General features: G+C 60.1%; 65 protein-coding genes and 1 tRNA gene (1 of these 66 running past the window's edge). 20 read left to right on the top strand and 46 right to left on the bottom strand.

What is annotated here, in order from left to right; genetic code table 11:
* On the bottom strand, nucleotides 1-890 hold the 5' portion of the coding sequence (locus B4E36_RS15915; RefSeq protein WP_018065964.1) for a homoserine dehydrogenase. Its footprint begins 424 nt before the window's first position; 890 of the gene's 1,314 nt are visible here — the first part of the coding sequence; it begins with the start codon at nucleotides 888-890; its stop codon lies off the left edge, out of view.
* Nucleotides 891-941: 51 nt separating this feature from the next.
* Nucleotides 942-1,304, bottom strand: coding sequence for an acyl carrier protein (locus B4E36_RS15910; RefSeq protein ID WP_345900561.1), 363 nt, complete (start codon nucleotides 1,302-1,304; stop codon nucleotides 942-944).
* Nucleotides 1,305-1,808: 504 nt separating this feature from the next.
* On the opposite strand from B4E36_RS15910, the gene B4E36_RS15905 reads away from it, so the two are divergent.
* Complete coding sequence (locus B4E36_RS15905) at nucleotides 1,809-2,948, top strand: helix-turn-helix transcriptional regulator (RefSeq protein WP_345900560.1); 1,140 nt, start codon at nucleotides 1,809-1,811, stop codon at nucleotides 2,946-2,948.
* 197 nt (nucleotides 2,949-3,145) lie between these two features.
* Here B4E36_RS15905 and B4E36_RS15900 read toward each other — a convergent pair whose 3' ends face one another.
* The 4 genes from B4E36_RS15900 to B4E36_RS15885 form a co-directional block, all read right to left on the bottom strand.
* Nucleotides 3,146-3,547: an acyl carrier protein gene (locus B4E36_RS15900; protein WP_292054987.1), complete on the bottom strand. Its 402-nt coding sequence runs from the start codon at nucleotides 3,545-3,547 to the stop codon at nucleotides 3,146-3,148.
* A gap of 169 nt (nucleotides 3,548-3,716) precedes the next feature.
* Nucleotides 3,717-4,934 (bottom strand): LL-diaminopimelate aminotransferase, encoded by a 1,218-nt coding sequence (locus B4E36_RS15895; RefSeq protein ID WP_292054988.1) that lies wholly within the window; start codon nucleotides 4,932-4,934, stop codon nucleotides 3,717-3,719.
* Nucleotides 4,935-5,117: 183 nt separating this feature from the next.
* Complete coding sequence (locus B4E36_RS15890) at nucleotides 5,118-5,312, bottom strand: hypothetical protein (RefSeq protein ID WP_018065958.1); 195 nt, start codon at nucleotides 5,310-5,312, stop codon at nucleotides 5,118-5,120.
* A gap of 78 nt (nucleotides 5,313-5,390) precedes the next feature.
* Entirely contained in the window at nucleotides 5,391-5,783 is a 393-nt protein-coding gene (locus tag B4E36_RS15885; protein WP_292054989.1) for a GFA family protein, read from the bottom strand.
* A gap of 65 nt (nucleotides 5,784-5,848) precedes the next feature.
* On the opposite strand from B4E36_RS15885, the gene sfsA reads away from it, so the two are divergent.
* The 5 genes from sfsA to B4E36_RS15860 all read left to right on the top strand — a co-directional run bounded on the left by sfsA (nucleotide 5,849) and on the right by B4E36_RS15860 (nucleotide 10,733).
* Nucleotides 5,849-6,556: a DNA/RNA nuclease SfsA gene (gene sfsA, locus B4E36_RS15880; RefSeq protein WP_292054990.1), complete on the top strand. Its 708-nt coding sequence runs from the start codon at nucleotides 5,849-5,851 to the stop codon at nucleotides 6,554-6,556.
* Nucleotides 6,557-6,588: 32 nt separating this feature from the next.
* Nucleotides 6,589-7,422 carry a type I methionyl aminopeptidase gene (gene map, locus B4E36_RS15875; RefSeq protein ID WP_018065955.1) on the top strand — a complete coding sequence of 278 codons (834 nt, stop codon included), beginning with the start codon at nucleotides 6,589-6,591 and terminating at the stop codon, nucleotides 7,420-7,422.
* Nucleotides 7,423-7,472: 50 nt separating this feature from the next.
* Nucleotides 7,473-8,270, top strand: coding sequence for a RadC family protein (gene radC, locus B4E36_RS15870; protein ID WP_292054991.1), 798 nt, complete (start codon nucleotides 7,473-7,475; stop codon nucleotides 8,268-8,270).
* A 228-nt stretch (nucleotides 8,271-8,498) separates the two neighbouring features.
* Nucleotides 8,499-9,914: a Si-specific NAD(P)(+) transhydrogenase gene (gene sthA, locus B4E36_RS15865; protein WP_230718228.1), complete on the top strand. Its 1,416-nt coding sequence runs from the start codon at nucleotides 8,499-8,501 to the stop codon at nucleotides 9,912-9,914.
* Nucleotides 9,915-9,917: 3 nt separating this feature from the next.
* Nucleotides 9,918-10,733 carry an aminoglycoside phosphotransferase family protein gene (locus tag B4E36_RS15860; RefSeq protein ID WP_292054992.1) on the top strand — a complete coding sequence of 272 codons (816 nt, stop codon included), beginning with the start codon at nucleotides 9,918-9,920 and terminating at the stop codon, nucleotides 10,731-10,733.
* Between the two features lie 85 nt (nucleotides 10,734-10,818).
* Here B4E36_RS15860 and tig read toward each other — a convergent pair whose 3' ends face one another.
* On the bottom strand, nucleotides 10,819-12,414 hold the full coding sequence (gene tig, locus B4E36_RS15855; RefSeq protein WP_292055057.1) for a trigger factor: 1,596 nt from the start codon (nucleotides 12,412-12,414) through the stop codon (nucleotides 10,819-10,821).
* Between the two features lie 196 nt (nucleotides 12,415-12,610).
* Nucleotides 12,611-12,686 (bottom strand) — tRNA-Thr (locus B4E36_RS15850).
* 165 nt (nucleotides 12,687-12,851) lie between these two features.
* Between B4E36_RS15850 and B4E36_RS15845 the strand changes: the two genes are divergently transcribed.
* A complete protein-coding gene (locus tag B4E36_RS15845) occupies nucleotides 12,852-13,625 on the top strand; it encodes an NAD kinase (protein WP_292054993.1) in 774 nt (257 codons plus the stop codon).
* Between the two features lie 637 nt (nucleotides 13,626-14,262).
* Here B4E36_RS15845 and B4E36_RS15840 read toward each other — a convergent pair.
* Nucleotides 14,263-14,508: a hypothetical protein gene (locus tag B4E36_RS15840; RefSeq protein WP_292054994.1), complete on the bottom strand. Its 246-nt coding sequence runs from the start codon at nucleotides 14,506-14,508 to the stop codon at nucleotides 14,263-14,265.
* 227 nt (nucleotides 14,509-14,735) lie between these two features.
* Nucleotides 14,736-15,893 carry an NAD-binding protein gene (locus B4E36_RS15835; RefSeq protein ID WP_292054995.1) on the bottom strand — a complete coding sequence of 386 codons (1,158 nt, stop codon included), beginning with the start codon at nucleotides 15,891-15,893 and terminating at the stop codon, nucleotides 14,736-14,738.
* Between the two features lie 325 nt (nucleotides 15,894-16,218).
* On the opposite strand from B4E36_RS15835, the gene B4E36_RS15830 reads away from it, so the two are divergent.
* The gene (locus B4E36_RS15830) at nucleotides 16,219-16,716 is read left to right on the top strand and encodes a DUF2165 family protein (RefSeq protein WP_292054996.1); all 498 of its coding nucleotides are present in this window, start codon (nucleotides 16,219-16,221) and stop codon (nucleotides 16,714-16,716) included.
* Nucleotides 16,717-16,912: 196 nt separating this feature from the next.
* On the opposite strand, the gene B4E36_RS15825 is transcribed toward B4E36_RS15830, so the two are convergent.
* From B4E36_RS15825 to B4E36_RS15770, 12 genes are all read right to left on the bottom strand, one after another.
* Nucleotides 16,913-17,236, bottom strand: coding sequence for a hypothetical protein (locus B4E36_RS15825; protein ID WP_292054997.1), 324 nt, complete (start codon nucleotides 17,234-17,236; stop codon nucleotides 16,913-16,915).
* A 9-nt stretch (nucleotides 17,237-17,245) separates the two neighbouring features.
* Nucleotides 17,246-17,671 (bottom strand): hypothetical protein, encoded by a 426-nt coding sequence (locus B4E36_RS15820; protein ID WP_292054998.1) that lies wholly within the window; start codon nucleotides 17,669-17,671, stop codon nucleotides 17,246-17,248.
* Nucleotides 17,668-18,618 (bottom strand): glycoside hydrolase family protein, encoded by a 951-nt coding sequence (locus B4E36_RS15815; RefSeq protein WP_292054999.1) that lies wholly within the window; start codon nucleotides 18,616-18,618, stop codon nucleotides 17,668-17,670. The genes B4E36_RS15820 and B4E36_RS15815 overlap by 4 nt, the downstream gene beginning before the upstream one ends.
* A 186-nt stretch (nucleotides 18,619-18,804) precedes the next feature.
* Nucleotides 18,805-19,116, bottom strand: a complete 312-nt coding sequence (locus tag B4E36_RS15810; protein WP_292055000.1) for a hypothetical protein — start codon at nucleotides 19,114-19,116, stop codon at nucleotides 18,805-18,807.
* An 11-nt stretch (nucleotides 19,117-19,127) separates the two neighbouring features.
* Nucleotides 19,128-19,949, bottom strand: a complete 822-nt coding sequence (locus B4E36_RS15805) for a hypothetical protein (RefSeq protein ID WP_292055001.1) — start codon at nucleotides 19,947-19,949, stop codon at nucleotides 19,128-19,130.
* Between the two features lie 314 nt (nucleotides 19,950-20,263).
* The gene (locus B4E36_RS15800; protein ID WP_292055002.1) at nucleotides 20,264-21,421 is read right to left on the bottom strand and encodes a hypothetical protein; all 1,158 of its coding nucleotides are present in this window, start codon (nucleotides 21,419-21,421) and stop codon (nucleotides 20,264-20,266) included.
* The gene (locus tag B4E36_RS15795) at nucleotides 21,421-21,798 is read right to left on the bottom strand and encodes a hypothetical protein (protein ID WP_292055003.1); all 378 of its coding nucleotides are present in this window, start codon (nucleotides 21,796-21,798) and stop codon (nucleotides 21,421-21,423) included. The genes B4E36_RS15800 and B4E36_RS15795 overlap by 1 nt, the downstream gene beginning before the upstream one ends.
* Nucleotides 21,795-22,265 carry a hypothetical protein gene (locus tag B4E36_RS15790; RefSeq protein ID WP_292055004.1) on the bottom strand — a complete coding sequence of 157 codons (471 nt, stop codon included), beginning with the start codon at nucleotides 22,263-22,265 and terminating at the stop codon, nucleotides 21,795-21,797. The genes B4E36_RS15795 and B4E36_RS15790 overlap by 4 nt, the downstream gene beginning before the upstream one ends.
* A gap of 2 nt (nucleotides 22,266-22,267) precedes the next feature.
* A complete protein-coding gene (locus B4E36_RS15785) occupies nucleotides 22,268-22,708 on the bottom strand; it encodes a hypothetical protein (protein ID WP_292055005.1) in 441 nt (146 codons plus the stop codon).
* Complete coding sequence (locus B4E36_RS15780; protein WP_292055006.1) at nucleotides 22,708-25,338, bottom strand: phage tail protein; 2,631 nt, start codon at nucleotides 25,336-25,338, stop codon at nucleotides 22,708-22,710. Before B4E36_RS15780 ends, B4E36_RS15785 begins: the two co-directional genes overlap by 1 nt.
* A 2-nt stretch (nucleotides 25,339-25,340) precedes the next feature.
* A complete protein-coding gene (locus B4E36_RS15775; RefSeq protein ID WP_292055009.1) occupies nucleotides 25,341-25,766 on the bottom strand; it encodes a DUF6950 family protein in 426 nt (141 codons plus the stop codon).
* Nucleotides 25,763-26,386: a hypothetical protein gene (locus tag B4E36_RS15770; protein ID WP_292055011.1), complete on the bottom strand. Its 624-nt coding sequence runs from the start codon at nucleotides 26,384-26,386 to the stop codon at nucleotides 25,763-25,765. The genes B4E36_RS15775 and B4E36_RS15770 overlap by 4 nt, the downstream gene beginning before the upstream one ends.
* A 58-nt stretch (nucleotides 26,387-26,444) precedes the next feature.
* On the opposite strand from B4E36_RS15770, the gene B4E36_RS15765 reads away from it, so the two are divergent.
* Nucleotides 26,445-26,741 (top strand): hypothetical protein, encoded by a 297-nt coding sequence (locus B4E36_RS15765; RefSeq protein ID WP_292055013.1) that lies wholly within the window; start codon nucleotides 26,445-26,447, stop codon nucleotides 26,739-26,741.
* Nucleotides 26,742-26,809: 68 nt separating this feature from the next.
* Here B4E36_RS15765 and B4E36_RS15760 read toward each other — a convergent pair whose 3' ends face one another.
* From B4E36_RS15760 to B4E36_RS15740, 6 genes are all read right to left on the bottom strand, one after another.
* Entirely contained in the window at nucleotides 26,810-27,442 is a 633-nt protein-coding gene (locus B4E36_RS15760; RefSeq protein ID WP_292055015.1) for a hypothetical protein, read from the bottom strand.
* On the bottom strand, nucleotides 27,442-29,262 hold the full coding sequence (locus tag B4E36_RS15755) for a phage tail tape measure protein (protein WP_345900559.1): 1,821 nt from the start codon (nucleotides 29,260-29,262) through the stop codon (nucleotides 27,442-27,444). The genes B4E36_RS15760 and B4E36_RS15755 overlap by 1 nt, the downstream gene beginning before the upstream one ends.
* A 167-nt stretch (nucleotides 29,263-29,429) precedes the next feature.
* The gene (locus B4E36_RS24345) at nucleotides 29,430-29,627 is read right to left on the bottom strand and encodes a phage tail assembly chaperone (RefSeq protein WP_414673772.1); all 198 of its coding nucleotides are present in this window, start codon (nucleotides 29,625-29,627) and stop codon (nucleotides 29,430-29,432) included.
* A 20-nt stretch (nucleotides 29,628-29,647) separates the two neighbouring features.
* Nucleotides 29,648-30,055: a hypothetical protein gene (locus B4E36_RS15750; protein ID WP_292055017.1), complete on the bottom strand. Its 408-nt coding sequence runs from the start codon at nucleotides 30,053-30,055 to the stop codon at nucleotides 29,648-29,650.
* A complete protein-coding gene (locus B4E36_RS15745; RefSeq protein WP_292055018.1) occupies nucleotides 30,055-30,471 on the bottom strand; it encodes a phage tail tube protein in 417 nt (138 codons plus the stop codon). The genes B4E36_RS15750 and B4E36_RS15745 overlap by 1 nt, the downstream gene beginning before the upstream one ends.
* Nucleotides 30,472-30,499: 28 nt before the next feature.
* Entirely contained in the window at nucleotides 30,500-30,754 is a 255-nt protein-coding gene (locus B4E36_RS15740) for a spike base protein, RCAP_Rcc01079 family (protein WP_292055019.1), read from the bottom strand.
* Between the two features lie 121 nt (nucleotides 30,755-30,875).
* Here B4E36_RS15740 and B4E36_RS15735 point away from each other — a divergent pair, with 121 nt between their 5' ends.
* Both B4E36_RS15735 and rnk read left to right on the top strand, forming a co-directional pair.
* The gene (locus tag B4E36_RS15735) at nucleotides 30,876-31,517 is read left to right on the top strand and encodes a hypothetical protein (RefSeq protein WP_292055020.1); all 642 of its coding nucleotides are present in this window, start codon (nucleotides 30,876-30,878) and stop codon (nucleotides 31,515-31,517) included.
* A 359-nt stretch (nucleotides 31,518-31,876) separates the two neighbouring features.
* Nucleotides 31,877-32,281, top strand: a complete 405-nt coding sequence (gene rnk, locus B4E36_RS15730; protein ID WP_292055021.1) for a nucleoside diphosphate kinase regulator — start codon at nucleotides 31,877-31,879, stop codon at nucleotides 32,279-32,281.
* Between the two features lie 16 nt (nucleotides 32,282-32,297).
* On the opposite strand, the gene B4E36_RS15725 is transcribed toward rnk, so the two are convergent.
* The 11 genes from B4E36_RS15725 to B4E36_RS15675 form a co-directional block, all read right to left on the bottom strand.
* Nucleotides 32,298-32,762 (bottom strand): hypothetical protein, encoded by a 465-nt coding sequence (locus B4E36_RS15725; protein ID WP_345900558.1) that lies wholly within the window; start codon nucleotides 32,760-32,762, stop codon nucleotides 32,298-32,300.
* A complete protein-coding gene (locus B4E36_RS15720; protein ID WP_292055023.1) occupies nucleotides 32,762-33,097 on the bottom strand; it encodes a head-tail joining protein in 336 nt (111 codons plus the stop codon). Before B4E36_RS15720 ends, B4E36_RS15725 begins: the two co-directional genes overlap by 1 nt.
* Nucleotides 33,094-33,537, bottom strand: coding sequence for a hypothetical protein (locus tag B4E36_RS15715; protein WP_292055024.1), 444 nt, complete (start codon nucleotides 33,535-33,537; stop codon nucleotides 33,094-33,096). Before B4E36_RS15715 ends, B4E36_RS15720 begins: the two co-directional genes overlap by 4 nt.
* Nucleotides 33,538-33,598: 61 nt before the next feature.
* Nucleotides 33,599-34,630 (bottom strand): major capsid protein, encoded by a 1,032-nt coding sequence (locus tag B4E36_RS15710; protein ID WP_292055026.1) that lies wholly within the window; start codon nucleotides 34,628-34,630, stop codon nucleotides 33,599-33,601.
* A gap of 41 nt (nucleotides 34,631-34,671) precedes the next feature.
* Nucleotides 34,672-35,028 carry a head decoration protein gene (locus B4E36_RS15705; protein ID WP_292055028.1) on the bottom strand — a complete coding sequence of 119 codons (357 nt, stop codon included), beginning with the start codon at nucleotides 35,026-35,028 and terminating at the stop codon, nucleotides 34,672-34,674.
* A 4-nt stretch (nucleotides 35,029-35,032) separates the two neighbouring features.
* On the bottom strand, nucleotides 35,033-35,578 hold the full coding sequence (locus B4E36_RS15700) for a hypothetical protein (RefSeq protein WP_292055029.1): 546 nt from the start codon (nucleotides 35,576-35,578) through the stop codon (nucleotides 35,033-35,035).
* Between the two features lie 25 nt (nucleotides 35,579-35,603).
* Nucleotides 35,604-36,488 carry a S49 family peptidase gene (locus tag B4E36_RS15695; protein WP_292055030.1) on the bottom strand — a complete coding sequence of 295 codons (885 nt, stop codon included), beginning with the start codon at nucleotides 36,486-36,488 and terminating at the stop codon, nucleotides 35,604-35,606.
* Nucleotides 36,489-36,492: 4 nt separating this feature from the next.
* The gene (locus B4E36_RS15690) at nucleotides 36,493-38,250 is read right to left on the bottom strand and encodes a phage portal protein (RefSeq protein ID WP_292055031.1); all 1,758 of its coding nucleotides are present in this window, start codon (nucleotides 38,248-38,250) and stop codon (nucleotides 36,493-36,495) included.
* A complete protein-coding gene (gene gpW, locus B4E36_RS15685; protein WP_292055032.1) occupies nucleotides 38,247-38,480 on the bottom strand; it encodes a gpW family head-tail joining protein in 234 nt (77 codons plus the stop codon). Before gpW ends, B4E36_RS15690 begins: the two co-directional genes overlap by 4 nt.
* Nucleotides 38,481-38,495: 15 nt before the next feature.
* Nucleotides 38,496-40,571: a phage terminase large subunit family protein gene (locus B4E36_RS15680; RefSeq protein WP_292055034.1), complete on the bottom strand. Its 2,076-nt coding sequence runs from the start codon at nucleotides 40,569-40,571 to the stop codon at nucleotides 38,496-38,498.
* Nucleotides 40,568-41,230 carry a hypothetical protein gene (locus B4E36_RS15675; RefSeq protein WP_292055035.1) on the bottom strand — a complete coding sequence of 221 codons (663 nt, stop codon included), beginning with the start codon at nucleotides 41,228-41,230 and terminating at the stop codon, nucleotides 40,568-40,570. Before B4E36_RS15675 ends, B4E36_RS15680 begins: the two co-directional genes overlap by 4 nt.
* A gap of 223 nt (nucleotides 41,231-41,453) precedes the next feature.
* Here B4E36_RS15675 and B4E36_RS15670 point away from each other — a divergent pair, with 223 nt between their 5' ends.
* Entirely contained in the window at nucleotides 41,454-41,705 is a 252-nt protein-coding gene (locus B4E36_RS15670) for a DUF4031 domain-containing protein (RefSeq protein WP_292055036.1), read from the top strand.
* A gap of 8 nt (nucleotides 41,706-41,713) precedes the next feature.
* On the opposite strand, the gene B4E36_RS15665 is transcribed toward B4E36_RS15670, so the two are convergent.
* The 5 genes from B4E36_RS15665 to B4E36_RS15645 form a co-directional block, all read right to left on the bottom strand.
* A complete protein-coding gene (locus tag B4E36_RS15665; RefSeq protein WP_292055037.1) occupies nucleotides 41,714-42,454 on the bottom strand; it encodes a hypothetical protein in 741 nt (246 codons plus the stop codon).
* A 230-nt stretch (nucleotides 42,455-42,684) separates the two neighbouring features.
* Complete coding sequence (gene nusG / locus B4E36_RS15660) at nucleotides 42,685-43,320, bottom strand: transcription termination/antitermination protein NusG (protein WP_292055038.1); 636 nt, start codon at nucleotides 43,318-43,320, stop codon at nucleotides 42,685-42,687.
* Nucleotides 43,317-44,048 carry a hypothetical protein gene (locus B4E36_RS15655; protein ID WP_292055039.1) on the bottom strand — a complete coding sequence of 244 codons (732 nt, stop codon included), beginning with the start codon at nucleotides 44,046-44,048 and terminating at the stop codon, nucleotides 43,317-43,319. Before B4E36_RS15655 ends, nusG begins: the two co-directional genes overlap by 4 nt.
* On the bottom strand, nucleotides 44,041-44,487 hold the full coding sequence (locus B4E36_RS15650) for a hypothetical protein (protein WP_292055040.1): 447 nt from the start codon (nucleotides 44,485-44,487) through the stop codon (nucleotides 44,041-44,043). Before B4E36_RS15650 ends, B4E36_RS15655 begins: the two co-directional genes overlap by 8 nt.
* The gene (locus B4E36_RS15645) at nucleotides 44,471-45,304 is read right to left on the bottom strand and encodes a YdaU family protein (protein WP_292055041.1); all 834 of its coding nucleotides are present in this window, start codon (nucleotides 45,302-45,304) and stop codon (nucleotides 44,471-44,473) included. The genes B4E36_RS15650 and B4E36_RS15645 overlap by 17 nt, the downstream gene beginning before the upstream one ends.
* Here B4E36_RS15645 and B4E36_RS15640 point away from each other — a divergent pair.
* Both B4E36_RS15640 and B4E36_RS15635 read left to right on the top strand, forming a co-directional pair.
* A complete protein-coding gene (locus B4E36_RS15640) occupies nucleotides 45,289-45,639 on the top strand; it encodes a type II toxin-antitoxin system RelE family toxin (protein WP_292055042.1) in 351 nt (116 codons plus the stop codon). The genes B4E36_RS15645 and B4E36_RS15640 overlap by 16 nt on opposite strands.
* Nucleotides 45,640-45,645: 6 nt before the next feature.
* On the top strand, nucleotides 45,646-45,996 hold the full coding sequence (locus B4E36_RS15635; RefSeq protein ID WP_292055043.1) for a helix-turn-helix domain-containing protein: 351 nt from the start codon (nucleotides 45,646-45,648) through the stop codon (nucleotides 45,994-45,996).
* Nucleotides 45,997-46,010: 14 nt separating this feature from the next.
* Here the strand turns inward: B4E36_RS15635 and B4E36_RS15630 are convergent, their stop codons facing one another.
* Together B4E36_RS15630 and B4E36_RS15625 are read right to left on the bottom strand one after the other, a co-directional pair.
* A complete protein-coding gene (locus B4E36_RS15630; protein ID WP_292055044.1) occupies nucleotides 46,011-46,751 on the bottom strand; it encodes a hypothetical protein in 741 nt (246 codons plus the stop codon).
* Between the two features lie 274 nt (nucleotides 46,752-47,025).
* Nucleotides 47,026-47,604, bottom strand: coding sequence for a hypothetical protein (locus tag B4E36_RS15625; protein ID WP_292055045.1), 579 nt, complete (start codon nucleotides 47,602-47,604; stop codon nucleotides 47,026-47,028).
* Between B4E36_RS15625 and B4E36_RS15620 the strand changes: the two genes are divergently transcribed.
* The 6 genes from B4E36_RS15620 (at nucleotide 47,603) to B4E36_RS15595 (ending at nucleotide 52,871) form a co-directional block, all read left to right on the top strand.
* Nucleotides 47,603-48,106 (top strand): hypothetical protein, encoded by a 504-nt coding sequence (locus tag B4E36_RS15620; RefSeq protein ID WP_345900557.1) that lies wholly within the window; start codon nucleotides 47,603-47,605, stop codon nucleotides 48,104-48,106. The genes B4E36_RS15625 and B4E36_RS15620 overlap by 2 nt on opposite strands.
* A 492-nt stretch (nucleotides 48,107-48,598) precedes the next feature.
* Nucleotides 48,599-48,976 (top strand): hypothetical protein, encoded by a 378-nt coding sequence (locus B4E36_RS15615; protein WP_292055047.1) that lies wholly within the window; start codon nucleotides 48,599-48,601, stop codon nucleotides 48,974-48,976.
* 392 nt (nucleotides 48,977-49,368) lie between these two features.
* On the top strand, nucleotides 49,369-49,929 hold the full coding sequence (locus B4E36_RS15610) for a hypothetical protein (protein ID WP_292055048.1): 561 nt from the start codon (nucleotides 49,369-49,371) through the stop codon (nucleotides 49,927-49,929).
* A gap of 2 nt (nucleotides 49,930-49,931) precedes the next feature.
* A complete protein-coding gene (locus B4E36_RS15605) occupies nucleotides 49,932-50,174 on the top strand; it encodes a hypothetical protein (protein WP_292055049.1) in 243 nt (80 codons plus the stop codon).
* A complete protein-coding gene (locus tag B4E36_RS15600; protein ID WP_292055050.1) occupies nucleotides 50,152-51,222 on the top strand; it encodes a tyrosine-type recombinase/integrase in 1,071 nt (356 codons plus the stop codon). Before B4E36_RS15605 ends, B4E36_RS15600 begins: the two co-directional genes overlap by 23 nt.
* A gap of 65 nt (nucleotides 51,223-51,287) precedes the next feature.
* On the top strand, nucleotides 51,288-52,871 hold the full coding sequence (locus tag B4E36_RS15595) for a DNA methyltransferase (protein WP_345900556.1): 1,584 nt from the start codon (nucleotides 51,288-51,290) through the stop codon (nucleotides 52,869-52,871).
* Nucleotides 52,872-52,889: the final 18 nt, after the last annotated feature.

Raw genomic sequence — 52,889 nt, 5'->3', positions numbered from 1 at the left:
AGCAAGTCGCCGAGAATATCGGATTCGATCGCCACCGCATTGGTGACCCCGTCGACCTGGGCGATCACGGTATCATGCGGCACCATGGTCGGATGCACGCGCTGCTCGATGCCGCCGCCGGTGCGCTGGGCAACGCCCAGGAGCTTGATGCGATAGCCGAGTTCGGCCGCCGCGCGGATATCGTCCTGGGTGATGTTGGAGATACCCTCGAGATAGATATCGTCGCAGGAGATCTCGCAGCCGAAGGCAAGCGAGGTAAGGATCGCGAGCTTGTGGGCGGTGTCATTGCCGTTGATGTCGAAGGACGGATCGGCCTCGGCATAGCCGAGCCGCTGGGCTTCCTTGAGGCAGTCCTCGAAGGACAGCCCTTCCTTCTCCATCCGCGTCAGGATGTAATTGCAGGTGCCGTTCATGATGCCGTAGACGCGGGTCATGGTGTTGCCGGTGAGCGATTCGCGCACGGCCTTGATCACCGGAATGCCGCCGGCGACAGCCGCCTCGAAATTCAGCAGCACGCCCTTTTCCTCGGCGAGTGCCGCGAGCGCCACGCCGTCTTCGGCGAGCAGCGCCTTGTTGGCGGTCACGACATGGATGCCCCGCTCCAGCGCCGCGTTCACCGCATCCTTCGCGGCCCCGCTCGCGCCGCCGATGAGCTCGACCAGCACGTCGATGTCGCCCTCGCGCGCCATCGCCGCCGGATCGTCGTACCATGTGGCCGAGGTGACATCGATGCCGCGATCCTTGGTGCGGTCGCGCGCCGATACTGCCGTCACCGTAATGGCGCGGCCGCAGGCCGTGGCGAGGTTTTCATGTCGCTCGCTGATGATGCGCACAAGCGAGGCGCCGACGGTTCCAAGACCGGCGACGCCGATTTTCAGGGCATCTGCCATGGGGTATTCCTACTGACCCGAATTTCACGTTCGGACGCAAGCGTCCGCGCTTCATTTAGATCGTTTCGCCAGCAAATGGAACATTCTGAGGCGGGAAATTTGGAAGGGCCAGCACAGGGACGATCTTGCCCGAGTGGGCGCACACTCCTGCTCCACCGTTGCGGCAGACGAACACGTTTGCTGAGCGCGCGCGTTATTAACGGTCTCGACCAGATCGCCAACGGTTTTGCTCGAGAGCAGATATTCATCCATGATCATCACGTCAAATTCCTCCTCAAGGGCCATCCCCAGTTCGAGAATATCGAGTGAATTGATGCCGAGACCGTTCAAAGTAGCGTCTGTGTTCACCTCGTCTTCGGCAGATCCAATAACGGCTACGATTGTCTTCTTCACACGACTGAAGGTGTCACTCATTCGCCGATCCTCGTTATCTTTTCTGGAACCATGTTGCGAAGAACCGAGTGTCGACCCGCTATGGGCTCAGCGTCATAACCCAATTGGGGTATGCGCAGCGACACAGAACCAAGAATGGACAAGTCGGATTTATTGATTGCAACTACATGTCGGTATATACCTAGAGATGTAGACAGCCAACTCAGCCAGCTCCAACGTCTGAAAAGCAACGAAAATGGTATCAGGTTTGCATGAAAAGAAAGTACCCGAAATTTTACTCAAGAAGTTGCATGGAAAAAAGATATTTCAATATCTTAAACTGAGGTCCTTTTGTAAGAATGCTCCATCTAAATTCCAAACAGATCGTCAACATCTCTGTTTTAATTTCGCCTTCATTAAATACAGAGGTGCCGGAGGCCACATAGAACAAATTTTGCCTTCCTACCTTTACTTGCAGGGGCATTGACACTGACCTGCCGACGCCTTTCTTCCTGAACATAGAAGTATTAATTGGAGAACTCTGATATGGATATCGAGCTATTTAGCAGGATATTGCAGGGTCTGTATTCTCCATCGACTTCTCAATTTGATGAAAATTCAATGATAAGCGATGAGATAGCCCGGTTCTCAGGTGTTTCGGGCATGACCATCTTGAAATACAACGGCAGGCAACATCAGTATCAGCTCCAGGAGTCGAGCAGAATCTATCGCAAGGAGACCGATACCTTCTCCGGGTTGTCAGCCAAGTATGGCGCGTTCGAATTGAGGGCGCTTAGGCGCTTGCTACGGCAACAACAGTACATTCCCATGACCGATGCCGAAATGTGGCCTGATGAGCCCGGACTCCTTGAAACAGAGATGTTCGTCGAGACAAGCAAAATCTTCGGTGTCGGAAGACGTTTTGCAGTCAACATGTCTGGAGCGAGCGATTGGAATTCGGGGTTTGTCATGCATGTCGATCATCGTAAAACCGACATCTCTCCCGAAAGCCTGCGTGCGGCAAGCCTCATTGCTCCTCACTTGGCCTCCGCCCTCGCGCTAGAGCAGATGAACAATGTTCTGCGCAAGCAATACGCAGTGATGCTTGAGCTGCTTGACAGCATGGATATCGGCGTGTGCATCGTCAGCCAGAATGGTGATGTCATTATCGAGAATAGGAAGGCAAGCGCGGTTTTCGCGGATCAAGATGGCATTTCAAAAAAAGACGGCAAAATCGTTGCGTACCCGCAAGCTTCCAACGGGGAACTGAGGCGGCGTATCACCCAAACCGCACTGACGGCGATCGGCCAAGCAAGCTTGCCACGCAATGCAATGGTCATCACCAAGCGCTCCCTCCGATCACCCTATTGGATAGAAATCTCGCCGTTTGGGCATGCTGGCAATGACCTGGAAAAGAATCTTCGGGGAGCCCTTATTCGGATCGTTGATAGCGATCGCAAGCCCAAATTCAAAGTCGAGCCATTTGCGAAAATGGTCGGATTGACCTCTGCGGAAATCGAAATTGGTCAACTGATATGCTCGGGGTATTCTGCATCGGACATCGCCGACATCCGTGGCGTCTCAATCCACACCGCGCGCTCTCAAATCAAATCGATCCTGGCAAAGTCCGGATGTTCGAACCGCGTATTGTTTGTTGCCAAGGTAGCGAGCCTCAGTCAATTCTGAATTGAACTTCCCTGGTTCCGCACATATCAGCTGTCTTATTACATCTGCTCCGCTCACGCGGCCGGGCAGTGATGCCCTCGAAACCGACCGGCGACGCCGATTTGCAGGGCGTCTGCCATGGGTGTCGCCGGCAAATGGAACATTCCGAGCGGAGAAATTTGGAAGGACCAGCGTAGGACGGTCTCGCGCGGAGACATTCACGCGCCTGCTTCACCTTCGCTGTGAACGAATACTTCCACCGGGTCCGCGACTTGCGAATAGTGGGCCTGCGATTTGTGTATAGTCTTGACCAGATCGCCAACGGTGGCACTGGAGAAAAGATCTTCATCCATAATCACCACAGCGAACTCGTCCTCGAGAGCCAGGCCCAGCTCGAGGATATCGATCGAGTTGATGCCCAGATCGTCCAGCGTGGCCAGTTCGACGACGTCGCGCTCGGCCGAGCCGATGACGGCGATGATCGTTTTCTTTACCCGGCCAAAGGTTTCATACATCCGCAGTTCCTCCGCTTGAAGCCCTGCCGCGAGCGCCGGCTTCGCCCGCCAGCCAGGCAAATTCCCAACGTGAACCATTCCCGCAAGGTTTCTCTTGTTATTCATGATAGCGCTACCACTCCTGATTTAAAAGAGGATTCTTTCCCAACGATAAATTAAATCTCGTCAGAGGAATGCGGTATTGGTTATGAACCTGTCATGAACATTGGGCGATCAGGAAAGCGTTCCGCCTTCCTGATCGAACCGCGAGAAAGGGGCGTGCCTTTCCGCTACACTACCGATGCGCCTTCAACGACACGATGTTGTCGGGCGCGACCTCAGTGGTGGCGAAGAAGCGCTTGAGGTTGCGCGCGGCCTGGCGGATGCGGTGCTCGTTTTCGACCAGCGCGATGCGCACATGATCATCGCCCTGCTCGCCGAAGCCAATGCCGGGGGCAACGGCGACATCAGCTTTTTCCACCAGCAGCTTGGAGAATTCGAGCGAGCCCATTTCGGCAAATGGCTCCGGGATCTTGGCCCAGGCAAACATGGTCGCCGCCGGCGGGGTCACCTGCCAGCCGGCCTTGGCGAAGCTTTCGACCATGACGTCGCGGCGCTTGTGATAGATCGAGCGGACTTCCTGGATGTCCGAGCCATCGCCGTTCAGCGCGTGGGTGGCGGCAACCTGGATCGGGGTGAACGCGCCGTAATCGAGATAGGACTTCACGCGCGCGAGCGCCGAAATCAGCCGCTCATTGCCAACGGCGAAGCCCATGCGCCAGCCCGGCATGGAATAGGTCTTGGACATAGAGGTGAACTCGACCGCCACATCCTTGGCGCCCGGCACCTGGAGCACGGAGGGCGGCGGCGCGCCATCGAAATAGATTTCCGAATAGGCGAGATCGGAGAGCACGATAAGCTCGTGCTTCTTCGCGAAGGCCACGACCTCGCGGTAGAAATCGAGACTCGCCACCTGCGCGGTCGGGTTCGACGGGTAGTTGAGCACCAGCGCGATCGGCTTGGGGATCGAGTGCTTCACCGCCCGCTCGACCGGCCCGAAAAAGCTGTCATCCGGCTCGACCGGGATCGAACGGATCACGCCGCCGGCCATCAGGAAGCCGAAGGCGTGGATCGGATAGGTCGGGTTCGGGCAAAGGATCATATCGCCGGGGGCGGTGATCGCCTGCGCCATATTGGCAAAGCCTTCCTTGGAGCCGAGCGTGGCGACGATTTCGGTCTCCGGGTTCAATTTGACGCCGAAACGACGGGCATAATAACCGGCCTGGGCGCGGCGCAGGCCGGGAATGCCCTTGGACGAAGAATAGCGGTGGGTGCGCGGATCGCGCACGACCTCGCACAGCTTGTCGACCACGGATTGCGGGGTCGGAAGATCGGGATTGCCCATGCCAAGGTCGATGATATCGGCGCCCGCCGCTCGCGCGCTCGCTTTCAAACGGTTGACCTGTTCGAAAACGTATGGCGGCAGTCGCCTGACCTTGTGGAACTCTTCCATCTTCTTCCTCTTGGAACACTGGGTTGAACGATCCTTGCCTTTCGAAGGATCGTCGAAACGAGAGCAGGAAAAACCGCCCTTACGCAACAATCAACTGCACTTGCGTCGATTTTGCGGCAGAAATCCTAATACTCTGTTTCATCCTTGCCACAGGACGGGCCGAGAACGGAGGCTTTTGGAGGATTATTGTGGGGCGGGAATGCCGGCCAGTCCGTCGAGCTTGGTCGTCATGGTCGCGACCTCTTCATCGGTAAACTGGGGATAGGCCGCCGTGCCGGTATCGCAGACATCCGGCTCGCCGCAGGTGGTGGAGCAGGCGGCAAGAAGCGAGGCCGCCGCCACAAGGGTTACACTCAAGATCATCCGGCCGAATTTCATCGCATCTCTCCTGTCGCCGCGGCGGCGCAAATCAGTCGCCGGCAAATCTGCCCGGTTTGGCGGCCGGGTGCAAGCAGGTCAGTCTTCCGTTCGCCCCTCGCCTTCCCGGTCACGCTCGTAGCGATGGGAGACCGGAAGCGGCGGAAGCCAGGATTCGCGCCGGATCGTCCATAGTTCATAGGTCGGCTTGAAGCGGTCGGGCTGATCGAACGTGCCGAGATTGATCTCGATTTCATCACCGCTCACGGCATAGACCGGCGAACCGCAGGTCGGGCAGAAATACCGGTCTTCGAAGCAACTCGCCTCGCCCGCAATGCTGACGGCGGTCTCGGGGAAGATCGCGGCCGCCTGAAACGGCGCGCCGTGATGCTTGCGGCAATCGAGGCAATGGCACACGCCTACCCGATAGGGCTCGCCCGACACCGCTATCCGTACCCTGCCGCAAAGGCATCCGCCCGTTATCCATTCCATGATCTCGTCTCCTCGTTGGCGTCCACCCCTTGCAAGTGGCACTTGAAAGGCTAAAACGCATTCCCATGCAGTTCGATCCTCCCTTGATAGCGGCAACGCTGATCCGGCGCTACAAGCGCTTCCTGTTCGATGCCGTCCTGGAGGAAACCGGCGAGGCGATCACCGGCTCATGCCCCAATACCGGCTCGATGCTCGGGCTCAACACGCCCGGCTCGCGAATCTGGCTGTCGCGCAATGATGACGGCAAGCGCAAATATCCCCACCGTTTCGAACTGATCGAGGCCGATGGCACTGTGGTCGGCGTCAATACCGGGCTGCCGAACCGGCTTGCCGAAGAGGCGATCGCCCTGGGGATGGTGGATGATTTTGCCGATTATACCCTGATCCGGCGCGAGCAGAAATATGGCCGCCAGAGCCGGATCGACCTGCTGCTGTCGGCCGATGACCGGCCCGACCTTTACATCGAGGTCAAGAATGTCCACTTCATCCGCACGCCCGGCCTTGCCGAATTTCCCGATACGCCGACGGCGCGTGGAACCCGGCATCTGGCCGAGCTTGCGGATATGGTCGCGGCTGGAAAACGGGCGGCGATGGTCTACCTGATCCAGCGCGACGATTGCGAACGCTTCGCCATCGCCGCCGATCTTGACCCGGTCTATGCCGAGGCTTTCAAATGCGCGCGTCGCGCCGGCGTCGAGGCCTTTGCGATAAAATGCAATGTATCCCGTGACAGCATCACGCCAGATGGTACAGTATTGGTTGATAACATGTAAGCGCACACGCTAGGGCGGTGCGGAGGATGACCATGGTAAATTACGCCGATGCGGCAACAGCGCCGCTGAAGAATGACGGCACGATCCGCCTTTATGATGAAGCAGGCTTCGAAAAGATGCGCCAGGTCTGCCGCATCACCGCCGGCTGCCTCGACAGCCTCGCCGACCTGATCAAGCCGGGCGTCACCACCGAGGAGATCGACCGCCACGTGCTGCAGTACGGCCTCGATCACGGCGTGGTTCCGGCAACGCTCGGCTATCGCGGCTACAAATATTCAAGCTGTACCTCGATCAACCATGTCGTCTGCCACGGCATGCCCAATGCCAAGCCGCTGCGCGAGGGCGACATCATCAATGTCGACGTTACCTATATCCTCGACGGCTGGCACGGCGATTCGAGCCGGATGTATCCGGTGGGGCAATTGAAGCGGGCGGCCGAACGGCTCTTGGAAGTGACCTACGAATCGCTGCTGCGCGGCATTGCAGCGGTGAAGCCCGGCGCGCGCACCGGTGCCATCGGCGAGGCGATCCAGACCTATGCCGAAAGCGAACGCTGCTCGGTGGTCCGCGATTTCTGCGGCCACGGCGTCGGCCGGCTGTTCCACGACGCGCCGAATATTCTGCATTACGGCCGCAAGAACGAGGGACCGGAGCTGAAGGAAGGCATGATCTTCACCATCGAGCCGATGCTCAACCTCGGCAAGCCCCATGTGAAGGTGCTGAATGACGGCTGGACCGCGGTGACCCGCGACCGCTCGCTTTCGGCCCAGTACGAGCACACCGTCGGCGTCACCAGCGATGGCTGCGAGGTGTTCACGCTGTCGCCCGGCGGCTACGACCGTCCGGGTCTGACGCCGGCGCTTTAGGCCGTTTCAGGATTGGAACCGATGTTGCCTGCTATCGCTCCAGGAGCCGCATGAAGAAACCGCCCGCCAAAGGCAACCCAGCCGGCCTTGAAGAAGACGGCCCCGACGAGCGGACGTTCTTCGCCGATCAGCCGCCCGAACGCCCGTTTCGCGGCGGCGATATCCGTGACAAGACGCCAAGCCATGTCCTCGGCCATCGCGACCGGCTGCGCGCCCGTTTCAGGGAAAGCGGGGCGAACGCGCTCGCCGATTACGAAATCCTCGAATTGCTGCTGTTCCGGCTGATCCCGCGCCGCGATACCAAGCCGATCGCCAAGGCGCTGATCGAGCGGTTCGGCTCGCTTGGCGGCGTGTTCGGCGCGCCGGCGGAACTGCTGCAGGAGGTCCCGGGCATCGGTGAGACCGTCGCTTTCGACCTTAAATTGATGTCAGCGCTAGCCCAGCGCAGCCTGAAGAGTTCGCTGAAGGACCGCCCGATTCTGGGCTCATGGTCGTCGGTGATCGATTATTGCAATGCGGCCATGGCGCACGAGACCCGTGAACAGTTCCGCATCCTGTTCCTCGACAAACGCAACAAGCTGATCGCCGACGAAATCCAGGGCATCGGCACGATCGATCATACGCCCGTCTATCCGCGCGAGGTGATCAAGCGGGCGCTGGAACTGTCGGCCACGGCAATCATTCTTGTCCACAATCATCCCTCCGGCGACCCGACCCCTTCGCGCGCGGATATCGACATGACCCATATGATCATCAACAGCGCCAAGCCGCTCGGCATCACGGTGCATGACCACATCATCATCGGCAAGGATGGCTATGTCAGCTTCAAGGGCTTAAAGCTCATCTGAGGCCATGGACTCGGCATGCAGCTTGTGGCTGTATGTAATGAAAACATCACGGAGCGGGACCATATTGCGCCGCAAACTCCGCGCTGTTGCGGCGCGGGAACCATTTCACGTAAAGCATTTCGCATGTCAGGCGGAATCATCCGGCGACGGCGGACATGCGGCAGAACAAGTTGATTGTGCCTCCCGGCACATGTCTCGGCATCTGAATAACCAAATCGGGGTGATTTCATGAATTCTTACGATCTGGTCGTCATCGGCAGCGGTCCGGCCGGCCGGCGCGCCGCGGTGCAGGCCGCCAAGCTCGGAAAGACGGCGCTCGTCATCGACAAGGGCTCTCAGGTAGGGGGCGTATCCGTCCACACCGGCACCATCCCCTCCAAGACGATGCGCGAAACCGTGCTGAACCTCACCGGTTGGCGCGAGCGCGGCTTCTACGGCCGCTCCTACCGGGTCAAGCAGAAGATCACCGCCGACGACCTGCGGGCCCGCCTGATCAAGACGCTGGATTACGAGATCGACGTTCTGGAATGGCAGTTCGAGCGCAACCGCGTCGAGCAGGTGCGCGGCTTCGCTCATTTCGTCGATGCCCATACAATCGAAATCGAGAAGGACAGCGGCGAGATCCAGCGGGTTCATGCCGAAGCGGTGCTGATCTCGGTCGGCACGCGGCCATACCGCCCGCCGAACGTGCCCTTCGACGGCCAGACGGTGATGGACAGCGACGAGCTGCTGAACATCAAGGCGATCCCGCGCTCGATGATCGTCGTCGGCGCCGGCGTGATCGGCATCGAATATGCCACCATCTTTTCCGCGCTCGATACCCAGGTGATCGTGGTCGAGCCGCGCGACAGCATGCTGGATTTCATCGACCGCGAGATCCGCGACAATTTCGCCGCCCAACTGCGCGACCGCAATGTCAAGCTGCTGTTTGGCGCGGGCGCTGACAAGGTGGAGAAGATCGCCGACGGCAAGGCCCGCGTCACACTGTCCAACGGCCGGGTGCTGATGGCCGAATCGGTGCTGTTTGCCGCCGGCCGCCAGGGCGCGACCGACACGCTGAACCTGCAGTCCGTGGGGCTGGAGGCCGACCGTCGCGGCCGCATCAAGGTCGATCCGATCACCTTCCAGACCGATGTGCCGCATATCTACGCCGCCGGCGACGTGATCGGCTTCCCTGCCCTTGCCTCGACCTCGATGGAACAGGGCCGCATCGCCGCCCGCCACGCCGTGGGCGCGGAGGCCGAGGAGCCGCCGCAATTCTTCCCCTACGGCATCTATGCCGTGCCGGAAATGTCGACCTGCGGCATGACCGAGGAGGAAATTCAGGAACGCGGCATCGCCTATGAATGCGGCATCGCCTTCTTCCGCGAAACCTCGCGCGGCCACATCATGGGCATCCAGAACGGCCTTCTGAAGATGATCTTCTCGCTGAAGACCCACCGTCTGCTCGGCGTCCATATCGTCGGCGAAGGCGCGACCGAACTGATCCACATCGGCCAGGCGGTGCTGAACCTCAAGGGCACGGTGGAATACTTCGTCGAGAACACGTTCAACTATCCGACCCTTGCCGAAGCCTACAAGATCGCCGGCCTCGACGCCTCCAACAGGATCGCGATGCTGGAGGCCGCCGAGCAGAGCGAATAGGCCATGTTCGACGCGCTGCTGGCCGAATGGCGGCTAATCCCCGATGGCGCGCCGATCGTGACAGCCACCGGCGCGTTGCTGCCGGTGCTCCGCGACGGCCGGCCAGCGATGCTGAAGCGGTTCACCGATCCGGAGGAAGCCATCGGTGCCACCCTGCTCAAATGGTGGGACGGCGATGGCGCAGCCCGCATTTTCGCCGAAGCCGACAATGCGATCCTGATGGAACGGGCGACGGGTTCAGTATCGCTGACCGCCTTGTCGCTTTCCAGCGAGGATGATCGCGCCTGCCGCCAGATCTGCGCAACTGCCTCAAGGCTGCATGCCGACCGCCCTGCCCCTTTGCCCCCGCTGACGCCGCTCGACCGCTATTTCCGGGCGCTGCTGGAGGCGACGCCCGGCAAACACCCATTCCTCGACCGGGCCGCGGACGAGGCGCGCCGCCTGCTGAGCGACCCGCAAGACCTCCGCCCGCTGCACGGCGACCTGCACCACGGCAATATTCTGGATTTCGGTGAACGCGGCTTCCTCGCCATCGATCCCAAGGGGCTTTACGGCGAGCGCGCCTTTGACTTCGCCAATACCTTCTGCAATCCGGATATCGATGTCCCGGACGCCGTCATCGCGCGCGATGAGAGCCGCTTCGACCGCCGTCTGGACATTGTCGCAGCGGACGCCGATCTCGACCGGACACGCCTTCTCCGCTGGATTATTGCCTGGTGCGGCCTCTCCGCAGTCTGGTTCCTGCGGGATGACGATCCCAGGGCCGACATTCCGCTGACCGTCGGAAGGCTCGCGCTCGAACGGCTTGCGGAAGACTGACGGTCGAGAAACATTGAAAATGGACAGGCAACAAAAAACCCGCCCGGGCGAACCGGGCGGGCTTTAAATTCACGAAGCCGCAGGCTTATTCGGCGCTGTCGTCGGCCTTCTTTTTCGGCGCGGCCTTTTTCTTCGGCGCGGGCTTCTCGTCGCCGTCGGCATCAGCCTTGGCAGCAGCAGCCTTCTTCGGAGCGGCCTTCTTGGCAGGCGCCTTCTTGGCGGCAGGCTTCTCAGCCTCTTCGGAAGCCGCATCATCTTCGGACTTGGCTGCGGCCTTCTTCGGCGCGGCCTTTTTCTTGGCGGCAGGCTTCTCGTCAGACTTCTTGGTCGCTCCAGCAACCTCGTCGTCGTCGTCCGCCATCAGCTCTTCCTTGGAGACCGTGACATCCTTGACGTCGATGCCTTCGAGCAGGTGGTCGACCACCTTTTCCTCGAAGATCGGCGCGCGCAGCGAAGCCTGGGCGCCGGGGGTTTCGCGGAAGAACTTCAGGATTTCCTGCTCCTGGCCGGGATACTGGCGCATCTGGTCGTAAAGCGCGCGCTGCATTTCCTCGTCGGAAACCTGAACGCCGGCCTTCTCGCCGATTTCGGACAGCACCAGGCCGAGACGAACGCGACGTTCGGCAAGCTTGCGGTATTCGCCGCGCGCTTCCTCTTCCGTAGTGTCCTCATCCTCGAAGGTCTTGCCCGAACGCTCCAGATCGGCCTGGACCTGACGCCAGATGTTCTCGAACTCGGCTTCAACCAGCGACTGCGGCGCTTCGAAGGCGTACTGCTCGTCAAGCTGATCGAGGATCTGACGCTTGACCTTCTGACGGGTGAACTGGTTGTACTGACCGACGATCTGCTCGCGCACGAGTTCGCGGAGGCGATCGGCCGATTCAAGGCCCAGCTTTTCGGCCAGCGCGTCGTTGATCTCCAGCTCGCCGGCGGAGGCAACTTCCTTCACGGTGACGTCAAACACGGCTTCCTTGCCGGCGAGATGGGCTGCCGGATAGTCTTCCGGGAAGGTGACCTTGATCTGCTTCTCGTCTTCGGCCTTGACGCCGACGAGCTGCTCCTCGAAGCCGGGGATGAAACGGTTGGAGCCGAGCACGAGCTGCGAATCGGTGTCGGCGCCGCCCTCAAAGGCTTCGCCGTCGATCTTGCCGACATAGTCTATGGTGACGCGGTCGCCATTGGCGGCCTTGCCCTTCTTGGTCTCGTATTCGCGGGCATTCTCGGCAACCGCCTTGACCTGCTCCTCGACTTCCTCATCGGAGATGTCGACGACCGGGCGCTCGACCTTCAGGCCGTCGGTCGGCTGCAGTTCGAACTTCGGCAGAACCTCGTAGGATACCGTGAATTCAAAATCGAGCTCGCCGTTCAGGACCTTGTTGGCCTCGCCCTCATCCTCGGTCATGTCGACCTTCGGCTGGCCAGCGGCGCGTTCGCCGCGCTCGGCGATCACGGCCTGCGGCTTTTCCTGCAGTGTCTCGTTGACGATTTCCGCCATGATCGACTTGCCGTAAAGCTTCTTGAGGTGCGACATCGGCACCTTGCCCGGACGGAAGCCGTTGATGCGAACCTTGTCCTTGGCATCCGCCAGGCGTTCGTTCATGCGCGCCTTCAGATCATCCGCAGGAACTGTGATCTTGATTTCGCGCTTCAGCCCTTCGGCGAGCGTTTCGGTTACCTGCATATCCATACCTTCATTTCATATCGGCTTGAAAGCCGTTGGGTTACATGCGCAAACGCGGCGTCATGGCCGGGCGCGACTTCTTGCAATATCCTCGGCATTTTGACAAGCTTTTCCGGGCTTGGGCAAAATGGCGCCAGGGCGTCTCCCTGCCGGACGTGTCGTTTTCGACGCCCTGGCGGTCACCCTGAAAGCGGCTTGGTGCCCCCGGCAGGATTCGAACCCGCGACCCTCTGATTACAAATCAGATGCTCTACCAACTGAGCTACAAGGGCATTGGGCATGCCAACTATCAGATTTGGCCCTGCTGTAAAACGAAAAAATCATCTATTTCATCGCTATTTTGGCACAGCCGGAAAGATCGGCGGCGCGAGGGGCTTGCAAATCGCGGCCCGCTCGGGTGATCTGGCCCCCGCGCCAAACCCGAACGGAAAAGCGATATGCCCAAGACCACACCCGCCCTGTGCTTTCTCTCCTCCGGAACCGAAGATGCCGAGGTGGCTTTATCCGAACTGACACAGCTTTATGGCAATGTTGCGCCGGAAGAAGCGGAATACATCGTGGCGCTCGGCGGCGACGGCTTCATGCTGCAGACGCTGCATGAATACATGAACTCCGAAACCCCGGTCTACGGCATGAACCGCGGTTCCGTCGGCTTCCTGATGAACGAGTATTCGACCGTCGATCTGCTCGGCCGTCTGGCGATCGCAGACATGAACGAGCTGCGGCCGCTGCGCATGACCACGCGCAATGCCGACGGAACCTCTTCGATCGCGCTGGCGATCAACGAGGTCTCGATGCTGCGTCAGTCCCACCAGGCGGCCAAGCTGCAGGTCAGCGTTGACGGCAGGGTGCGCCTGCCGGAGCTTGCCTGCGACGGCATACTGGTCGCAACGCCCGCCGGCTCAACCGCCTACAATCTCTCCGTCCACGGACCGATCATCCCGCTGGAAGCGCCGCTTCTGGCGATAACCCCGGTCAGCGCCTTCCGCCCCCGTCGCTGGCGCGGCGCGCTTCTGCCCAACACCGCCGTCGTCGATATCGCGGTGCTGGAGCCGGAAAAGCGGATCGTCAACGCCTTCGCCGACCACACCGAGGTCAAGCACGTGCTCCATGTCCGCATCGAACAGGACCCCGAAGCCCGCGCCAAGGTGCTCTCCGACCCGAACCGCTCATGGTCGGAACGGATTCTGGCGGAGCAGTTTTCGGATTAGCGATACCATAGCCGTCCCGTTCGATCGCCACCCCTGCGCGGTCTTCGTGCCACTTGGAATGAGCGATGGAACCTTGCCGACAATAGACAACCCGTTCGGCACAAGGTTGCCACCCATGTCTTAGGTACAATCTGTTACCGATGTCTTCGGGCTGTACAATGGAATCAATGGCGACCCCTGCAGGATTCGAACCTGCGACCGTCGGCTTAGAAGGCCATGGCGCAATCCAGATAATTCAGAGTATATGCGGCGTTTTCCTGTAAACCGCGATCTATGAAAACATTGACGAATTCATAGCTTGTGTAAACCTATTTCGCCATAATGGCATGGCTGGCGAGCCCGCATAGTCGTCGGCCTGAAACGCTGCCATGAGTACTGCGGCGACCGCTATATCGGGTAGACAAATCGGGGTTGCATTGAAATGCGTGGAGGCGTTCTGCCGCCGCTGTTTCCGACCGTCGCTCCTGAGTATCCGCGCTATTCACGCACCCGACAGCCCGGCGGCAAATATGCCGAGTGGCCATCGAATCTGAAAGAGCCTCGCCGCACCCACCATCGAAGTGAGTGACGAAGACTTCAGGCCGGGTATCGCTCCTCAGACCGAAGTCAGCGCGCGCGGGCCTGAACTTTACAATTTTCAATCATCCTTCGAGAGATCGATGATAGTGCCACAGCTGTGCAGCAAACGCGGGCTTGAAAAATACCCGTTCTCATCGTCCACAGTGACCTCAAAAGCCGCGACACCGGCGAATCGGGATGCCATTGCATCCACGGTCCGTTCGGCTGCGGCGGCGGAACTGGCCTCCCTCATTTCACCGGGCGTCAGGCTTCCCCTCTTCCCTTTCTTGAAAGGCATGATGATGATCTTCTGTTTTTCTGACATTTCGACTCTCCGTTAATTTCGTTCTTGTTTCGTTCTCCTATTTTAATATGTCAACAGAGTCTCTTCTAACCTTCAAGAACGGTCGAGGAATCGGCTCTGCAGACAGATGCCCTGCCGTCAGTCTGTTCGGCAGTATCTTGAGCGCGTCTTATCCTCGGCGCAGCCATAACCTCACCAGAGCGCCGTTGGTCAAAGCCGATCGGCCGACGCCGTGCGGTCGCTTTCGATCAGCCAAGCCGCAGCAACTGGTCCAGCAGGTGATCAGTCTTGATTTCCTCGCCGCTCAGCGCCATCGCGACCAACTCTGCCCCGATGACGGGCAATGCGAGTACCGCGTCAGGCTTTACCCGGCGCATCCGGTCCATGTTGTGCGCATCATTAACTGCCAGCAAGGTTCGCACGTCCGGATTGATGTCCTTGGCTGCAAGCGAGACAAAGGCATTGTCGGAATCGCTGTCTTGCAGCGCCAACACGGCTCGCGCCTGGCTCACCCCGGCACTTTCGAGCACCTCGCTATTGGTCGCATCGCCGACGATCAGATCATCGGGCGGCTCGATACCAGCTTGTGGGGCTGTGGCCCATATCGCGGTTACCTGTGTTCCGCGCTTTTCCAACGATTTGACCACGTTGCGGGCCAGCGCATTCTGGCCTGCGACGATAATATGACCGGTGCGTTTCATATGCTTCTTCCTGGGTTGCAGCAGGCTCATCATCCGCCTGTTGATCACCGGGCCGGCGATCGTCGTCAGCGAGGTGGCAAAAACCACCAGTCCGAGAACGATCAGTGACATGGTGAAAAGCCGCGCGTCGTCGGTGTGCGGGGTAATGTCGCCGTAACCGACCGTAGACATGGTGACGACGGTGAAATATAGCGCCGCGTCGAAATTTCCGATTGCAGGCGAGAATCCCTTGCCGAGAACGTAGCTGCCAAGCACGCCGTACCCCATGGTGAGGAGGATGCCCACGAGCGCGAACAGGGTTCCGATGGTAAGGCTGGCCCGGTGAAAACTCTGCCGCGTCAGCAAAAGCGAGATCAGCAGTAGCACGCTATAAGCGACCAATGCGGTGTTGGGATCCGAGTGCAAGAGAAGCTGCATGACGAGCGATGCTGCCGTCATCAGAAGCGTCAGCACCCAGGCCAGTCGCGATCGCCAGAGCAGCCCGATCGACAACAGCGTCAATAGCCCGCCGACCAATTCCTGCGAGACGCCGCGTATCGCCAGCGCCTTGAAGCCTACAGACAGGCCGCTGAGGTCACTCGCTGGAACGGGCAACACGGAAATCAGGCTCTGAAGCGATCCGAACGCCGGCAATAATTGCAGCAAGCCACCGATACCGATGGCAAGTGCCAACGGAACATGGGGAAACCACGATCCGATGTGCATTGAGCGCCAGTGTCTCCCCCTGACTATTCTCGCCCAGAACGGACGATAGCTCTGCCCCATGCAGAAAACTCCATTCTCACACGTTCAATTCATGGATCTAGGGTTCCCGCAGCCGCTGGTACGCTGATGCACCTCGTGGGCCGCTTATCAAGCTTCATAGCAAAGCGTTCAAAAACAGTCACGCAGCCAGTTTGAAGCGCACTTGCGCCTCGACCGCATGCGCGAGAGACTTCGCGCATTAGCGGCCGTAAGAGCTGTTGTCAGAACGAAAGCGCCAGCTTAGCCTGTTGTCAAAAAAAACAAAATACCAAGGAGTTAGATTGATATGACCATCCGGCTGTCAAAGTCCTTTACGGTGCTTGCCATTGCCTTTTTTGCTTCGCTCGTGGCATTCGGCAACATCACGGATTACGGATCCAATTTCGCTTTTGTCCACCACGTTTTCCTGATGGACACGATTTTTCCGGAGTCATCGATCAAGTATCGCGCAATTGAATCCGAAGCGCTCCATCATGCGGGGTACATCTTCATTATTGCGCTGGAGACACTCACCGCCCTCCTTTGCTGGGTGGGCGGGTTTAAGATGCTCGCTGCCAGCGGCGGCTCCGCGAAAGAGTTTAACGCCCGCAAGAAATGGGCGATAGTCGGTCTGACCATAGGCTTTTTGACCTGGCAGGTTGGTTTCATGTCGATTGGCGGCGAATGGTTCGGCATGTGGATGTCCGGCCAATGGAACGGCGTGCCAAGTGCCTTCCGTTTTTTCATCACGATCATTGCCGTTTTGATTTACCTTGTTCTTCCCGATACGGATGATGCCGTCTAGTAAGAGCAGATCAAGCCCAGCGAAAACTCGACCAAGGTCGTCTCGCCCTTTTTCGCGAAGAGGGCGGTCCTCGCCTTAAAATTGGGCTAGCGTTGCTAGCGTATCGATGTCTTTGATCACCTGTTCCGCGAAGACCAACAGACAGTAGATCGCAGTTTACGTCAGTGTCGAATTTAGGGAAGTCGCTCACTGGCCCTCACCCGCCCTTCAGCGCCTTCAGCACCTGCATCAGTCCATCGGAAAGCCACACCCCGAACCCGGTCCCGGCCATGGCGGCGCCGAGGATATAACCCCGACCAATCTGCTTGATCTTCTGGTATTCGGCGACGAACTCCTCGGTTTCACCGAGGCGGTCTGAAAGCACCTTGTTCTGTTCAAGCAGACGTTCATTCTGATGCTCTACATGGTTCAGCCGATCATGGATTTCGTCATGGCTGGTCCGGTTTTCATCCACTTTCCGAATCAGAGCATCGAGCTTGCCCTGTACCTCTCCCAGATGACGAGCAAGATCGACCGTCATGTTCTGTCCTCATTTTTTTAGAATTGCGCGAAGCCCGGCAACGCCGGAGCCGACATAGAAGATCCACTGGATCATGTTCCCGGCCCAGTCATCGAGCGGTGCGGGAAAGGCTGCAATCGTCCAGGGCTGTGCATAGATGCAGTCTGGGCACCAGAGCATGTTGTAGAAGCAGACCGCCGCCCACCATATGGCAAGCGGCGCCAGAAATAAGCCGGCAAACAGCCAGAACCACGGCACGGCGAATTTGGCCTTACTGAGTTCCGCCATTTCCTGCGTTTCGGCAATGACCTGCCGCAGGTATTCGGCGGTCAGGTCAGCCTGGATCGTCTCGCGATCGTTCAGAGCCCCGGCGCGCATTTCGACCAGTTCGATGGCGCGGTCGACAATCCCGCCCGCACCGAGCTTCGCCAACCATGTCACGAGAACGGCGATCATATCTCCACCGTCCTGCCGGTCATGGTATTGAAACGCCGCGCGATGACATCACGATAGCGCCAGGCGAACCACGCTGCGGCAACAATGACGACGCCGCCGACAATCCAGCCGACCGGCAGGCCTGACGCCCAGGCGATAGCGCCGGAGGCCACGGCAGAGGCGCCGGACTTCTCCGCCGCATCCTTCAGCGCTGCCATGTCGCGCCTCAGCTGCGCAATCGTCGCCGGACCGATGATGCCGTCATTCTTCAGATGCGGGTGCGCCATCTGATAGGTCATCACGGCCGCTTTTGTTTTCTGCCCGAACCAGCCATCGATCTCGCCGGGATCCAAGCCGCGCTTCTTCAGCATCTCCTGGACGTCCCGAACCACGGGATCGCCGGTCTCGGGCGCGGTTTCGGTCGCCTCGCGCGCCACCCCTGCAGGCGCTGCTGTGACCGTGTCGACGCCGGTGTAGATGCCCTTTTCGAACATCAGCGCCTCTTCCTTGCGCCGGCGCACGAGGCCGGGCAGGCGCTTGCCCTTCGAGGTGTTATAGTGCGACCCGAGATGATCGGCAGCCTGCTTGATCTTTCCGGCCCGCCACAGCTTGCCGAACGTCCATTTGCTCACCACCCGGCCGCCGAGGTTATAGGCCGCGCTCGCCGCCGCATCCATCTGGCATTGCGTCCGGTCAGCCGGCGAATTGGCGACAACCTCACGGCCGTAGCCGGTATCGAGAACCACCTTCAGGATCCGTTCGGCATCATCATTGGCGATCGTCGTCTTGCCGGGCACGATTTTGGTAATACCGATCTTCGCCAGCTCCGCACGGCAATAGGGCGACGCCATCGTGAAGCCCGGCCCGAGCGTCGGCGTACCGGTCGGATCGAGATAGGCAGTGCGGGGATTGCCCTCATGCAGGCGCACGAAGGTTGCCCCCCGGCGCGAGACCGTGGTGATTTCCATTTCGATTGTCCTTTTGAAACAGGCCGTCAACGGCCCGAGATTATGGGGATTATTCCGCCGCCTCAGACATTTTGAGCGTTGGTGTGGCGGTTATCGTAAAGTGCTGCCCGGCGGGTCCTGGCGCCAATCTAGACCCCGCCGCGCCATGGCCGTGAGGCCATGGCCACCTCCCTGCCAGCGCGGAGACTAGTCCTCGCTGGAGGGAGGCGCGAAGATCGTCTCGTTTTCCAGCGAGCACCACGGCAGCGTCAGCAGGAGCGCCTTGGCCTCCGCCGCCTGATCGGGGTCGTCGACCACGCGCTTCGGCACGACCTCCATGCCGGTGAGCGTCACGGGATCACCCGGCGCGAACGCGTCGGCCGCATCGTTCAGGTTGATGCCGGCGCCAGGCGTGGCGTTGTCGATCGCGCGCGCGTCGATCAGGCCGGAGGCCGTTCCATTGAAGGCTTCGACGGCGGATTTCTGCGACAAGGTGAGGACGAACCAGTTCATCATCATGGGAGCTGCTCCTATGCTGCGAGTGCGTCTGTCGCGGCGATGTAGGCCGAGAACAGAATGTTGAGGTCGGAAACCTGTTGCGCGGTCAGGCCGGCGCCGCCATGCCCGATGGCGATGCGGCGGGCGGAATAGGTAAGGACGCTGCGCAGGTAATAGACAACCGATGTCGCCAGAGCCGATGAGGCGTTTGCGACGTCTACCGCCACCTGCGTTCCGGACTTGTACAGGCGAACGGTGTTCGCATCGGTCCGTGTCACAAGACTATAGCCCCGGCTATCCGTTATCATGCCGGACGTGGTAACGGCGCGCGCGGAGTTGACCCGGCCGGTCATCACGTTCGATGTATTGCGCGGAAACAGATTGTTCTCGGCGGCCGTGCCTCCTATCAGCGGGCTGCCGATTTCCGCCATATCGGTGACGTCCCAGGCGCCAAAGTGGCCGCTGTCGCGACCGAACTGCTGGGCCCCGTTGATAGGATCGAACCCGGTCGTCAGATGAGCGGATGCGCCGTCACCAAGCATGCCCACATAGGCGGTGAATGCCGGAGAGTTGACGAGCGCTGCCTTGTTGGTGGCCGGGTCGATCAGGTTGACTAGCGAAACCTTGCTGTCGTGTCCGCGCAACAGGTGCAGGAAGTCCAGCCGGGACCAGAGGCCGGCGGCGTTCAAGCCATCGACCAGAGTGTTGACGATGCTCTTGTAAGCCTCGGGGGCCTCAGCGCCGCCATCCGCGATGCCGGCCGCGAAATACGCTCGGGTCGCGGCCAGCAGGCCCCCGCCGCCCTCTGTCCGGGTGCCGCTAGCCAAGCTCAACCCAAATCCAAGACCGATCATCGCTGTGCTCCAATCACATCAAGTAAAGCCGTATCAATTTCAGCGGCTGCCGTTATCGATCCATCCGCGATCGCGGCAAGCACCGCCGCCCTGCGATCGAAGGTCGATTGCACGAACTCGCCGAGAGCTGTCGCCAGCGCAATCGCCTCTTCTGATCGCAGACGCGCGCCCCCCTTCTAGTTCTGCAGCGGTGCCACGAGGGTGTTCTGCATCAGCGCCGACCATGTGCCTACCGCAAGATCGCTGCCCGGCGTGTCATGACGCCAATCTAGACCCCGCCGCGCCATGGCCCTGAGGCTATGGCCACCTGCCTGCTATGCTTGCGCAGAAACCGCTGTTTCGAGTTCGGCCACGCTATCGCTCAGGTCGCGCACGGCCCGCCAAAGATATGCGATGAGCTGCAAGGCGGCGTCATCTGCAAGTGCCAGGTATGTTTCCCCTGATTTGTCCGGGACGGGCGTTTCCCGAACCAGGGCTGGATCGAACGCCAGCAAGTCTTGTGCAAGGAAGCCAAGACGATCACCCTCAGGAAGCCCGACCGGGATATCCTCTTTTCTCTGCCACCTGACCGGCGCAAGCGCCGCGAGGTTGAATTCGTTCGTATCCTCGACGACATCCTTGTATTTCGCATCGGACGGCAATGAATTGATCAGAACAAAATTGTTGCCGTCGATGCTGTAGTAAAAGCCGCTATCCCATGCGAACCGAACATTGTTCGAATAGATCATGGAAATCGAACTGCCCGTCGAAAACAACACTCTCTTGGCGCCTGGGGCGTGAATGTAATCGGAAGCTACTCTAGCCAAGGATGATAGAGAGGCACCACCAACTGCACTCGCATTTGCCGCCGTGCCGCCAACGGGGAGATAGCCTGAAAGCGCCGCTGACGATGCCGCCCCCAGCGTTGCCCGGGCCGCCGCCGCGTCCCCGTCGTCCAAAAGCCCCTGAATGAACGACGAGACGCCCAGCGCGCCAAGCGTCGCCGCCGCATTTGTGCTCTCCAAGAGTTCCTGGGCAAATGCCGAAACGCCGAGCGTGGTCAAAGCCGTGCTGGCGTTGCCGGCGGCGAGTAGCGATCGCGCATAGGCGGTCAGCGCGGTTAATCCGGCCGAACCTTCGCCGCTGAAATACGGAAGTTTGTCGGCCGCCGGGACGAGGCCGGAGAGCGCGGAAAGCGAGGCATTGTCGAGCCGCCGAATATAGTCCGCCAGCGCCACCGCATTGGCAATCACCTGGTTGGCGTCATCCTGCCGCTGCAGAGCATAGGCATAGGTGCCGGAAGCGCCGACCCATTCGACTGCCGCCGTGATCGCGGTATCGCTGTCGACGCTTGCGATCGGCAGCGGATTGCCGGCGGCCTGAGGATAGACCACGCCGCCGGCGATCAGCGCCGTTGCCCAGCCCGTGCCATCACCGGTCACGGTCCTCGATCCGTTTGTGAGCGTGATTGTGCCAGTGGCGTAAGCGGTCATCAGATAACCTCGTCGAAGATGAATGCGGAGATGGTCAACGGCCGGCCGACCATGTTGTAGAATTTGATCCGGTCGTAATAGGGCTCGAAGCGCGCATAGAAGGTCTTTTCGCCGGGAATGGTGTTGTCCGTTGCCTTGAGCACGATGAAGGGCGGAAGTCCGTAGTCCTTCGCCGTGTTGATCATCACGGTGGAGGGCGGGCCGCCGGAAGAGCGCGCGGCAACCCATGCGGTCACGATCTCCTTCGGCGTCAGCGGCGACATGCCCTCCTTGATCGTCAGATGCTGATCGGCCGCCGTCAGCGCATCATGACCGGGCATGGAGACGCGAAAGCGGAACGCGCCATTGTCGTTGCCGATATAAACCCGCCGCGTCATGTCGCCCTCTTCAGGATGATGTAATAGAAGTCGAAATCCGCGTTGCGCGGGCCGGTGTCGGCGTAGGTCTTGGCCTTGATCGTCCAGTTGTTCTCCAGCCAGACGCCGAAGAAAAACGGGACCTCGCCGAGCGTGGTGTCGCGATTGACGCAACTGCTTGTCGGATAATAGCTGGAGTCCACCGGGACCGCGTTGGCGTTATGCGGATTGGCGTAGGTCATCGACCCGTAGAACAGCGGCCTGTAGCCCAGATCGGGGAAATTGACCGTGGCCCACCATGTCGAATAGCCGTTGCCGGTGGTGCGGCCCATGCGAAAGCGGCCTTCGGCGTGCACCGCCACGTTCTGATAGCGGGAGTCGAGTAGCAGCGCGCCGGTCGGGTTGACGACGTCGTCGCCGGGCCGGCTCAGGAACGCGCCGGAAACGCCGAAGGCTGGATGTCTGCCGATAATGATGCGTCTTGCCATCGTCAGACCCCGAACACGCGATAGTGGATCAGGCCGCGATATCGGCGATAGCCGCCGCCGGGGATGGACGGTCGGGAAAGCTCAAGCCGATCGGCATAGACTTTGGAGCCGTCCTCCACGGTGCTGTCTTCTATCCGTAGCTCGCCAAAGCCCGCGCCGTCATAGGGCGTGCTGGCGCCCTGGTTCTCGAACGTGACATAGGCGGCCGGCACATAGCCGGGCGATTGAAAATGAATGACCAGCGGCGATGATATCGAGGTCAGGCCGTCATTTCCGTTGACCGGCGCCGGGTCCGTTATGGTCCCGGCCGCGATCAGCACGCCTGAGAAATTCCAGTTGGAATCAAACAGCTTGTTTCTGTCGGAAAGCCCGCCGTCATGGGCGTCATATCCCGGCTTCGTCAGCAGGATGCGGCCGGCCGTCATGAGAAATCGCGTTGCCATCAGTCGCTCACCGAAAGGTAGTCATTGTCGAGATCGAGCCGCGTCTTGCCGCTGGAGCCCAGCAACAGACCGGCGACGATCGTGCCGATATGGCTGGCGTTGAGCTTCAGGACGCCGCCTTCGAACAGGAAGGGGCGCTGGCCATTGTTGAGCACCACGAACTGGTCGGCGTTGACGGCAAAGCGCGAGCGCTGAACGCCGCCCTCGGTGTAGATTTCCAGGTAGAGGCCGCTTTCATGATAGCCGCTGCCCGTGCCGGCCCTCAGGAGGACGGAGAAGCGGGCATTGACGCCGCTCTGATTGGCGGTGGCGGCGAATTTCACCTGACCGGCCGCGAAGTTCTCGTTCAGCAGCGCGGTCACCGAGGATGTCTGCTGCGCGATCGCCTCGTCGGCGGTGACGCGCGCCTGGCGTTCCTCGACAACCGATGCCGAGACGTCGACGATCTCGGCGCCGACCAGTTCAAGCGTCTGGGCAAGCGCCTCATCCTCGCTGGCGCGCACCAGCTTTTCCTCGATGATCTGCGCCAGCGCCTCGCCGCTCTGCTGGCGCAAGACCTGACGGTCCAGAAGGCCGACGGACCCTTGCAGCGAAAGCGCGATAGCAAGTTCGGACGAGCGCCTGATCGAGCGGTTGAGATCCGCCTGCAGCTCCTCGAAGCGTTTGCGCACGTCCTCGCCCACGGTCTCAAGCGTAACATCGAGGTCGGCGAGCACATTCGGCGTTGTCACCGACAACCAGGCGGACCATTCCGTCGGCCGAGTCGAAACCGGCACATAGCGCCCGCGCACCTCATATTCAGTGTTGGGCTGGAACACCGGCTGCAGCAGCGAATAGTACGGGCTGGCATAGCGCGAGCTGTCGCTGTCGAAGACAACGTCGCCGGAGGCCGCAAGCCGCACCTGCACCCAAACCCGCTCGACATCCTCCAGCCCGCCAGCCCATGAAACCCGGATGGTCGGCCGCCAGGCCGCGCCGGAGGCGTCGTAAAGTGTCGCAGGCTGAACCGTCCAACCGGTCATCACCTGGGCAGGCACGCCGATCTTGCCGATCCATCCGACCGCCGTTGGCAGAGCATCTGCCGCAGACCAGTCATAATCGGCCGGGTCGATTTCCTTAAGTGACACGACGACATTCGCACTCATGGGCGCTGCGACGGCGACAATCAGGAATTTCTTGTTGTCATAGCCGTTGCGCACGCTTGTCCAGGAAACGACGTCATTCGGCTCCATCGGCCATGCGTCCGGCGGCAGACATATCTGATGCGTGCGGAAACGGCGTGCATCGTTCAGCATCGCCAGCATCAGTCGCTGCACCTGCCCGCCATAGGGACAGGCTTCGAAGCTCACGCCCTGCGGCAGGCGGCGGTTGCCGTCAAGCACTTCCAGCGCGCTGTCATAGCGCGCCGGCGCATCCTTCATCGTCCACTTCTCAGCCGGCTCCGGATAGGTCGCTTCAACGGCATTCACCGTGTCGTCGAGCGATCCATGCGGCGAAAACGACTGACCCTTCGTGATGACAACATCGTCATCCGAAAAGGCGTAGACCGCGCTGCCCGGCGCGCCGACCGAAACCTTGAATACGCCGCCGACTTCGGCAAGACGGGCATTGCAGGCAAGACGAAGATCCTCGATCGCATCGAGTGGCCGCTCATCACCGCGGAACTCGTACCCGCCCCGAAAAGCCGGAACCGGGCCGGCGCCGTCATCGACCAGAGCGTCCGCCTCATTCATCGCCGCCATCCAGTTGGCGGCGGGCAGCCGATAGGCGCTCAGGTTTTGCCCGCCATAAATCCACTGATTGCCGTAATAGACGCCGCGAATGACATTGTAGGTAATCACCGGCAGATTGTTTGACGGTTCCCAGGTGGCGGGATTGTCCCAGCGATGCGCGCCGCTGCCGCCGACCGAACTATCCTTGCGCGGATCGTAGAGCGGGATCGAGCCCAACTCGAACAACATGCTCGGCGCGCTCGAAAACAGATCGCTGTCGTACCGGCAGGTCACGATCGCATAGGTCACCCCGCGACCGATCATCGCCGAAGTAAACGGCCTGTCGGCATTGCCGCCGAAGCGATCAATCAGATATCCGTCCGCCGAAGTCTGCGAGCCGTTATAGAACTTGACCCACATATAGTCCGCGCCGCCGCTCCGGTACTCCGCGACCGGAAAACCGAATTCGCCATGCGCCTCGCCTGTCAGCAGTGTCACCTTCTGGTCGTCAACCCAGACGCCATTGAGCCCGGATTGCGGCAGGCTACTGAGTTCGATCACGTCGACGAAATAGGCGTTCGGCGTTCCGTCGACCTCGCCCCATGTACCTGCATATTTGCGCCGCCCGGCGGTGGCGTAATCGCCGGCGATGAAGGAGAGTGGCTGATTGTCGCCCATCCGGATCGACAGATTGACGCCGGGATCGCGGGTGTCCGCCTTCTGCTGTTTGCCGGTAATTGCCTTTTGCAGCAGGCTGGCGCCGACGCTGAGGCCGATGCCAATAATAGCCTGCCCGACGGCGCCGAGCGAACCGATCCAGCCGGCGACGGCCCCGATCGCACCAAGCAGTGGCGCGGCATGCGCCGCCGTCGCCGCGCCGAGAAACGCGGCCAGCGTATAAAGCAGAAATCGTGTCATTGTTACCCGATGCGGAAGCCGCGCGTTGCGTTCAGAAGATCGACCGTTCCGAAGCCGGACGGCTGCAGGACGAAGATGCGCTCGCCGTTGACGACGCCGAGCGCGAACCCGAAACCGTCATCGGACGGAATGGCCGCGACATCGCCGAGGCGGGCGCGGGAGATATGGATTTCCGGCAGGATCGTTGCCACGAGACCGCCGAGATCGGCAAAGCCGTCATTGCGCAGCACGCGCAGCGCGCCGACGCCGGAGGTGTAACGCTGCCGCCAGGGTGAAACGATATCCTCTCCCGTCAGCGCTTCAGCCAGATTGCCGACCAACCCGACAAGGCAATCATGTTCACCCCACGAAAACGACGTGCGGCGCATATCATCGCAGGCGACATCAAACCGCGCCCGCCATCCATCGATACGCTGAAGCTCTTTCATGCGTCCCGCCCCCATGGAATATCCCAGTTCTCGACAACGCCGGAATATTGGCCCCACTGATCATCCTGCCGGCGCTTCTGGCCCTCATAGGAGGATTTCAGCGGATTGGTGCGCGAAAGCATCGCGATCGCGGCCGAGATCACATTGAGCGTGATCCCGCCCTCCTCGCCCGCCGCAGGCGTTGCCACCGGCTCGCCGTCCACAACGCCGAGGAACGTGATTTCCGCCGGCCCGACCGCCTGCCCCGTCGCTGGATCGATCAGCAACTGGTGCACCTCGACGGCCGCAAGCCGCGCGTCCCAGCCGCGCACAAGCTGCTGAACAGCCGGCGCGATCTGCGAAAGCCGGATATCGATCGTCTGGATCGTCATGTCGGAAACCCGCGGGATTTCCTGGACGTCAAGATTGACGTCGCCGAGATAGGTCCGCGTCACGATCGCGCCGCTCTCGCCGTCGATCACGTCGATATCCAGATCCTCGCCCCCGGTCCAGAAGCCGAGCGAAACCGGAACACCCGTCGCCCGTTCCCGCGCCGTCACATAGACCAGCGACCGGACAACAAGCCCGTTCTCGCGCGCGCCGGTAAGCGCCGCCATAAATGATGCAGAGACGTTTTTCATTTGACTCTTTCCTGAACCGGCAGGCTAAACTTGATTCTCAAATCGCGAGGGATGAGCAATGAAACTGGAACTGGACATCAACGACGACAATCCGACGCCTAAATTGGGAGCCGCGCTCATCGCCGTGTCGAGTGCGCTAGACCTGAGCATCGAGAAGCTTGCTGAAGAAAAAGGAACGCTTGACCTGTCATGGCTCGATGAGCTTCGACAACAGTCTATTGTCGCCGCTAAAGGTACGATTACAGAAGACATCTCGATAGAAACCGAGGCGGACGCTCTTGGGTTCGCTATCGAGTTGATCGATGCGAAATTTCAGACATTGCGCCTCGGCCTTGTTCAGAAAAGCACAGACTAGGTTGCAACCCGATAGGTTGACCAATGCCAGCCCGCCATTCGGATTGAACATCACGAATTCTGACGACATCACACGCCCCGCTTTTGGACGATACGGAAGGCAATACCGCTGACGATGTTGCCCGATGACGTTCCCGACTGCAGTGAACCGGGCATGATAATGCACGAGCAAGCCGGCCGCGCGAGCGTACAAGTCGCCCCGGCCGACACGGACACGGAAAGGCGCGGAAACACCTGAAACGCGCCGGTTGTCCCGCCCGCCGTCGCAACGACGTTTTCGGAGACTTCGACAAAGGCATGCGTTCCGCCAGAGGTGACGATTTGGATCTTGTCCCCGATTGAGAGGCGGTATCCTGATGGCAGCCCCCCAAGCGACAGCGATCGACCATTCGCGGCAACTACAGTCACCGTCGCCCCGACAAGCCCCGCTCCGCCTGGATCGAGCTTCGGACCGCAGAGATACGGGTCACGAAAAAGAAACGGTTCCTGCACGCCGAGAAGCCCATTCACAAGCGCCGAGATCTCGTTCGCTTCTGGCAGGCGAACAGGTTGCAGTGCGATCGCCGCCGACCACAGCGGTGGGGCAAGCTCAGCCTGAAACACCACACCTGACCCGACCCCGGACAACTCGTCGTTTCGCCGAATTTCCCAGCGCATCGGCAACAGCGGCAAATGGTCAAAAAACTGAGCAAGCGTCTTCATCAGCCGACCCTGTTCGGATTGCGTTGGATCTGCCGTATCCGGCCGGGCAGCTCATGGCGCGAGAAATTATCGATCTGCGAACGCACTTCGCGCGCGATGGCCGCAGCGTCGTTCGGGCTCGTACCTTCGGGCACCGCGATACTGATGCCACCGAGATTGATATTGTTGACCGTACCGCTGGCGTTGGCGACACCTGCGGAAAGCCCGGTTCCGATGCGATGTCGTGGTATCACCTCACCACCGCGCGGCAGGTTCACCAGTTCCGGGCCCCGCTCGCCGACGAGTGCCATGCCACCCTGGGTGAAATTCGTTCCGGTCGCATGGGCAGGCAACAGCCCACCAAGCAAGCCACCGCCGAACAATCCGCCGAGTGGCCCATCACCGAACAATGCGGCTTGCGCAGCGGCTTCCATCAACCGGCTGATCAGCCTGTCGAGTGCATCATTGCCGGTTTCGATCACAGGTATCAGTGATAGAAAGCTATCGCGGGCGCTGTCACGGAAGAAGTCAGCAGTTTCGGCGGCCTGCTCCTGTTTGTCTTTCTGATCCTCGATCGCATGGGTCAGATCGCGGATCGCTTCCCGTTCGTCATCGGTCGCGGCCGCGCCGGCACGGCGAAGGCTCTCGAATGCTTTCTTTTCCTCTGCCGTCATTCCAAGCATCTGCAACTCGTCCTGCAATGCCTGGATAAGATCATCGACCGCTTCGCGTTCCTTCGCCGCATCCTGCGCTGCCGTCCGGCTTGCCTTCTGGCTGGCGTCACGCGAAGCTCTGGCCGCAAGGCGGGCCTCGGCCTCAGCCCGGATCATTTCCTCCGTCGGCGCGCCGCCCGCATCCTCATAGAGTTTCCGAACTGCTGCCATTTCCTTTTCAAGGGCAAGCTGATCGGACGTCATCCCATTCTGGCGCAGAAGCTCGGCCGTAACGGCGCGGTTTGCCGCAAGCTTTTCTTCCAGAATTTCCCGACCGGCATTGTAGTCTGCATAATCATCGGAGGCGCTTCGGCGCGTCTCGACGCCGATGGGATCAAGCTCGGTCGTACCGCCGCTATCGTCGGGCACCCACCCTTCCCCGTCGCGCCAGACCATCTTCTGCCCCATATCGACGCCGAACATGTTTCCAAGGCCCGTCCAGATATCCGCATTGCCGGCCTTCTCCAGAACCTCGTCGAGCGACTTTCGAAAAGAACCAAGGTTCGATACGAGCGCCGATACCAGCCCACTAATTTCTACCAGGCTGGATTTGACCCGGGTTCCGATGACAAGTGACATCGCTTCCCATTCTGCATTCACATCCTCCGCCTTACGCAGCAACTCCTCATCCATGACGGCGCCCATATCGCGGGCTTCCTGACGGGCGTCGGCAATGCTCTGTCCTGCATCATCCATCAGAGACGAAAACTGCTCGGCAGCGGTACCGCCGAACAACTCGTCAAGCACTCGAATTTGCGCCGCACGGTCGAGTTCCATGATCTTGCCAATCAGGGTTTCGAACATCGTTGCAGGATCTTCCAGCATCCGGGTCAGTTGCCGGGCAGAGAGGCCGAGACGCTCGAAGGTTTCTGCGGCAGAACCGCCGCCCGTCTTCACGAATTCATCCGCGCGGAGTTGCATCTCTTTCAGGCCATCGGTCAGCGCGTCGACCCCAACCTTGTTCTTCACGGCCGCATATCGCAGTTCCTGGAAGGCCTCGAAATCTACGCCGGCGGTCTTTGCGGCCTTGCCGAGATCCGTCACCGCATCGACCGCCTGCTGCGTTGCCGCCACGAATGAACCGATGCCAAGTGAAGCGGCAAGGCCACCCGGCCCGCCGGAGAGCATGCCGAACAGCGAGTCCGCTCCGCCAATCTTCGATTTGATCGACAGGAACGAACTCGCCGTGTCATTGGCCGCCGTGCGGGCTTGCATCCGTATCCGGGTCATCGCGCCCTTGAACTCGCGATCGTCCGCCCCGATCGTGACTGGAATGTCCGGTCTGCTCATCTCGGTTATGCTTTCCTGCGGATGGACTTTTGCGAACCATGGCCGGCGACGATCTCGCGAATGCGAGTATGGCTTACAGGAGAGGTCTGTGCGGACCTCCCCGCAACGCCGGCAATGGCCATGGAGAGTTCGGAGGGCGTGGCGGCCCAGAAGGTGGCCGGCGACCAGTTGAGCCGCTCGGAAGCGACCGCGAGTTCGAACAGCGTCCGGACGTGATCGGCGATCAGGACGCCGGTTGAGGCTTTTTTCCGGTGACGGCGGCCTCCACATCTTCCAGCGGCGACGAGGTTTGCCGCAATTGGTTGCCGGCCTCTATATGGGCGGTCAGCGCTTTTTCGATACCAGTGCGCCAACTTGCATGGTCAGCGGCCGAGATGTTTTTGCCGGACAACACCCGGGCGGCAATCTCTGCCCTGCCCTCGTCATCGTCGGCAACGGCAAGACAGCGGATCGCACACGATACCGCGAAAGGTTCGAAGCCGAGCAGCCGCTGATAGACCTCGTCCATGGTCCGGGCGCCGATGGCCTGTGACAAGCGCATCAGGCCGGCAAACGTGACGGCAACAACGATGTTCTCTTTGCCGATCGTCACCGCCGCTTCGCCGCGCAGTTCGTTGGCGAACGCCGTCATTAAGCTGCCGCCTCGAAGGCGACGTCCCCATCGAAGACGCCGGAGAGATCGCAGGTAAGCTCGCCGGTTTTATCACCCTGGAAATTCGCAGAAAGTATCCTCATGAAACCCTCGAAAATCCCAACAGAGGGCACCGATACCTGATACTCCGCGAGCGTCTGGGCAAGTATATCCTCCAGCACAAGCGCCTGGGTAGCCGAGCTGACATAGGCGCCGGAGCCGGACCAGCGCACAGACTGCACTCCGCCGATCGACGAATACCGGAGAACACCGCCCGGGTTGTCACAATCCGGTTTCGTGGTGTCGACCTCTTCGTTGTTGATGTTGAGTGAACGCTGTTCGACAACACAGACGATGTCGAATGATTCCGTAGCGTCGTTCTTGCGTTTGATGATCAGTTCGCGGCCCAGTGCCATGGCAGGTTCCTTTCAGGGAGAAGCGCGCTCACCAGAGCGCAACAATATGTTCGGCGGTCGTACCGGTGGCTTTGACGCGGCGGTAAACCCCCAGCACGTAACCAACAGGATGGTTGTGCAGCGTCACTTCCGTGCCGCCCATAGTGATGCCACAGACGTCACCCTCGGTACCGAGATAGAGCGTCGAATATTGCGGCAGATCGGTATCGTCGTTCGGCACGACAGGCGCGCCAAACTGGAAGGGCTGGTCGAGACCTCCCTGTTTTTTGGTGAAAGTTGTCATGAAAATAACTCCGTGTTTGCCATTCCGTTCGGTCGACATTTCATGACCGGCGGGATCTACGTTGTCTGCTCGTGCCGACGGACGTGGCCCATAGGAGGCGCCCATCCGGACCGGAGCGGCCTTGGCAGGCACTGTTTCAGCTGGCTATGCTTCTTCTGCCGACAGATACCGAAGCGTGATGGAAGGATCGGACATGGATGCATACGGACATCTGCGGATACTGGTCAGCCTCATTTTGGGGCTAGCGATCACACGGGTGCTTTCAGGTCTGTCCCGACGATTGCAGGAACCGGACAAAACCGCCGGCATGCCTGCCCAGATTGTCTGGTCGCTGGTTCTTCTTTTCGGCGCCGTTCACTTCTGGTGGTGGGAATTCGCTCTTCGCTTCATCAGTCAATGGAACTTCTGGATTTACATATTTGTCCTGTCGTACGCCTCGTTGTTTTTCCTGATGTCGACCTTGCTCTATCCCGACCACATTCAGACGAATGCTGATCGAGAGGATTTTTTTATTCGCCGCAGGTATGCTTTTTTTGCCCTGTTTGCGGCCTCTTTCGCGTTCGACCTGATCGACACGCTTATCAAAGGTCGGGACCACCTCACGTCTCTGGGCATTTGGTACGGCGTCCGGCTCGCAGCCGGAACACTGATCGCCTTGATCGCGATGAGAACTGAAAACAGCAGGAAGCTGATGTGGCTGGGTTTGATCTGGCTTGCAGGGAATATTATCTGGATTACCGTGCGATACAGAGCGCTGGACTGAGCAAGTTAATTTGACCGCGACATCCTTCAAATTTCTTTGTCTGCGAGGGTCAAGCCCGGTACACAGCCAGTCGCTTCGACCCACCATTCCACAGGTCAGGTCGCTTGACTCATAGGCGCTTCCGAGACACATCACTTCTTATGACAGTCATGAGCCTCAATCTCCTCACTCGACGGGTTTGCCTTATCGCAGGCAAATAACCCCCGGCCTGGTTGCGTCGCGCCCCGGCCGCGGGGCAATGGCACTTGCCATCTGGCGCGTGGAATGCCGCCAATCCAGCGACATCAGATCCCTAAAATCGAGATATCGCCCAGTCTTGCGACCCTGTGTGCTGACGGCTGCGGCAAGGAGATAAAACTGTGCTTACCAAGAAAAAGAAACTGCGAAAGCCCGCGATTGTTCTGACCGAAACAGATCACAAGCGGCTGTCGCTGCTGGCGGAGCAATCCGCTAATCGCAATTCCGAAGTCGCGGAATCAATCCTTATCGAGCTTGAACGCGCCCGAATCGTCAAGGATGAAAAAGTTTCGAAAAATGCTGTCCGCATGGGTTCTTCTGTGCGCTTCACGACGGACCTTGGAGAGGACCGACAGGTCACTCTGGTATACCCAGGAAACGCTGATATTGCCGACGGCAAGATTTCGATCCTCACCCCGATCGGAGCCGCATTGATCGGCCTTTCAACGGGACAATCGATCGATTGGGAAACGCGAGATGGCCGCGCGTGCCGCTTGACCGTAGAAACCGTGGAGCAACCGACTTGAATCTGCCAGACGTGCATCACGAGGCTTCGAACTCTGGATCCGTCGCCACCGTCTTGTAGTCACCGACAAACGTCAGTGACCCAACTCCAAGCGCAACACCGGTCGACCTGTCGACAAAGCTGCGGGTTTCCGACAGCGTCAACTCTACGACCAGCCCGTCGAGTTTGATCGCGCTGCCGAGCGCTGTTTCCACCAGCACGGCAATGCGATCGAACTCGATATCCGGCTCTTCCGCCTGGAAGTGGGCAATCACATCGATCGGCAAGCGCCGGTCATAGCCGACTTCACCATTCGGCCCAGCGCATGGGCGAACCTCGGCAGTTTCCTGATGCTCCGCCCATGTCGCAGTCAGCGCCGGCAGCAGGCTTTCCCGGATCGCACTGGTGCGCGCCCGCTTGACCTTGCCCTCACCGGAAAATTCCGGAATGGCGGACAGGCGTGCGAGGATCGCATCGAATATCCGGGTGCGAAGGTGGGCCATCAGATATCGCCTTTTAGCCAGAGGTTCAGCATCGCCCGCCCGTCATCGGTTAGGTTCCGGATCCCGTAGGTCGTGCGGTCGATGATGACGGTATCCCGTTCACTTTCGAGATCATCCAGCCCCGTCGCCGGGACCGAGAGCACATGGGTGACTGCCTCGACATCCTGCCGGCCGAATGCGTCGCCAAGCTCCAGCTCACGCTTCTGCCGCAGAATGCCGCGAACCGAGTCGGAGCGTTGGACGCCGCCAATGGTGAAGCGGCAGTCGACATTCCCGAACGTGCCGGCGAAGGCATCGCCCATTCCGGCAAAGATCGCCGGCCGTTCGATCTTCATGCCTTGTCCTTGTCCTCGTCGTCGCCGACATCATCCTCAGCGGCAGCCTGAAGTTTCTTCAGCTCGTCGGCCAGCGTGGCATTGTCCTCGGCGAGCTGGTCGCGATCCTCGGTGACCTCCTTCAGCTCGACCTTGAGCGCGGCAATATCCGCCTTCAGATCCGTCACCGGCTTTCCACCATCGGTTTTGGCGACCAGCACATCGCGTTCCTTCGTTAGGGCCTCGACCCGGTCGGCGAGCTCGTCACGCTCTTCCGTGAGCGCCGCTACCCGCTTATCAGCCGTGGCATCGGCGGATTTTCGCCATTTGCCGAACACCTGTTCGAGGTTGTCGGCATCGGCCTCGCTGAGACCGTTTTTTGACAGCGGCACATCCTCGCCGGGCGCATAGGTTTTGGTGCCGATCCTCACCGTCGTGTTGAACTTTCGTGTATTAGCCATTGTTATCGCTCTTGTTTCTTCCTGTTTATGTGGGGCGGGCTCGATACCCGCCCGGCCCGTATCAGCGAACGAGCGCAAACAGGCTGGCGTTCGGCTCCGGCGCAATCGGCAGTGGCGCGGCCTGCGTCTGGATGATCGTGCGCGAGGGGTTCTTCTCCCGCCACATGTCCGGGAACCGCTCCATCGGCACCAGCGCCTGATCGTCCAGAATGGCGCCATAACCGAAGTGGCCCATAAAACCCTGCGGATCGAGAACGCCGACGCCGAAGGTCGGCCAGAAGTTGCTTTTCACGCCGCCGACCGTGTAGCCCTGCGAATACTGGATGAAGGTGATCTCGCCGATCTGACCGAGTACGGCCGAGTATTTGCCCTCGGCACCTGTCGACACCGGACCGAACTCCATCGAGCCCGAAGCTTGACGGCGATTATCCAGCATCTTCTGGAAACGCTCGGACCGCTTCAGCAGCGTTGCCGCACCCGGCCCCAGTGTCACCTCACGCGCTGTAAAGCCGTCAGTATTGGCAAGAAGCGCGATCCAGTCCTCGACATCGTCATAGGGGTCCACACCGCTCTCGCCCCAGCGGGCAGCACCCGACAGCGCGATGGTGAGCTCGGTCGCCCGCTGGTAATTGACCGTCTGGGTCGGATAGTTCTCACCTTCGACCACGACCTGCCCGGTGCGCAGGATTTCCGAGCACATGTGCTCCTCGCGGCGCGTGATGCGCATGTCCTGATCATCGATGATCTGGGCGATGTTGTAGGCATAGCGCTGTTCGGGTGAGACCGCACCACCGATATTCTCACCCGGCATGCGGATCAGATTGCCGGAAGGCCGCAATGTGTTCTGCGGCTTCAGATAGGCGGGCTTCAGACTGGTGGCCTGGAAGCCGCGATTGGCGGCATCCTTGCCCGGCACATCCGGATGGACGAAGGGGGCAAGCTCGCGATCCGGCAGGATCCGGTCGAAGACGATTTCTTCCTGCTCCGAGAGAACCGTGGTGGCGAAGTAGCGATTGCGCAGAAAGGCCTCAGGCCGGTCGCGCGGCGGCAGAACCGTGACCAGTTCCGCCGTATTGAGAAGAAGATCACTCATAGTATTGATTTCCTGTGATGTTCCGGGACTGCGGAAGAGGTTCAGTCGAGCGTGCGCACGAACAGCGCGGCACCCTTCCGGCGGAAGGCCTGCTCGACGCTTGCGGCGTCATGACCGGCGCCGAGGGTGAGCTTCGAGGCGTCGACGGCCGCACCGAAGTACGCCTGTGCCTCGACATCACCGCCGGACGCGTCGACATCAAAGGCCAGAATGCAGTCGGGATCTTCCGAGCCGTTACCGGCCGCTACGAGTGACAGCGTGTGCTTTCCGCTCGCTGCGATCTCGCCCAGCACTGCGCCGCGCTTCAGTTCCTGACCACTGGCAATGGTGACGGTACGGGTGACGACCTGGACGTCGCCGACGATCAGGTCATTGGGGGCAAAGCTTGCCGTTTCCATGGGATCATTCTCCGGTGTTGCGGCGACCATGCCGCGCATTGATGGCACCGCCGACAGCCGCCAGCAGCGATTTTCGTTCCGAGGTGGCAGACGGCGCTCCGCCGGCGCCGAGCTTCGGGGTTTTGCCCGCCATGCGACCGGCAAGACGATTGCCGCCGGCCGAAGCCGACGGCGTCGAGGCATTGAGGATGGCGCTCGCCTCCTTCGCCGAATAGGCAGTGTTGAACGCCAGATGGTTGGCAAGCTCGGCATTGGCCGAGGCCTTGGGATGCGTCAGGATCGCCTGGATCCGGGAGCGTTCATCGGCACGGGCAGATGCCTTCGCCGAAACCGGCTTTTCGTCATCGCCCTCGGGATCATCGCCGGGCGCGCCCTCGCCTTCCGCTTCGGGCTCGGGATCGTCGCCCTCGGCATCCGGATCCCGGTTCTCTTCTTCGAGCACTTCCGGCGGGGTTTCCTTCTCCGGATTGTCTTCCATCCGGTTTCCGCCCCTGCCGCCGCGCATGGCGGCGAGCACGCTCGCGGACAGGCCGCGCGTGACATTCGACATATCGATTTCCTTTGTCGTTGATGGTTCAGGCCGAACGGCCTAGTTCGGTCCCGAAGGCGGCAAGCACCTGCGAAGGACGGGCGACGGCGTCGGCAAGCCCTGCCGAGACCGCCTTTGCACCGCGATAAACACCCGCCTCGGTGGCAAGCGCCTGGTCTTTCGAAAGCCGCCCGGCGCGGTACCGGGCGACCGTTTCGGCAAATTCGACGCGCAGCTCTTCCAATTCGGCAAGCTCTCGCGTCAGCACATCCGCCGGAATGGCTTCGTATGGGTTCAGATCGGCCTTGTACTCGCCGGCCTTGAGGATCGTGACACTCAGCCCCTCCTTCTTCAGCCAGCCGCTGACATCGACATGAACCGAGACCACGCCGATCGAGCCGCAAAGGCCGGTGGACGGCAGCACGATCTGACGGGCGGCGGCGGCCAGAAGATAGCCGGCCGAACAGGCGTGATCAGTCAGAACCGCAATGGTCGGTTTCACCTGCGACAGCTCGAAGATCTTTTCCGCACAGTCGAAGGCGCCGGTAACCTCGCCGCCAAAGCTGTCGACCTCGATGACCGCGCCCTTGATGCTGTCATCCTCGCGGCAGTCATCGGCTTGAATGCCGATCCCCTCATAGGAGGTCATGCCGCAGGACTTGCCGATCCACCGGCCTTTGTTGACGAGCGAGCCCTCGATCTCGATCAGGCCGATGCCTTCCATCGGACGATGGACACCGCAATAGGTCTTCTCGCCCCACATGTCGGCATCATCGCGAAGCTGCTCGCCGATCAGGCCCATTTGGCCTGCGTCCGCCTCCGGCAGGCCGAGGACACGCGGGGCAAAGGCCCGGGCAATCGTGTCGGCCTTGGCCGGCTGCAGCATCAGCGGCGTGTTGAACATGCGGCTGGCGATTTCGGGATAGTTCATGGGTTCAGCCTTTCCTGCCGACCGAGGGGATACCCAGCGGATGGCGCCGCGCGGAACGGGCACTGTTCCGGCCGTTGACGCTGTCTTCGATCTCGCTGTCCTGATCAGCCTCATCGAGCGGCGGACCGCCATTGCGGCCGGTCATGTCGCTTTCCATTTCCGCCGGGTGCTTCAGGCCGAGGCTGCGATAGTAACGGGCCTCGCGGGCAAGCTGGTCGGCATCCATCTTCCAGTCCCTGCCCTGCTCTGCCGATTCCTGCTGGAGCGTCGTCAGTTTGCGGTCGAGCCGTTCGCCAGCCGCCTGTGCTTCCCGCAGCGGATCGATCCAGCCCCGCCCGGGCCCGATCCAGTCGGCATGACACCATGCCGCCGGGTTTTCCTCGAAGGAGACGGCACCCGCCGGCAGTTCGATCAGGCCACGGTCAAATATCTCTTCAAGCCAGGCGCGATAGATCGGCGCCATGAACTGAGCGGCAAAGCTGCTCTTCTTGGCGGTGAAGCCGCGCCAAATCTCTAGAAGCGCCGCACGCGCCGACGAATAGTTCACCTGGCTCCAGTCCATCGTGAGCTGCTCATAGGTGAGCCCGACGGCAGACGCGATCTTTCGCAGTGCCGCGTTGACGAACACCTCGAAGTTGGCGTTCGGATGCTCTGGCTTGGTCAGCTCAGCCTTCTCGCCCGGCAGCAGCGTGTTGATGCGGACACCGGGAAGGTTGATCGGGGCTGCGCCATAATAGGCCTTCTGGGCTTCCGACATCTCGCCATAGATTCTGCCCAGCGCTCCCTCGCCGCCATCGGCGTCGAGCGCTGCCATCATCTCTTCCGGATCGAACGGGGTTTCGATGAAGGCGGCCATGATCGCATTCAGCATCGCGGCCTGACTTTCAAAATCCTCGTAATCCGTGGATTGCTTGATGGAGCGCATGATCGGCGCCCAGTCGGAAGCCCCCCGCGTCATGCCCGGTCGCTTCGGATCGAAGGCATGAACCACGACCGGCCGGCCCCATTCGGTCGACCGGCTGACATATTCCCATGACCAGAGTTTAGTGTTGCCGGCATAGACATCGCCTGGGTGGCTCTTGCGAAAATGATAGCCGACCGGCGCACCGTAATCGTCAATCGCGACACCATCGCGCAGATACTCGCTGTCTAGCCTGCCCTTCGGGTTCGAGCACCGGGCCGGGTCGATCAGATGCACCGCCGTCGAAAACAGCGGCGCATCTTCCTGCCAGACGATCACGCCAAAGGCCTCGCCCTCCGGTCCAAAGCGATTACGAGCGGCAAGGCCGAGGATCCCGGCCATGTTCTTGGTGCGCTCGGCATCGCACCACATATCGACATCCTGGGTGTAGTCGCGCCACAGCCCTTCAATTTTGGTGGCGATCTCTTCGGCCTGGTCGAAGGTGAGATTGAGCGTTGTGTGGTTCGGCCGGGCAGCCAGCTTCCAGCCGGCGCCGATGATGTTGTCGACAAGCCGCGATGTGCCGGCCGCACCCCAGCCGTCATTGCGCGCCACATCGTTGAGGCGATCGACCAGCGTCGAACGCGACGCCGACAGCGCCGACTGGCCGGAGTAATTGCCGGCATGCCAGCCGGCAAAGCTCGGGTGATTGTAGGATGCGCCCTGATAGGCTGCCCGCGTCACGGCCTCGCCCGACACTGTCGCGGTCATTTGCCGGTTGCGGGCAGCCTGCAGGCGGGCGGCGTTGCGCACATTGGCGGAAAGCGGCCTGCTGTCTGGTCCGAGGATTTCCACTGTCATCCGAAGCTCACTCCCCGGCCGCGCGGACGGGACGACCGGCGAAGCCCGAGATTCGTTTCGAGATCGCGGATATAGGCCCGAAGCGATCCCCGGTCGGCGCCGCTGTAGGTGACGCTCTCGCCGTCATAGGAAAGCGTCACCGCGCTCTGCCCGATCTCCAGCCTGTGAAGCGCAAGCTTCGCCTCGCCGAGCCGGGTTTCCAGCGTCAGTCGTTCGTCAGTCGAAACCATGATGTCTGTCCTGTCTTAGCCCGGCCGGGTTCGTTGTGCGGCCCGTTCCGCCCGGCGCATGGCCGCTGCGACCCGGTCGGAGACCGGTGAAGCCGTCGCGGCCGACGGCTGTTCGGCGGTCGTTCTGCCGGCATCGCTGACGGCCTTCACCGCAAAAGCAAGATTGCCGATTAGGTCTTCGAGATCGCCCTGCGCTTCCGGTTCCTGCCGGGCGAGTTCTTCGGCTCGCGCGCCCCATTCGTCATCCGACCAATAGGGAACGCCAAGCCGGATGGCAGCCGCCCGCGACTGGTTGAGCATGTCGAGCACTTCGTTGCGCTGGCCTTCGGGTAGTTTCCACACCCAGCGGGGATAGCCGTTGCGGTCCTTTTCCTTGACCCGCACCTCGGATGTCGCCTGCTGGTAGAAGACATCGCCAAGGCCGATGGCAAAGCTGATGAAGCCGGGCTGTTCGGGATCATCCTTCCGGAAATCGCGATAGAGCCCCATCTTCATCACCGAGGCATTGAAGTTGTAAAACCGCGTCGACCACTTCTGTTTCTTCGGTTTGCCGCGCTTGTCATATTCGCGGACATGGCTGAGGAGCGGGGCGGCATCGCGATTGTCACCGCGCACCATGATCACCTTCGAGCGCGGATGGCGCCGGGCCCAGAACCACACATCCTCGGTATACGCATTGCCGTCGATCGCGACACGGTCGACATCGCGCAAGCGTCCATGTTCATCCGGCCAGCGTTTTACGATCAGCCGGTCAAGCGCTGCCATGACCTCGGCTTCCGAGATATGGCCGGAATGCTCGCGATAGCCCGCCAGATGACTGCCGGCCCGACTGTCGATCACGCCATAATCGATGACCGCGCTGCTCTTGTTGCGGCCCCAGCCTCTGAGCAGCCATTCGACACGATCGCCCTGGACGTCGATACCGATGGTCAGCGCCAGCATTGCGGCCGGCACAATGCCGCGCCGGAAGCCGGTTTCCTCGGCACGGTCGCGCAGGTCTTCCCAGGCGATCGCCTTGTTGTCGGCCTCAAACGCAAGGCCGAGCGTATCGTTGAAGAACACCTGTTCGGCGCCGGCGCCCTTTTCTTTGTCGTCGGCGCCGCCGGACTGGACCTTCAGCCACGCCCGCGCGATCGCCTCCCAGCTTTCGAGCGGCGAGTAAGGCACCCAGATATGGAACGAGCGGTGATAGCGTGCCCGTTCCGGATATTTGGCAACCCACCGCGCACCGTTCTCCGGGTCCACCATCCACTGGCGATGATGCTCGCGGATCTCGCAGCCGCAATGGACACAGACAAAGTGCGCGAGCTCCGGGTGCTGCGGATCGAGATGATCGCGCATGTTCTCCCATTCGAGCGGCTGCAGCTCATGGCAGTGCGGGCACGGCACATGATAGCGTTCCTGCGTGCCGGCCAGATAATTGGCGGTGATCCGGCAGCCGGGCGCGATCAGCGGCGTCGAGATCTTGAAGACCTTGCGGTTGAAGAACGCCTTCGACCGGCTGTCGGCCTGACTTTCCGGATCACCCGCGTCGTTATAGACCCATTTCGCAAGGTCATCCTGCACCTGGGAGCGCGGCGAGATCATCGACAGGCCAGCAGCGGAATTGGCGCCTGCCGCCTGTACGGCGCCGCGCCCGTCTGTCCTCTCCTTGTAGAGGATCGAATTGCCGCCATCGCGGCCGGCTTCCGGAAACAGCGCCCGGACAGAAACGGTCTCCCGCAAGAGTGGCATCAGCTTGGTCTTCGACCAGCGCGAGGCGTTTTCCTCGGTCGGATGGACATAGAGGAAATCGCAGGGGTCGAGGTCGAGCGTGCCGAGCAGAAAGATATTCGCCAGCACCGTGCCGCCCACCTGGGCGGACTTGGCAAGCGAGACGATCGAGCACGGATCGTCCGGTGAAAGCGCCCTCAGGATCTCCGAAAAGAACGGGAACATGTCCTCGCGGTAGGGACCCGGAAACGCCGAGATCCGTTCGGAGAACACGATGTTCTTTTTCGCCCAGCCGAGATAGTCGACCGGCGGCGGCGGCTCGCAGGCACTCGCCAGCGCTTCGAACATCAGCTGCGCCGGATTAAACAGCATGGTCATGCAGTGTCGGTCTCTTCGATGATCAGCTCGGGTTCCTCGTCGCGACGTTCCCGGAAGGTTACGGCGGCCTGTTCACGGATGTCCCGCCATTTGCGGGTGAGCGTCTTCAGGATATCGCGCTGCGGCAGGTTGAAGACCTCGGCGAGAGCGCCGGCGAGATCAGGTAACCCCTGTTCCATCACCTTGAACGCCTCGGAGGATGCCCGGCCGATCTCGCGGCGGACATCCTCGGTGCGGGTGTAAATCCCTTCCTCGGCTTTTTCCTGCCGCTCCATCTGGGCGGTCTTGTACTTCTGCTGCTGCAGCCGCTCGCGGGCGAGCTGCTCGGCGAGGTCCTCCTCGTCGTCTACGACGGGCAGCGGACGCAGCGGCACTTCCGCCGCCGCGCCCGTCCGCCGTCCGGCGCGCGGGAAATCAGCCTGTCTGTTCCATGATGCTGTGGAGGCTTTTCCGTTGGCGCCGAACCCTTGGGAGGGATCGATGGTGAGGCCCAACTGAGCGATCGCGACATCCGGGCGGATGCGGGCAAACCGCCCCTCGCCCTCGATCGCCCGACCATGGATCTGGCCCGCGCTCAGATATTGCGAGATACGGCCCGCCGAGACCGAGATCAACGACGCGAACTCGGCCTTGCTCATGCTGTCTGGCGTGGTTTCCATGGTGGCTAAACTCACCCTGTCTTTAGTTTAGGCTTGGACTTTAGGCTTCTGTTTCGGGCTCAGACTGGCCAACCCGCGCGGTGCCAAATACCCGCGTGGGCAAGGGCCCCGGGAAGGACCCACGGTTTTTCTGAAGTCTCGATCAGACGGGGCGGCGCGTTGACAAGCCCGAAGTTTTGAATATGACGGCCTGCTCGCCTTTACGATCAACGCAAAGCAAGCCATGGCCGTCTACGTCGATGATATGAAATGGCCCTTCCGGGGCATGGTCATGTGCCAGATGCTCGCCGACACCACCGATGAACTCCACGCCATGGCTGATCATCTCGGCATGGAACGCCGGTGGGTCCAGTACCCAGGCACGGCAAAAGAACACTACGACATTCCGCTGTCGCGCCGCGTGATCGCCGTCGAGGCCGGGGCTGTCGAGGTGAGCTGGCGTTTCATGGTCATCTTGATCCGCAGCCGGCGCTGACGCTTCCGTCAGCTGTTTGCATACGCCTTGCGGAATGCCCGCGAGAACGTTCGGTCCTTCTTCTGGCGCACAAGCTCGGAAACAATCTCATTGAGTTTCAGACGCTCCGAATAGGACGTGGCCCTCACAAACAGGATCACCGGATAGAACTCCCGGTCACCGCGCCCCGAATACCAGACACCGGGAAACAGATCGTCCCTGCCCTGTGGAACGAAGAACTGATAGGGCTTGGCCTTGCGCTTGCGCCGCGTCGAACCGCTCGAAACCCGCGTTGCCCCTGCCCCGCGATAGTCGATCTGCAAGTCCCGCATCACGCGGTTGAGAAACCCTTGCGTCATGTTGCCATATCGATCTAGCGGCGTCCGATCCGCTGGCACAGCCACGTGGTTTCGGGCCATAAGCCCCCGGCCGACCAGTTGCTCCTCGAATGACTTGTGCCGCCGCATCCCGCCATGGATTTCCGGGCCAAGGTAGGCAGCGGCCGGCAGCCCGCCCTTGCGCCCAGATCCTCCAACCACCACAGCCGAAACCCGGTTGGCCTCGCTCGCCTTTTCGTAGACGATCCCGCGAATGGCCCGCGCCGTCGGCCGGTCGAACACGACCTTCATCTTCGCCCGCACTGCCCGCATGCCGTCATCGGCCAGCCAGTTCAGCGCCAGCACTTCCGCCTTCGGCAGTTCCCGCCGTTGTGCAGATGTCAGCTTCGCCTCGAAGCGCGAAAGGTCGATGTCGATATGGGCGGAGATCATGGAGGAATTTCCCTTTGCCCTAAACGCAAAAAGGCGGACCGCTTTCACGATCCGCCTGCGGCGAGAGGCAACGCAATACTGCCGAGAAACCATCATTTTCAATTTTTGGAGAAGGCATAGCTCACGCACTGGCCCTCAATCGCATCTGCCGATCGGCTATCGTAAGGGCGGGGTTCGGGCGCGAGAGCGAAGGTCACTGAGAACCGAATCAACCAATGGCTCTATAAAATTCATAACTTTTCGAGAATTGCAAGAGGCAAATTCACAGGCGTTTTCTGCCCGAACATATCGACCTCGACGACAACATCGCCCTTCCCCTTGCTGTTGGGCGTGACCACCTCGGCCTCAAGCCCCGCAAACATTCCCTCGCCGATGCGCACCCGCTCGCCAGCGACAACCACGATCTTCGAGACCCGCTCCCAGTCGAACCGACCATCACCGGACTTCTGCATGATCCGGACAACTCTGTCATTTTCCAGCGCGAACGGGCTGAGCCACCCGCCCAGTATTCCGCGCACATGCTCGAACCCCAGCAGCGCATGCACCGCCATCTCCGACCAGGCAAACCGAACCATCACATAGCCGGCTATCAGCGGGATATCCTGCGGCGGCAAAACCTTGTGCCGACGGCGGCGCTTCGGCCCCTTCCGCATCGGCGAAAGCGCCTCGGCCCCGCATTCCGTCAGCGCTTCGCAAACGACCGGCTCCCGGCCGGTCATCACCTGCAACACATACCACGGCGCATCCTCCGCAGCCTTTTCCGCCAGCGCTGACCGCCCGGAAAGGCGGATCAACCGCAGCCGGTCCTCAAATTTCAGGCCATAGGCCAGATCGACCGAAGCTCCGATCTTCCGATACTCTGTCATTGAGCCGCCTCCAGCTGTTTCGTCCTGTGCAGTTTGTCGAAGAACGCCGTCAGCGCCTCGCCCGGCGTTCCAGCACCAAGAGGCGGAAAGTAGACCCATTCCACCCGCCCCATTTCCGGCAGCCATGGCCATCCGCGTGCGCTATGCTCCGCCTCCCAGGCAGCCCACAGATCGCCACCAACCCGCACCGCCTCGAAGTCAGCTCCAAGCAACGCGATTTCACCGGAAACTCGGGTGCCCTTGCCGGGATAGCGAGCGGCCTGATCGTTCATAGCGTTCACGGCTGGCCAGCCCATCTTGCACATCCGCTCGCGCCACAGCGCCTTGCGGTCTGCCCGCCCTTCCGCAATTTCCAGCTCCTGAAACCGCGTCAAGGCAGGCAGCCGCGCACACGGCTCACAAAGCCTGGCAAAGCGCTCCGCCATCCATGCCTTGCCGAAGGTCGCAGCAATCACCGGCCCGGAAGAGCCTTCCGCGCCTTCCGGAACAGCCGTCCAGCGCCTTTCGCGCAGATAGGTGCTTGCCGCAAACTTCACCGTCCGCCCGTTCATGGCTTCGAACGCCAGAAAAGCCGGTAGCATGGCGTCGGCCCCTTGTCGCTCCGCCGGCTTCAGCGCCTGCCATTCGGCAAAGGCCCGTTCGTCACTGTCATCGCCAAAGGTCGGCCATTGCCGGTAGAATTTCAGAAAGGCACGGCGCACGGCCTTGCGGTTCTCGGTCTCAGTCATCGAAGCCTCCACTCAGGGTTCGCGCCTTCGCGGCCGTGCCCAGCATCGCCCGCACGGCAGCAGCCTTCCGTCGGCGGCGCTCGCGCTCCTCCGGCCCGATCTCGCGCCGGCTCCTCTCCTCCTCCCGCTCTTTTGCGGCTTCCGCATGTTCGTGTTCAATCCGCAGCAGCTCCCTGTCATGCTTCGCAGCCGCATCGACAAGCGCCGAAAGCTCTGCGGGCTTAGGCAGGAACGACTGGAATTTCGGGTATCGGCCAAGCCGCAGGTTCTCGAATACCCGGCGAAGCGCACCGATCGGCTTGCCCCGCATCGCTTCGGCGTAGAACTGACCGGCCTTCTCGGCGTTGACGCTGTCGGGGATAGCAAATCCACGGTCCATCAACGCATCAAGCATGAGATCGGACTGCCGTTCGTTTGCCGGCTCAAGAGCCTTGCGCAACCTTCCAATCTCCCCGGCTGATGTCGATAATTTTGCCATCTTCGCTGCCATCGTCCTGTCCCATCCGTTTGCGCAAACTGTCCCGAACGCGCTGATTGTGATCCCTGATTTCGTCGCCGCGTGAAGGCTTGGCGGGCGAAGCCCGGGCGCCACCCTGCTGGCGCTCCTGCATCCAGCCGGGCTCGAAACCCTGCCAACCGCGACCGATCATGGTTTCCGCCGCAGCATCCGGATCCGGCATCAGCGCAAACCGCCGTGCGAGCAGTTCGGCTGCCCGGACGGTCAGGTTCTTCCGCAGCGCTTTGCGATGTTCGATGACGGCATCGGCAACCTCCGGCGAAAGCACGTCGCAGAGAACCGATCGGGGCGATTTCTTTTGTGTTCCTTTAGGAACACTTTCTTTCTTAACTCTGGCTTCTGGCTTTAGCATTGCAGCTGCATTGCATGTGCTATGCACCTGCATGCTCGCTTCATTGTTTTCATTGCCTTTTTTCCAGCGTTTTTTTGCGGCCTGTTTTTTGTCTTCAGAACTTTTTTCGCGAAATTGAAATTCTTTTTCCACGCGGCGGTTCCAGAGACCGCCCTCGGAACGGATGATTTTCCCGTCATCGAGGAACACATCGAGGTATTGGGAGAACACCTTTTTCGTGCAGCCGCACTGCCGCGCCAGCCGCTCGTGGTTCTCGCTCAGCGGCTCGCCGCGTTCATACATCAGCGCCAGCAGAGTAAAATAAACACCCATTTCCGCCGCCTTCATGCCGCGCGTGGCAGAAAGCCAATCGGACATATAGAACCGCACATATGGCATCTCGCTCATGGCAAATCCTCCATGAATCTAGGCATAAAATTATAGCAAAATACGATTTCAATCTTGCGCTCAATATCGCCTATAGCTATATTGAGTACATGAAGACGATCCGTTACACCAAGGTCGCGATGAAGAGCATTCAGCGCATGCAACCAAAGCGCCGCAACGCAATCATTGCCAGGATCGAAGCTTACGCGTCGGGTGAAACGGTCGATTTGAAGAAGCTGCAGGGCAGCCCCTATTTTCGCATCCGCGTCGGTTCCGACCGTATCATTCTTGATGATCAGGGCCTGGTCGTCATGATCATCGATGCAGGGCCGCGCGGCGGCATTTACAAGGATTGACATGCCATGGGCGAAGTTCAGAAAATCACCATAGAAGGCAAGAATTACGTGCTCCTGCGCGAAGCCGATTACGATGACATGATCGACAGCCTGCACGCCCGCGCGGTCATGGCCGGCGTGGAAGCCGGAGAAGAGACCTATCCGCACGAACTCATGGTCGCGCTCTCCGATGAAAGCCAAAGCCGGCTGCGCGTGTGGCGCAAATACCGAGGCCTGACCATGAAGGCGCTGGCAGAAAAGGCCGGCATTTCCCAGCCCTATCTGTCGGATATCGAAAACGGCAAGGCAGATGGCTCGATATCGGCCATAAAGGCGCTCGCCGCTGCCCTCGATGTCGATATTGATGACCTTGTGTAAACGCTGATCCTCGCTCATGAGGCCACCTCCAGCACATCACCAAGGGCCTCAGAAGCTGCCAGGGCCGCACCGCCCCATTGATCCGCCATTGCGTTGGCAATGCCCGGATATGTTCGTGATCTGAGCTGCCCGCGGTCAGGTCCCGGCGAGGCCCGATGCACGATCGACCATGTCTTGTGTTCATCCGTGCCCGCATTGGGTGGCAGAAGCCGCTCTGTTTCAGTCAAGGCTGGCAGGCCCCGCAGGTAAAGTGAGGTCGCCTTGAAAGCGCGATCGCCAAACCACCATGGCTGCACGGTCTGGGCCGGCTTCTGGTAGTTGACGATCCGCTCTTTGGCATGCCGGTGCATCACCGGGTTTTCAATGGCCACCCGGTCAATCGGCGCATTCCAGCAGGCAGAAAACAGCGCCGCGCCTTCGTCCAGCAAACGCCACATGATGGCCGAGCGATCGGCAACGGAAAGAACCGGCCACGCCTGCTTCTCCGCAGGGAGAGCCTCGTTCGGTGCATTCTTCGGCGGGCCTGAGAGCCAGCGCACGCCGCTGTTGCAGAGCCGCGTGCATGGCGGATGCATCACGGCCAGCAAATCCCAACCGTCATCGAGAATGTCGCGGACATCGCAGACAATATGCCGGTTGCTGCCATCTTCGGCCGGCAGAAGATCACACGACCAGACATCATGCCCGCGCGAGGCAAAGGCACGACGCACCACGCCGGAAGTTTCGCAGCCGACAAGAACACGTAACTCGGTCATCCCGCCACCCTCCGGTGCGCCCGCCAGGGCGGAAGCTCCTGAAGAAGCTCGAAGATACCCTCGGCAAGCGCGGCGCATCTCCGCTTCTGCGGCCAGGACAGTTCGCCTGCGCCGTTGGCATCAGACATCCGACGTTGCCCGATAGCATAGGCGCGGGCGTCCTCTGCCGAGATCCGCTCATTGCCGCAGCACACCGGGCACCGGCGCCGGCCGCTGGCCAAATACCCCTGCCCTGCACAATGCGGGCAGACAATTCTGGTAATCCTCACCTCCCTCACAGCTTGCCCTCCCGGATAATCCGGTTTTGCTGCGCGCGGATTTCGTCGGCGCGGGCTTGCAGATCGAGCGACGTATTGTGCAGGCGCTTGCCCTGCGTGGTATGGGCGACAAGCTCGGCGCGAAACTTCTCATAGTCAGCGGACCATTCCGAAAACCTGCGACGATTTTCAGCGAGGTTCGGGTTTTCGTTTGCCGGACCAAACATGAAATCGCGCACCTCCGCGACCCAGGCGCAAGGCACGCCCAGATCGCGCGCCACCAGATCATCCGTCCATGGCGCGACATAGCCCTGATCGTCGTAGACATCGGCAATCTTGTCGGCAACGATGCGCCGGTCCTCGCGCTGCATCTGGGGCGGCGGCTCCGCTTTCGATGTCGACACGGTCGTCTTTTTCACAATGGTTTTCGTCGCCATCTTATGGCTTTCCTTTCCTTGATTTTGGTGATCGGGATCGCAGGCAAACGGGCGATCATCGCAGTCATTGCCCAGGCAGGTCAGGCAAAAGGTAAAGCCGCAACTATCAACGATCCTGCAGGGGCTGGTGCTGAGCGGGCTTTGCGTTTCGCCGGTCATGTCAGACCTCGCCGTCGCATCCGTGCGTCTTGCTTTCCACGGTGTGGGCAACCCGCATGAAGTTTGCGTATTTTTCGAGGATCTCTGCCGCTTCCCTTGGATCGACCTTGCCGTCGGCAACGGCCTGGATCATGGATTGAGACAGCGCGTGAAAAGCGTCCTGAAACGCCCCTATATCGGCGATGCCCAGCCCGCCGGCGGCACTGTCAGCTCCATCATCGCGCACAAGCCGATAACCCTGAAGCCGCGCCATCTCGCCGACGATGACTGGCGCGCCGGCCTCCAGATCGGCCTCAACGGCAACGTCGATCGCCATAACGAGCTGGGTTTTCCGGCTGGGATCATGGGTCCAGCACTTCGAAAGTTGCCCCTGTGTCACCCGCGTGACATATTGAAATCGCTCCGGCCCGCCACCCTGCACAACCGAACGGCGGGAAGCCTCGCGCAGGCCATCGACAGCTTTTTGCGCCAGCAAACGCTGCATCACTGCACCTCATTCTGAGAATTATTTCGGGGGAAGCATTCACGGCGCCGACGGCCTAGAAACGCTACAACTGTCCAAATAAAAAAGCGTATGGGTAAAGCCGTAACAGTCAGAGCCTTCCGCAAGGAACACACCATTGAATACGGGAGTACTTCTCGCAAACCCTCTGAAAGCAAACGGACTGAAGGACTTCTCATCTTGAATCCCCCAGGCTCCAATAGATGTCCGGCCGCAACCTCTCCCGACAAATGCCGGTAATTTTCTCCGCTTCCGAAAGTCGCTTAATGGGCAAGGGAGGCTCTCCCTTTTCCCATCTCAATATGGTGGTGCGATGCACGCCAAATTCGGCAGCAACAACGGCAAGGGCTTTACGGCCGTTTTTCCGGTATTCTGCAAATGCTGTATTCGTCTCCATACCAAACGAGTGGCATTTACTGCAACTTTTGTAAAGTGTTTCCGTGGCACTTTTTGCCGACGATAACTTTTCGGCCTAATGGTAAAATTTGCCACATGCCAAACGTCACACGCATCCATAAAGACAAGCAGCCCATTCGACGGCACTACATCGCCGAATGGCTGGAAGCGCGCGATATGTCGCCAATGGAACTGCTTGCAAAACTCAATGACCCCGAAAGACCAATGGATCTCGCGGAGGTCGACAAGAGCCAAGTTTACCGCTGGCTGAAGGGTCAATTACCCCACCCGGCAATGCAAGCCCGTATCGCTGGGGCTCTGGACCTTGAAGACGATCCGTCGCGACTCCTTAGATCCCCCGACATTGACTGGATGACACACTTTTTCGAAGGACGCTCACGCGAAGAAGTCGAGCGTATCAGAGCAACACTTGAAGCCGCCTTCCCCAAGCAGAAAGACGGCACTTCAGGCTGATTTATCCCCTACCAGCCAAAGTCGAGGCGAACCAACCTGCCGAATCAATGATATCGGCAGTAGCATTTTATGCTACTTTTCCTCTGAGGTGTGCTTGCAATAAGTAGCATTATTTGCCACTCTTCACCTCACTGGACAGACCCGCTGTCCGCAACCCGCCGCAACTGACCTGCCTAGCTTCGTCATTGCGGCCCGTAAAGGTGGGGTCACAATGGCAAAATGCTCTCACGAAATTCATAGACTTACGATGCGCAGTTCGCACCCGTTGACGAATGACGACTGCACCGCCCTCCGGCGCATAAGCGTCACCGCCATTCTTTCTGGGCTAGCGATTCTCATCCTTTTGATGGTGCATCAACTCACCGAAATCGAAGCTGCCATTGCAGCATCGAATGTTTAGCAACATGCGCGCTGAGCAGACACCAGCGAAAGGCCGTCTTGCCAGCTATAGAACCCTCGTAGCTGGCGCCGCAGCGGTCGAACAAGTAGCAGCTGAACGCGACGCTCTGCATTTGGAGATCACCATTGAGGAGCCGGGAGGATCCGAGTGCATCAGCACCATCTCTCACTCGTGCCCGGTATCAAATCGAGAATTGCTGCTCAAGCATGTCGAAATTCCGGCCGACCTGATCCGCATGATTGACGCTGCAGCAAAACTCGATCGGAAGCGCCGAATCGAAATTGAGCGCTTGCAGATGGAGCTGGAGGCACGAGGCGGCAGGCCGGCGAAGAACTATGCCGCCGAATGCGCCATGAAATGCAGCGATCCGGCTTTCAAGGCGTACATGGAAGCCCGATACGCCCTCGCCCGCCCGCTGACAGACGACCGCGTCGCCGCGCGCGTGCGCTCGGTCCTCGCCATCTCGAGTCGAACCGAACTGAACACAAGCAACGAGGCTGCCGCGCGCTGGCGCGAGATGATGAAAGACTTTAACGCCTGGAGGAAAAGGTAACCATGGCACGCCGAACCATACCATTCACACTGGACGCCGTTAAACGCGCCATCATGGCTGTCAAAGCCGCAGGTGTCGACGTTCGCACCATCAGCGTGCGCCCGGACGGCACGGTTGTAATCAATGGAGATAACGGGAATAATTCGCAAAACGAGCTCGCCGACCGGTCGCAACCGGAAAACCTGAATAGTCTCGATGACTATTTCGCCTGGAGGGAGAAGGATGCGCGTCGTGACAGAGCTTAAGGGCGTGCACAGGGTCAGGAAGAAACTGGCCAGCGGAAAGGTCGTTTACTACTACTACGCATGGCGCGGCGGGCCACGCATCAGCGCAGATCCCAAGACAGACAAAGACGCCTTCATCGCCGAATACCGCCAGCACGAGCTGGCAGCTTCAACGGAAGGCGTCCTGACACTCGAAAGCCTGATTGACCTGTTCACCGGCTCGGAAACGAAGCCGAACCCCGACTTTCTGACGCTATCTGCCTCAACCCAGCGCGATCACCTTTACGCCTTCCGCCTCATAAAGGCGCACTGGCCCCGCCTGCCCGCGCGCCTCACCCAGCAGCGCGGCATGAAACGCGATATCAGGGACTGGCATAGATCTTTTGCGAAAAACCCTCGGAAGGCAGACAAGCTCCTGTTCTCCCTTTCCAAGGTTTTTTCGTATGCGATCAAGCACGAATACATCGAAAAGAACCCCTGCTCCGGCATAGACCGGCTCTATCGCGGATCAAGACGGGAATTCGTCTGGACCGACGAGATGGTCGACAAGGTCCGCAAGCAGGGAAAGCCGCACATCGTCGCCGCAATGGAAGTCGCCGTCTACACAGGCCAGCGCCAGGGCGATATCCTCGCGCTGAAATGGCCACAATACGACGGCACGCACCTGTCGCTGAGACAGGGAAAGACCGGCAAGCGCGTGAAGGTGCGACTGCACAAGGATCTGAAAGCCCTGATCGACCAGCTCAAACAAGCCGCCGAAGACCGAAAAGTCCGTTCAGCCAGCATCCTGACCAACAGTCGCGGCCGCCCATGGACACAGGACGGCTTTCAAACCTCATGGCGAAAGGAAATGATCCGCCTCGGCATCAAGGACGTCACCTTCCACGACCTGCGAGGCACCTTCATCACCGCCCGCCGCCGAGAAGGCTCCACCATAGAACAAATCGCCAGCATCTCCGGCCACACTATCTCCGAAGTCCGCTCAGTCCTCGAAAAGCACTATCTCGCCGACGATCAACAGGCCAGCGACGCGGTGATTTTGCGGATGGAGGAAAACAGCCGATCATAGGTCAGTTTTTTTTACAACGTTTTCCTGCTAGGGCAGTATTGTCGCAATCGGCTTAGGACCCACTTATGCCCTTGTCTCCAAATGAAATTCGGTCCCGAGCGGCGAGCTTCGCTAGGGAATGGGCCGGCCAAGGATATGAGAAGGGGCAGACCCAACTCTTCTATCGAGAATTCTTCGAAGTCTTCGGAGTCCCGATTAAGAGAGTGGCGACTTTTGAAGAACCGGTCAAACACGCCGACACCAGCAAACGCGGCTTCATTGACCTGTTCTGGAAGGGCAAATTGCTCGTGGAGCAGAAGAGTATGGGCCAAAGCCTTATCAAGGCTAAGACGCAAGCTCTGGACTACTTTCCAAGTCTCAAAGACGAGGACCTCCCAAGATATGTTTTGTTGAGCGACTTCCAAACCTTTGAGCTCTACGATCTAGAAGCTGCCGACGGGGAGGAAGGCGAACTCAAATTTCCTTTGGAGGAATTTGCGAAGCACGCACACAAATTCGGCTTCATCACCGGTGTCGAGAAGAAAACGTTCAAGGATCAAGATCCGGTGAACATCGATGCTGCCGAGCTGGTTGGCGCACTGCACGACGCCCTAGAAGACTCCGGCTACACGGGGCATGACCTTGAACGTTTCCTGGTCAGAATTGTATTCTGCCTCTTCGCTGACGACACAGGCATCTTCGCCAGAGGTATTTTCGAGGACCTGATCGAACGACGCACAAATCCGGACGGATCAGACCTTGGGGGATGGATCGCCCAGCTCTTTCAAACGCTTGACACAGAGAAGGGCCCGACCCGGCCGAAGACCCTAGACGAGGATCTGGACGCTTTCCCATATGTTAACGGCGCTCTGTTTAAGGAAACCCTTCGTCTGCCGTCGTTCAATACCGAGATGCGAGATAGGTTGCTTGACGCCTGTCGGTTCGATTGGTCGGAAATATCGCCCGCTATCTTCGGCAGCCTTTTCCAATCCGTCATGAACCGTGACGAGCGGCGACAGATGGGCGCGCACTACACCAACGAAACGAATATCCTGAAGACTATCCAGCCACTCTTCCTCGATGGTCTATGGGAAGAGTTCGAGCGCCTAAAGTCCCGCAGCATGAGGGACACCCGGCGAAAAACTGAACTCGAAAAATTCAGAGAGCGCCTGGGCTCACTTCGTTTTTTGGACCCCGCATGCGGCTGCGGCAACTTTCTCATCATTGCCTATCGAGAGCTGCGCATTCTAGAAATTGAAATCGTGCGCGAGCTAATCGACTACCAGAGGGATTCTTTTGGTCAGTTCAACGCACCATTGGACGTTTCTGATCTTTCACGGGTCAATGTCGACCAGTTCTACGGCATAGAAATTGGTGAGTTCGCTGGGCGGATTGCCGAAACTGCGATGTGGATGATGGATCACATCATGAACAATCGGCTCAGCCTTGAGTTCGGCCCATATTACTCGCGCATCCCGCTCAGAAAGGCGCCGCACATCGTTGTCGGCAACGCCCTTGAGATGGACTGGTCGGACATTCTTCCCCCGGCCGAATGCTCCTACCTGTTCGGCAACCCACCGTTCAGAGGCCACCAGTACCGCACGGAGGATCAGCAAGCCGACATGTGGCGAGTGTGGGGAAGAAAGGGGCAAGTCAATCGACTTGACTAGGCTCAGGACCTATTAAAT

It is taken from the genome of Martelella sp. UBA3392, assembly GCF_002358775.1.
GTDB lineage: Bacteria > Pseudomonadota > Alphaproteobacteria > Rhizobiales > Rhizobiaceae > Martelella > Martelella mediterranea.
The sequence above is the reverse complement of the archived record's forward strand: the minus strand, read 5'-3'. Positions and strand labels throughout refer to the sequence as shown.

What these genes read in the sequence shown, in the direction of transcription:
- B4E36_RS15910 (WP_345900561.1), bottom strand. Translation starts at nt 1,304, where the DNA reads ATGAGTGACACCTTCAGTCGTGTGAAGAAGACAATCGTAGCCGTTATT.
- B4E36_RS15905 (WP_345900560.1), top strand. Translation starts at nt 1,809, where the DNA reads ATGGATATCGAGCTATTTAGCAGGATATTGCAGGGTCTGTATTCTCCA.
- B4E36_RS15900 (WP_292054987.1), bottom strand. Translation starts at nt 3,547, where the DNA reads ATGAATAACAAGAGAAACCTTGCGGGAATGGTTCACGTTGGGAATTTG.
- B4E36_RS15895 (WP_292054988.1), bottom strand. Translation starts at nt 4,934, where the DNA reads ATGGAAGAGTTCCACAAGGTCAGGCGACTGCCGCCATACGTTTTCGAA.
- B4E36_RS15890 (WP_018065958.1), bottom strand. Translation starts at nt 5,312, where the DNA reads ATGAAATTCGGCCGGATGATCTTGAGTGTAACCCTTGTGGCGGCGGCC.
- B4E36_RS15885 (WP_292054989.1), bottom strand. Translation starts at nt 5,783, where the DNA reads ATGGAATGGATAACGGGCGGATGCCTTTGCGGCAGGGTACGGATAGCG.
- sfsA (WP_292054990.1), top strand. Translation starts at nt 5,849, where the DNA reads ATGCAGTTCGATCCTCCCTTGATAGCGGCAACGCTGATCCGGCGCTAC.
- map (WP_018065955.1), top strand. Translation starts at nt 6,589, where the DNA reads ATGGTAAATTACGCCGATGCGGCAACAGCGCCGCTGAAGAATGACGGC.
- radC (WP_292054991.1), top strand. Translation starts at nt 7,473, where the DNA reads ATGAAGAAACCGCCCGCCAAAGGCAACCCAGCCGGCCTTGAAGAAGAC.
- sthA (WP_230718228.1), top strand. Translation starts at nt 8,499, where the DNA reads ATGAATTCTTACGATCTGGTCGTCATCGGCAGCGGTCCGGCCGGCCGG.
- B4E36_RS15860 (WP_292054992.1), top strand. Translation starts at nt 9,918, where the DNA reads ATGTTCGACGCGCTGCTGGCCGAATGGCGGCTAATCCCCGATGGCGCG.
- tig (WP_292055057.1), bottom strand. Translation starts at nt 12,414, where the DNA reads ATGCAGGTAACCGAAACGCTCGCCGAAGGGCTGAAGCGCGAAATCAAG.
- B4E36_RS15845 (WP_292054993.1), top strand. Translation starts at nt 12,852, where the DNA reads ATGCCCAAGACCACACCCGCCCTGTGCTTTCTCTCCTCCGGAACCGAA.
- B4E36_RS15840 (WP_292054994.1), bottom strand. Translation starts at nt 14,508, where the DNA reads ATGTCAGAAAAACAGAAGATCATCATCATGCCTTTCAAGAAAGGGAAG.
- B4E36_RS15835 (WP_292054995.1), bottom strand. Translation starts at nt 15,893, where the DNA reads ATGCACATCGGATCGTGGTTTCCCCATGTTCCGTTGGCACTTGCCATC.
- B4E36_RS15830 (WP_292054996.1), top strand. Translation starts at nt 16,219, where the DNA reads ATGACCATCCGGCTGTCAAAGTCCTTTACGGTGCTTGCCATTGCCTTT.
- B4E36_RS15825 (WP_292054997.1), bottom strand. Translation starts at nt 17,236, where the DNA reads ATGACGGTCGATCTTGCTCGTCATCTGGGAGAGGTACAGGGCAAGCTC.
- B4E36_RS15820 (WP_292054998.1), bottom strand. Translation starts at nt 17,671, where the DNA reads ATGATCGCCGTTCTCGTGACATGGTTGGCGAAGCTCGGTGCGGGCGGG.
- B4E36_RS15815 (WP_292054999.1), bottom strand. Translation starts at nt 18,618, where the DNA reads ATGGAAATCACCACGGTCTCGCGCCGGGGGGCAACCTTCGTGCGCCTG.
- B4E36_RS15810 (WP_292055000.1), bottom strand. Translation starts at nt 19,116, where the DNA reads ATGATGATGAACTGGTTCGTCCTCACCTTGTCGCAGAAATCCGCCGTC.
- B4E36_RS15805 (WP_292055001.1), bottom strand. Translation starts at nt 19,949, where the DNA reads ATGATCGGTCTTGGATTTGGGTTGAGCTTGGCTAGCGGCACCCGGACA.
- B4E36_RS15800 (WP_292055002.1), bottom strand. Translation starts at nt 21,421, where the DNA reads ATGACCGCTTACGCCACTGGCACAATCACGCTCACAAACGGATCGAGG.
- B4E36_RS15795 (WP_292055003.1), bottom strand. Translation starts at nt 21,798, where the DNA reads ATGACGCGGCGGGTTTATATCGGCAACGACAATGGCGCGTTCCGCTTT.
- B4E36_RS15790 (WP_292055004.1), bottom strand. Translation starts at nt 22,265, where the DNA reads ATGGCAAGACGCATCATTATCGGCAGACATCCAGCCTTCGGCGTTTCC.
- B4E36_RS15785 (WP_292055005.1), bottom strand. Translation starts at nt 22,708, where the DNA reads ATGGCAACGCGATTTCTCATGACGGCCGGCCGCATCCTGCTGACGAAG.
- B4E36_RS15780 (WP_292055006.1), bottom strand. Translation starts at nt 25,338, where the DNA reads ATGACACGATTTCTGCTTTATACGCTGGCCGCGTTTCTCGGCGCGGCG.
- B4E36_RS15775 (WP_292055009.1), bottom strand. Translation starts at nt 25,766, where the DNA reads ATGAAAGAGCTTCAGCGTATCGATGGATGGCGGGCGCGGTTTGATGTC.
- B4E36_RS15770 (WP_292055011.1), bottom strand. Translation starts at nt 26,386, where the DNA reads ATGAAAAACGTCTCTGCATCATTTATGGCGGCGCTTACCGGCGCGCGC.
- B4E36_RS15765 (WP_292055013.1), top strand. Translation starts at nt 26,445, where the DNA reads ATGAAACTGGAACTGGACATCAACGACGACAATCCGACGCCTAAATTG.
- B4E36_RS15760 (WP_292055015.1), bottom strand. Translation starts at nt 27,442, where the DNA reads ATGAAGACGCTTGCTCAGTTTTTTGACCATTTGCCGCTGTTGCCGATG.
- B4E36_RS15755 (WP_345900559.1), bottom strand. Translation starts at nt 29,262, where the DNA reads ATGCTCTCCGGCGGGCCGGGTGGCCTTGCCGCTTCACTTGGCATCGGT.
- B4E36_RS15750 (WP_292055017.1), bottom strand. Translation starts at nt 30,055, where the DNA reads ATGACGGCGTTCGCCAACGAACTGCGCGGCGAAGCGGCGGTGACGATC.
- B4E36_RS15745 (WP_292055018.1), bottom strand. Translation starts at nt 30,471, where the DNA reads ATGGCACTGGGCCGCGAACTGATCATCAAACGCAAGAACGACGCTACG.
- B4E36_RS15740 (WP_292055019.1), bottom strand. Translation starts at nt 30,754, where the DNA reads ATGACAACTTTCACCAAAAAACAGGGAGGTCTCGACCAGCCCTTCCAG.
- B4E36_RS15725 (WP_345900558.1), bottom strand. Translation starts at nt 32,762, where the DNA reads ATGGCCCACCTTCGCACCCGGATATTCGATGCGATCCTCGCACGCCTG.
- B4E36_RS15720 (WP_292055023.1), bottom strand. Translation starts at nt 33,097, where the DNA reads ATGAAGATCGAACGGCCGGCGATCTTTGCCGGAATGGGCGATGCCTTC.
- B4E36_RS15715 (WP_292055024.1), bottom strand. Translation starts at nt 33,537, where the DNA reads ATGGCTAATACACGAAAGTTCAACACGACGGTGAGGATCGGCACCAAA.
- B4E36_RS15710 (WP_292055026.1), bottom strand. Translation starts at nt 34,630, where the DNA reads ATGAGTGATCTTCTTCTCAATACGGCGGAACTGGTCACGGTTCTGCCG.
- B4E36_RS15705 (WP_292055028.1), bottom strand. Translation starts at nt 35,028, where the DNA reads ATGGAAACGGCAAGCTTTGCCCCCAATGACCTGATCGTCGGCGACGTC.
- B4E36_RS15700 (WP_292055029.1), bottom strand. Translation starts at nt 35,578, where the DNA reads ATGTCGAATGTCACGCGCGGCCTGTCCGCGAGCGTGCTCGCCGCCATG.
- B4E36_RS15695 (WP_292055030.1), bottom strand. Translation starts at nt 36,488, where the DNA reads ATGAACTATCCCGAAATCGCCAGCCGCATGTTCAACACGCCGCTGATG.
- B4E36_RS15690 (WP_292055031.1), bottom strand. Translation starts at nt 38,250, where the DNA reads ATGACAGTGGAAATCCTCGGACCAGACAGCAGGCCGCTTTCCGCCAAT.
- gpW (WP_292055032.1), bottom strand. Translation starts at nt 38,480, where the DNA reads ATGGTTTCGACTGACGAACGACTGACGCTGGAAACCCGGCTCGGCGAG.
- B4E36_RS15680 (WP_292055034.1), bottom strand. Translation starts at nt 40,571, where the DNA reads ATGACCATGCTGTTTAATCCGGCGCAGCTGATGTTCGAAGCGCTGGCG.
- B4E36_RS15675 (WP_292055035.1), bottom strand. Translation starts at nt 41,230, where the DNA reads ATGGAAACCACGCCAGACAGCATGAGCAAGGCCGAGTTCGCGTCGTTG.
- B4E36_RS15670 (WP_292055036.1), top strand. Translation starts at nt 41,454, where the DNA reads ATGGCCGTCTACGTCGATGATATGAAATGGCCCTTCCGGGGCATGGTC.
- B4E36_RS15665 (WP_292055037.1), bottom strand. Translation starts at nt 42,454, where the DNA reads ATGATCTCCGCCCATATCGACATCGACCTTTCGCGCTTCGAGGCGAAG.
- nusG (WP_292055038.1), bottom strand. Translation starts at nt 43,320, where the DNA reads ATGACAGAGTATCGGAAGATCGGAGCTTCGGTCGATCTGGCCTATGGC.
- B4E36_RS15655 (WP_292055039.1), bottom strand. Translation starts at nt 44,048, where the DNA reads ATGACTGAGACCGAGAACCGCAAGGCCGTGCGCCGTGCCTTTCTGAAA.
- B4E36_RS15640 (WP_292055042.1), top strand. Translation starts at nt 45,289, where the DNA reads ATGGCATCTCGCTCATGGCAAATCCTCCATGAATCTAGGCATAAAATT.
- B4E36_RS15645 (WP_292055041.1), bottom strand. Translation starts at nt 45,304, where the DNA reads ATGAGCGAGATGCCATATGTGCGGTTCTATATGTCCGATTGGCTTTCT.
- B4E36_RS15635 (WP_292055043.1), top strand. Translation starts at nt 45,646, where the DNA reads ATGGGCGAAGTTCAGAAAATCACCATAGAAGGCAAGAATTACGTGCTC.
- B4E36_RS15630 (WP_292055044.1), bottom strand. Translation starts at nt 46,751, where the DNA reads ATGACCGAGTTACGTGTTCTTGTCGGCTGCGAAACTTCCGGCGTGGTG.
- B4E36_RS15620 (WP_345900557.1), top strand. Translation starts at nt 47,603, where the DNA reads ATGTCAGACCTCGCCGTCGCATCCGTGCGTCTTGCTTTCCACGGTGTG.
- B4E36_RS15625 (WP_292055045.1), bottom strand. Translation starts at nt 47,604, where the DNA reads ATGACCGGCGAAACGCAAAGCCCGCTCAGCACCAGCCCCTGCAGGATC.
- B4E36_RS15615 (WP_292055047.1), top strand. Translation starts at nt 48,599, where the DNA reads ATGCCAAACGTCACACGCATCCATAAAGACAAGCAGCCCATTCGACGG.
- B4E36_RS15610 (WP_292055048.1), top strand. Translation starts at nt 49,369, where the DNA reads ATGTTTAGCAACATGCGCGCTGAGCAGACACCAGCGAAAGGCCGTCTT.
- B4E36_RS15605 (WP_292055049.1), top strand. Translation starts at nt 49,932, where the DNA reads ATGGCACGCCGAACCATACCATTCACACTGGACGCCGTTAAACGCGCC.
- B4E36_RS15600 (WP_292055050.1), top strand. Translation starts at nt 50,152, where the DNA reads ATGCGCGTCGTGACAGAGCTTAAGGGCGTGCACAGGGTCAGGAAGAAA.
- B4E36_RS15595 (WP_345900556.1), top strand. Translation starts at nt 51,288, where the DNA reads ATGCCCTTGTCTCCAAATGAAATTCGGTCCCGAGCGGCGAGCTTCGCT.